This window comes from Roseateles oligotrophus (genome assembly GCF_014204525.1).
GTDB lineage: Bacteria > Pseudomonadota > Gammaproteobacteria > Burkholderiales > Burkholderiaceae_C > Paucibacter_A > Paucibacter_A oligotrophus_A.
In genome coordinates this window covers 1-57,421 of sequence record NZ_JACHLP010000008.1, presented here as the reverse complement: position 1 = coordinate 57,421, position 57,421 = coordinate 1, and the positions used below count along the sequence as shown (strand labels likewise).

Sequence of the window (57,421 nt, the reverse complement as noted above, 5' to 3'; positions counted from 1 at the left end):
ACTTGCTTGGGCTTACCAAGAGTTTAGCGGGGATGCCAGTTCACGTTGTTGAAGGCCTTACGGATGTGCTTGATAATGCCTTGGATTATCTGAGGGTTGCAGAAGAAGAAAAAACAAAACGAGAGGATATTTCGGCCAAGAGAGATGCGGCGCTCGCAGAGATTAGAGCGAGACGCGACATAATATCTCAGTTGATGACATATACATTCGAAGAGCGTGCGGTCGTCATAAAGAAACAATTTGACGTGTTGGATCGGGCACTGGCAGATGGAAATGTTGAGCTTGTGAATGCGTCACTCATATCTATGGTTGATGTGGTTAAGTCTTCGCCATTCAAGAGTATTCAGGAAATGCAGAGTTCTTTGGCGAATAAAGATTTTACTATTCGACTGGAATAGCAAATAAGGTCTGCGACCTTTCGTGGGTTCGTTTGAAGTCAATGGGGACTTCAAAGCTGATGGTTCGTTCCTTGGGCAAGGCTGCAGCTGGGCCTGTCCGCCAGCCCTGTCAATGACTTGCCACGACGGAAGAATTTCTGCTCTGTTTCTGCCTTGAGAATCGAGCTTTTTATGCTAGGCCTCGCAATGTGTCGTCGGTCTCCTGGCCTCAGCGGTTGCCTTCAAGCCAGCCTCACCTCCCTCCCCCCCAGCCTCTTAGCCAAACCTGTAGCCAACAAATTGGCCAAGGTGTAGACGGTCACCTGCGGATTGGCGCCTATGCTGGTGGGGAAGAGCGAGCCGTCGTGCACCGAGACATTGGCCAGCTGCCAATGCTGGCCGTCCGGCCGCACAACGCCCTGGCCGGCCTCGCTGGCCAGGCCGCAGCCGCCCATCACATGGGCGCTGCCCAGCACGGTCAGAAAGGGCTGGTAGTTCAGGCCCTGGATGGCACGCCTGGCCTGCTCCCAGGAGTGGTAATCCTCGGCCTGCTCATGACCCGGCCGCACGCTCGTCGCACCAGCGGCGAACTGGAGCTCGGCCATGGTCAGGTGGGCGCGGCGCACGCCGTCGAGCAGGTAGTCGTTCAAGGCATAGGACAGACTGGCGCTGCCGTCCGACTTGAGGCTGACCGTGCCGCCGGGGGCTTGCTCGTGGAAGCCGTCGCGCAGCAGGGCGATGCCGACGTGCAGATGCGGGAAGGCCTTCATGCGCCCGCCCAGCACGCTGCCCATGCCGCCCAGATTGGTCAGGGCAAAGCCCGGGTGCACCGGCGCGGTTTCCAGCTTGTAGCCCACCGGCCCGTCGATGGGGTGCTGACGCAGGAACTGATCGGAGAACACGCTCATGGGCGCGCCACTCCAGCCCTCGACGGCCTCGGGCAGCAGCGCGCTGCTGACGGCCGTGGGGTGTAAAAAGGTGCGCTTGCCCAGCCGTTTGTGCGGGTCGGGCGCGCCGGAGCGCAGCAAAAGCGCGGGCGAGTTGATGGCGCCACCGGCGATGACGAAATGCCTGGCCTTGATGCGCAGGGCCGGGCCGGTGGCATCACCGTTCAGCGCAATCGGCTGGCAGATCAGGGCTTGCGCCTGATCGCCCTGCAACTCCAGGCGCTCGGCGCGGGTTTGCACCAGCAGGGTGGCGCCCAGGTCAAGCGCAGCGGGAATCGTGGTCACCAGCATGGACTGCTTGGCATTGGTGGGGCAGCCCAGGCCGCAGGAGCCCAGGTTCCAGCAGCCTTTGACGTTGCGGTGCATCTTGTTCACCTCGACGCCTAGCTTCAGGCCGCCCCGCTGGATCACCGCGTTATTGGCATTCGGTTCGCCCAGCCATTCGCCTACATTGAGGCGGCGCTCGACCTGCTCGAACCAGGGCGACAGGGCCGCAGCATTCAGCTCGGTCAAGCCGTATTTTTGGCCCCAGAACTCCAGCGTGCTGGCGGGCGTGCGGAAGGCCCCGGCCCAGTTGACCGTGGTGGAGCCGCCCACACAGCGGCCCTGCAGTATGGGCATGGTCTGCTCGGCGTTCTTGCGCCCGCCGGCCTCCTGGTAGAGCTGGCTATAGGCCTCGGACTCCAGCTGGCGGAAGTCGCTGCTGGAGCGCAGCGGGCCTTCTTCCACGATGATGATCTTGAGCCCGGCCTTGGCCAGCAACTCGGCCGTGATGCCGGCGCCGGCGCCGCTGCCGACGATGGCGACATCGCAGTCCAGGCGGGTGGGCGCCGGGCGGGCCTGGCCCGCCACGTCGTCGCCGTACACCTGCCAGCCGCGCGCCAGGCCCTGGGCGATGGGATCGATGATGCTTGTGCTCATGGGCTGTGGGCTCAGGGAATGGCCCGTGGGCCGGGGTAGCCCACGCGGGGCCAGTTCGTTGCGTCGCTGAAGAAGACCAGGCAGTGCAAGTCGCGCAGGGCACGGTAGACCTGCTGGCGGGTGGCGATGCCGGAGACGCTCATGGCGGCAAAAGCGCTTTGAATCTCGGCCACCGAAGCCTCGCTCCAGTCGCTCTTCAGGCCGGTCAGGCCCAGGCGGCCGGGCGCCGTGCCCAATAGGCTCAAAACCTGGGAGAGCTCGGCCCGCAAGCCGGCGGGGAATTTGGCCACACTGGCTTCGATCTGGGCCAGTTGCTGATCCAGGCGGGCCTCGCGCTCGATCGCCGGGCCGGGCCACTGCCCGTCCAGCACGGCCAGGGCCACGGCGCGCATCAGGGCGCGGGCCGAGGGGCTCAGCTTGCCTTCCACCAGGCCGGGTTTGAGCAGGGCCACGCCGGCCCCCGCCACACCCAGCAGCACGGCGGCCCCCAGGCCCAGTTGCAGCCAGCGGCGTCGATTCAACATCGGGTCTCCTTGTTCAGCGTTCCCCCGAGGCTAAGCCTTGCGGGTGCGCGGGCCAAGGGTGTTGGCCCGGGGATAGAGCCGTGCGTCTAAACGCGGGACCGTCAGATGCTCCGGCGCGGCTCCAGCAGCAGCCGCAGGGCCAGGCCGGCCAGCACCAGGCCCATGAAGTAGCGCTGCACGCCCAGCCAGAGCGGTTTCTTGGCGAACCACAGGGCGATGCGGGCGGCCGACAAGGTCACCAGCAGATTGACGACCGAGCCTATGAACATCTGTGTGGCGCCCAGCGTGAAGCCTTGCAGGAGCACCGAGCCTCGTTCGGGCGAGATGAATTGGGGCAGCACCGAGAGGTAGAAAACCGCCACCTTGGGATTGAGCGCACTGGTCAGCAAGCCCATAACGAAGAGCTTGCGCGGCGACTCGGCCGGCAAGGCGCGGGCCTCGAAGGGCGAGCGCGCGCCGGGCCTGAGCGCGCCCCAGGCCAGCCAGGCCAGATAAAGTGCTCCGGCAAACTTCAGCAGCTCATAACCCAGCGGCACGGCCATGAAGAGCGCCGTCAGGCCCACGGCCGCCGCGCTCATATGCAGGGTGAAGCCCAGCACCACGCCAAACCAGGAGGTCAGGCCGGCGCGCCAGCCCTGGCAGAGCGAGCGCGAGATCAGGTAGACCATATTCGGCCCCGGGGTCAGGGCCATCAGAAAGGCGGCGCCGGCGAACAGCAGCCAGTGCTGGGGATCAACAATCATTGTGTTTCCTGCTGGGTGAGGGTGCCGAAGCGTAGCTGAGAGCGCGCCTTGGCCTTGGCCGCCTCGGCCTCCCGATCCCGCGGCGGGGCCTGGGTGCGCAGCGCTTGCATCAGCCTGCGGGTGCTGGCCGCCACCTCGGCCACCGCCTGCTCAAACGCGGCTTCGTTGGCCTTGCTCGGCACCGCAAAGCCGCTGAGCTTGCGCACATATTGCAAGGAGGCATCGCGGATCTCCAGCTCGGTGGCCGGCGGCGCGAAGTTGAACAGGGTTTTGATATTGCGGCACATGGGGGCTCCAGGCGCGGGTCGGAAAAAAGGCCGCCGGGCTGATTCGATGAGCGGCGGTGTTGGCTGTGATTGTTGCGTGATTTGTCTCGGCGGGGCTTTGGGAATTCTGGTGATGCCCGACCCCATGTACTTCGAAGTTGGGTAGTGTTTGAAAGGGCGGTCGCGCCTTTCAGGCGAGCTATAGTGCCGCTGAGCCATGCTGCAAACAGACGGCTCAGTCGTTGAGAAGCCGAATCTGCGGCGCACAGAATTGAATCCACCGATGAGCCCACAAACTGTCCTTCACTCTCAGGGGTGACGGTGGCAGTGGATTTGGGGCGATTGGACAGTCTTGTTATGCAGCTTGAAGACTTCACCGAAGGTTGGGATCCAGTGCATGTCGGGCTGGAAGGGCGTCCTCTCTATCGGGGGCATTAATCCATGGCTGCACGCGAGCAAATGGCGCCGGGCTCAGCAGCAGTACATCGTCGTTCCGCACCCTTCGCATCGGCAAGAACGCCATCAGGCTTGGGTTTACGAGGTCACTTCGAATGAAAAGACAACGCGCTTTGCTGCTGCCGAACTCTCGAACGGTGTGTGGGGTATTTATGTGCCACGCCATGGGGCATAACCCGTCACTGCAGCGGACCATCAAAAGCTTTGCTTTTTAGTACGCCTATATTTGGCACTATGTCGCGCATCACACTTTCCGGCCCATCTTCCGGACCCATGTTTGCTCCGCTGCTTCGAGGTACCTACTACAGGGCCATCGACCCGAATTTCGCCGGGTATGCAATCGCAGGATCTCGACGGGCAGGTAGGTATTCGAGATCCGGAGAGCCGACGCTCTATCTCAGCTCATCGGTAGAAGGTGTCGAAGCAGCAATGATTGCGCATCATGACGCTCGCCCCTCCTCATTGCAAATTGTCGAGATTGACGTCGAGGCTACTGGAATCTTTGATCTACGTGACGAAAGCTCACTGAGAAATGCCGGCATAGAGGTGTCCGACGCTATCGCTCCCTGGCAAGAGATTGCCAACGCTGGAGGCACCCCGAGATCCTGGAAGGTTCGAGACCGCCTCATCGAAATGGGAGCCAACGGTTTGATTGATCCATCGCGAAAGCGGCCCGGCCTTTGGCACCTCGTTCTGTTTCGTTGGAACGAGGGCAACGGTCCGCGTGTCCACGTCCGCAATTCGGGGTAATAGCAGTTGGTGGATTGACATGCGGCCTGAAGATGCAATGAGGCAGCAAATGTCTACCCATTTATTCAGGTGTTCTTTTCCATGTGTTGGCGCTTAAATTAAACGTTATTTATCCCATGTCATCCCCCCCGCTTTTCACCGGCTCCACTTGGTTCGTGACATTTGTGGCAATTCTCGTCGCCTTGGGGGCTCAAGTGTTGATTGGTGCCTTGACGCCCATCGTGGCATTTGACTGGCTCTTTGGTGAGATGCGACGGCAAGGTCCTGTTGTGCTTATTGCGGGAGAGTCGTTCTGGCGTGAGGATGCCGTCATCCGTGCGCTTGCCTTCACTCTCGGCGCATTCGTCGCGTGCCTGCTTGCCAGGACACACTCATGGCAATTGCTGGCTAGCCTCGTGGCTGTCTTCCTTGTTGCTACGGCCTTCGCGCAATTTCCGAGGCCGGTATTAACTTGGCAGCTCGTACTTTGGGCTTCCGCTGCTCCCGCAGGAGCACTGCTTGCTTGGGGGTTCTTCCGTGCATGGAAAGGCGCCGCCTGACGGTTAAGGGCAGACCCGCCGACGGCACTCAAGCGCTGAGTTATGGTCACCGTCCACGCAAAAAAGCCGCCGGGCTAATCGCGCCGGCGGCTTTGCTTGTTGTGGGGCTCGAACGATCAGTGGCGGAAGTGCCGCACGCCCGTGAACACCATGGCGATGCCGCGTTCGTTGGCGGCGGCGATCACTTCTTCGTCGCGCATGGAGCCGCCCGGCTGGATGACGGCGCTGGCGCCGGCATCGGCCAGCACGTCCACGCCGTCGCGGAAGGGGAAGAAGGCGTCGCTGGCGACCACCGAGCCCTTCAGCTCAAGGCCGGCGTTAGCGGCCTTGATGGCGGCGATCTTGGTGGAGTCGACCCGGCTCATCTGGCCGGCGCCCACGCCCAGGGTCATGCCGCCGCCGCAGAAGACGATGGCATTGCTCTTCACATACTGGGCCACGGTCCAGGCGAACATCAGGTCATCCAATTGCTGGGCCGTGGGCTGCAGGGTGGTGACGATCTTCAGGTCTTGCTTCTTGAGGAAGTGGTTGTCGGCGCTTTGCAGCAGCAGGCCGGAACCGATGCGCTTGCTGTCGACCAGGTTGCGGCCTTGCTGCCAGGGTGTGGCGCCACCGGCAGGCAGGTCGATCTGCAGCAGGCGCACATTGACCTTGGCCTTGAAGATTTCCAGCGCCTCGGCGCTGAAGCTGGGGGCCATCAGCACTTCGACGAATTGCTTGGAGACGTGCGCAGCAGCGGCGCCGTCCACCTCGCGGTTGAAGGCGATGATGCCGCCGAAGGCGCTGGTGGGGTCGGTCTGCAAGGCCTTGGCGTAGGCCTCGGCCGCGTTAGCGGCCACGGCCACGCCGCAGGGGTTGGCGTGCTTGACGATGACGCAGGCAGGCACGTCAAAGCTCTTCACGCATTCCCAGGCGGCGTCGGAGTCGGCGATATTGTTGTAGCTCAGCTCCTTGCCTTGCAGCTGCTTGGCGGTGACCAGGGAGCCGGGGGCGGGGTAGAGGTCGCGGTAGAGGGCGGCGGTCTGGTGGCTGTTTTCGCCGTAGCGCAGGTCTTGCACCTTGATGAAGTTGCTATTCATCTGGCCGGGGTATTCGGACAGCGTCGAGCCTGCTTCCGTACGTGCGCTCAGGTAATTGCTGATCGCAGCGTCATATTGGGCGATGCGGTTGAAGGCGGCCACCGAGGCGGCGAAGCGGGTCTTGTCGCTGGTCCGGCCATCGGCCTGCAGCTCGGCCAGCACTTGCGCGTACTGGCTGGCGTCGGTCAGCACGGTGACGTCCTTCCAGTTCTTGGCGGCGCTGCGCACCATGGCGGGGCCACCGATGTCGATGTTCTCGATCGCGTCTTCCAGCGTGCAGCCGGGCTTGGCCACGGTGGCTTCAAAGGGGTAGAGGTTGACGGCCAGGATGTCGATCATGCTGATGCCGTGCTGGGCGGCGGCGGCCATGTGCTCGGGCAGGTCGCGGCGGGCCAGCAGGCCGCCGTGGACCTTGGGGTGCAGGGTCTTGACGCGGCCGTCCAGCATCTCGGGGAAGCCGGTGTGGTCCGCCACCTCGGTGACGGGCAGGCCGGCGTCGGCCAGCAGCTTGGCCGTGCCGCCGGTGGACAGCAGGCGCACGTTCAGGGCGTGCAGGGCCTGGGCGAATTCGAGGATGCCGGTCTTGTCGGACACGGAGATCAGGGCGGTCAAATTGGGCTTGGGAGACATGGTTTGCTACTCGGGAAGGAAAGTGGGGAGGGCGGCCGGCTTGCCGGGGCGGTGCCGCCAGATCATCGTGGGGCGGCGCTCAAAGCAGCTTGTGGTCGCTCAGCTTGCGGCGCAAGGTGTTGCGGTTGATGCCCAGCCATTCGGCCGCCTTGCTCTGGTTGCCGGCGGCGTGTTGCATCACCACCTCCAGCAGGGGTTTTTCAACCAGATTGATCAGCATCTCGTGCATGGAGTGCGGCACTTCGCCTTCCAGGTCACGGAAATAGACTTCCAGGTTTTCACGCACGCAGGCATCTATCGGTTTTGGGGTCATGCCTGCGGCCTCACTCTTGTTGTTGCTTGGGATCATCGTCGTCATCATCAGGGTCTGTGGCCGCCATTGTTGGTGCGGCCGCGCGCTTGGCAAGATAGGGCAAGCGCTCATAGTCCGCGCCCAGGGTCGCGAACCATTGCTGCAGGGCCTGGATCTGGGCCTCGCAGCTTTCCAGCCGGTTCATGGCTTGGCGGAAGTCCTCGCCGCCGGGCAGTTCCCGCACGGCCCAGCCGATGTGCTTGCGCGCGGTGCGCATGCCCGTCAGGCTGCCGTAGAGGCTGTAATGCTCCAGCAGGTGTTCCACCAGCCAGTCGCTGGCTTCTTGCACGGTGGGCGCGGGCAGCTCTTGGCCCGTCGCCAGAAAATGGGCGATCTCGCGGAAGATCCAGGGCCGGCCCTGGGCGGCGCGGCCGATCATGATGGCATCGGCGCCGGTCAGGGCCAGCACCTCGTGGGCTTTTTGCGGCGAATCGATATCGCCATTGGCCACCACCGGGATGCTCAGGGCGGCCTTGACGGCGGCGATAGTGGCGTACTCGGCCGCGCCTTTATAGCCTTGCTCGCGGGTGCGGCCATGCACGGTGACCATGGCCACGCCGGCCTGCTCGGCGCCCCGGGCGATGCGCACGGCGTTCTTCTCGCTCTCGCACCAGCCGGTGCGCATCTTCAGCGTCACCGGCACGCCTTGCGGGGCGGCGGCGGCCACCACGGCCTCGACGATCTGCAGCGCCAGGGGCTCATCCTGCATCAGGGCCGAGCCGGCCCATTTGCTGCACACCTTTTTGGCCGGGCAGCCCATATTGATGTCGATGATCTGGGCGCCGCGGGCGATGTTGTAGGCTGCGGCCTCGGCCATCATGGGCGCGTCGGTGCCGGCAATCTGAACGGCGATGGGGCCTTGCTCGCCCTCGTGGTTGGCGCGGCGCGAGGTCTTCAGGCTGTGCCACAGGTCTTTGCGCGAGGTCACCATCTCGCTCACCGCGTAGCCCGCGCCCATGCGGCGGCAGAGCTGGCGGAAGGGCCGATCCGTGACGCCGGCCATGGGCGCCACAAACAAATGATTGGCAAGAGCGTGGGGGCCGATCCGCAAAGACGGCAGGGCGGGAGTCATGGGAAGGGGAAGCTGGGAGGGGGCGGCCTTGGGCCGCTGAAGAAACCGCTGAATTTGGGCGTTTGCCCAAAAATGAGGCAATAGTATAAGCCAGCCGGCCTTGCCGATAATGCCCGCCATGGAGAAGTTTCTGGAGTCGGGCATTCTTGCCCTCTTGGCCGCCCTGGCCCTGCCCAAGGTGGGCCTGGCCGCAGTCTTCCTGGTGGCCCTGGTCTCGGCCACCTTGCTGCCCCTGGGCTCGGAGCCGGCGGTGTTTCTGCTGGTCAAGTCCGACCCCAGCATGTTCTGGCCGGCGATTCTGGTCGCCACCCTGGGCAATACCCTGGGCGGTGCCATCAGCTGGTGGATGGGTTATGGCGCCGAAGCCGCTTACGAACATGCGCGCCACAAAAAGCCGCCGAACCCGCGCGCGCTCGATTGGCTGAGCCGCTTCGGCGCCAAGGCCTGCTTGCTGAGCTGGCTGCCAGTGGTGGGCGACCCCCTGTGCGCCGTGGCCGGCTGGCTCAAACTGCCTTTCTGGCCTTGCCTGGCCTATATGGCCGTGGGTAAATTTTTTCGCTATGTGCTGATGACGGCGGCCCTGGTCTGGGTATTTCCCCCCTGATGGGGGAGGCTTTGGCCCATGGCCATGCGATGACAATGCAGGCCTGCATCCATTGCCACAAGCACCCGCCTCATCATGAATACCCAAGCCATGCCCAGCGCCTATGCCGAACTGCACAAGCGCCACCAGCGCCTGCACCATCTGACCCACCTGAAGTCGATCGCCGAATGGGATCAGTCGGCCAATATGCCCGCCAAGGGCAATGAGGCCCGCTCCCTGGCCCTGGCCGAGATGGGCGGCCTGCTGCACCAACTGGCCACCGAACCGGCGCTGAAAGCCCTGCTGGACGCCGCCGAGCAAGAGCCGCTGGACGCCGACCAGCGCGCCAATCTGCGTGAGATGCGGCGCGTCTGGCGCGCCTCCAATGCCTTGCCGCAGGAGCTGGTGGAGGCCAAGTCCCTGGCCGGCTCGCGCTGCGAGCATGCCTGGCGCGGCCAGCGCCAGGCGAATGACTGGACGGGTTATCTGCCCAATCTGCGCGAGGTCATCAAGCTGGCGCGCGAAGAGGCGAACTATCTGGCCGACTCCACGGGTTTGTCCCGTTATGACGCGCTGATGGATCAGTACGAACCCGGCATGCGCAGTGCCGAGGTGGACCGCGTGTTCGGCGATCTGCGCAGCTGGCTGCCGGCGCTGATCCAGAACGTGCGCGCCAAGCAGGCCACTGAAACGGTGCGGGAGCCGGTGGGCAGCTTCTCCAAGACCGCCCAGCGCGCCCTGGGCCTGGATGCCATGCGCTTGATGGGTTTTGATTTTGAAGCCGGCCGTCTGGACGAGAGCGCCCACCCGTTTTGCGGCGGCGTGCCCGAAGACGTGCGCATGACCACGCGCTACCGCGAGGACAACTTCCTGCCCAGCCTGATGGGCACCATCCACGAAACCGGCCATGGCCGCTACGAGCAGAACCGTCCGCGCGAATGGCTGGGCCAGCCCTTGTCAGAGGCGCGCTCCATGGGCTTGCACGAGAGCCAGTCGCTCAGCTTCGAGATGCAGCTGGGCAGCCACCCCGCTTTCGCCAAGCTCTTGAGCCCGCTGCTGAACCAGCACTTCGGGGCCCAGCCCGCTTTCGAGGCCGGCAATGTGCATGGCCTGCTGACCCGGGTGAATCCGGGCCTGATCCGTGTCGACGCCGACGAGGTGACCTACCCCGCCCACATCATCCTGCGCTTTGAAATCGAGCGTGCCCTGATCGAAGGCCAGATCGAGTGCGATGACATCCCCGCCCTGTGGGACGCCAAGATGATGGAGCTGCTGGGCCTGGACACCCGCGGCAATTTCAAGGATGGCTGCATGCAGGATGTGCACTGGGGCTGCGGCCTGGTCGGCTACTTCCCCTGCTACACCTTGGGCGCCATGTATGCCGCCCAGTGGTTTGCCGCCATGCGCCGCGCCATGCCGGATCTGGACGCGCAAATCGGCGCCGGCAATCTGGCCCCGGTGTTCGACTGGCTCAAGCAAAACATCTGGCTGCAGGCCAGCCGCTACGAGACGCCCGAGCTGGTGCGCCGCGCCAGCGGCGAGCCGCTGAACCCGGCGCATTTCAAGGCGCATCTGCAGTCCCGCTATTTGGGCTGAGCGAGGCGGGCGCTACCGCTCACGCGCCAGCCCTCTTTGGGCGAGGGCTGGCTGAGGTTGAGCGGGCAGGCCTCAGGCCTGGGTGGTTTCGATCTTGGCCTCCAGCTTGGGGGCGGCGGCCTTTCTGGCCGGGGCCTTCTTGGCCGCCGGGGCTGCTGCGGCCTTGATGGCCTTGGCGGCGGGCTTGGCCGCTTTGACGGCCTGGCTTAACGCCTTCTTGGCGGCGGCCGGGGCGCTGGCGGTCTTGCTTGCGGCCTTGCTCGCCGTCTTGAAGGGCGACTTGGGTGTGGCGCTGGCGGCCTTGGGGGCCGCCTTTTTTGCCGCGGGCTTGGCAGCCGCCTTGGGTGCTGGCTTGCTGGCCTTTTTGGCCGCCGCCTTGACGGGCTTGGCGGGCTTTGCCTTGGGCAGATCCAGGTGATCGCTCAGGGCGTTCAGGCGTTCGATCAGCTCGTTCACCTCCTTGGCCGAAGGCACGCCCAAACGCTTCAAGGCACGGGCGACGCGCTCTTCAAACAGGTTCTCCAGCTTGTCCCAATGCTGGCCGGCCTTGCTGCCGACGTCGCCGGCCATGCCGCTCATTTTGCTGGCCATGGCGCCGAGCTTGTCTTCGGCGGCGGATTGGGTCTTCTTCTGCAGATGGACGCCTTCCTTGACCAGGGCTTCAAACACCTTGCCGCCTTCGCCCTGGGCCTTGGAGAAGGCACCCAGGCCGGCCGCCCAGATCTGCTGGGCGGAGTCCTTGATGTTCTGGGCCAGTTGGCTGTCCAGCAGGCCTGCGGGGATGGCAGAGCCAAAGGCAGCACCCAAGGAGCCGTTAGCCGCCGTGTTCTTTTTAGCCGCCATTTTCTGAAGCTTCTTGACCATGTTCTCAGTCCTTTGTGATGACAATTTGCCGTGCTTTGTTTGACTCGTGCCGCCCGTCTTTGCGGGCGCTTGCCTCACTATAGAGCCAGCGCTGCCTTCTGTGCATCGGTACTTCCTAGGCTGTGCCCTCTACCTATTGGCGGGCTCGCGCCCTGGCCCGGCAACTGCGGGTAAGCGCGGGGGGCGTGCTGCTACGGATGGTCAAGAATCGCAGCGCAAATTCAAACAACAGGAGATTGCAATGCAGTATTTCGTGACTGGAGCCACCGGCTTTATCGGCAAACGCCTGGTGAAGAAACTACTGGCCCGCCGTGGCAGCACGGTGCACTTTCTACTGCGCGAAGAAAGCCGGGACAAGCTGCCCGAGCTGTTGGAGTTCTGGGGCCTGGGCAAGAATGCCAAGACCCGGGCCGTGCCTGTCTTTGGCGATCTGATCGGCAAGAAGCTGGGGGTCGGCGCCGAGGACCTCAAGCGCCTCAAGGGCCAGATCGATCACGTTTACCACCTGGCCGCCGTCTACGACCTGAAGGCCGACGAGGAATCGCAGCTGCGGGCCAATATCGACGGCACCCGCAGCATGCTGGAGTTCGCCCAGGCGGTGGATGCGGGCCATGTGCACCATGTCTCGTCCATCGCCGCGGCCGGCCTGTACGAGGGCGTGTTCCGCGAGGATATGTTCAGCGAGGCGGAGGGCCTGGACCACCCTTACTTCATGAGCAAGCACGAGAGCGAAAAAATCGTGCGCAAGGAGTGCAAAAAGCCCTGGACGGTGTACCGCCCGGCCATGGTGGTGGGCGACTCCCGGACCGGCGAGATGGACAAGATCGACGGCCCCTACTACTTCTTCAAACCCATCCAGCGCCTGCGCCAGATCCTGCCGCCCTGGATGCCGGCCATCGGCCTGGAGGGCGGGCGGGTCAATATCGTGCCGGTGGACTTTGTGGTGGATGCGCTGGAGCACATCAGCCATCAGCAGCGCAAGAGCGGCGCCTGCTTCCACCTGGTCGACCCGGTGGGCTACCGCGTCGGCGATGTGCTGGACATCTTCTCCAAGGCCGCCCACGCGCCCAAGATGAATCTCTTCATCAACGCGGCCTTGCTGGGCTTCATCCCCAAGAGTGTCAAGAAGGGGCTGATGGCGCTGGCGCCGGTGCGGCGCATCCGCCAGGCGGTGATGAAGGACCTGGGCCTGCCCGATGACATGCTCACCTTCATCAACTACCCCACCCGTTTCGACTGCCGCGACACCGAGGCGGCGCTGAAGGGTTCGGGCATTGCCTGCCCGAATCTGCACGATTACGCCTGGCGCTTGTGGGACTACTGGGAGCGCCATCTGGACCCGGCCCTCTTCATCGACCGCAGCCTGCGCGGCACGGTGGCGGGCAAGGTGGTGCTGGTGACGGGAGGCTCTTCGGGCATAGGCCTGGCGGCGGCCATCAAGTTCGCCGAGGCTGGCGCCATCACGCTGATCTGCGCGCGCGACGAGGTCAAGCTGACCGAGGCGCTGCAGCAGATCCGCGCCGCCGCCGGCGCCCAGGCCCGGGTGCATAGCTACTCGGCCGATATCGCCAACGAGCAGAGCTGCGCCGAGATGATGGCCTGGATCGCCGACAATTTCGGCGGCGTGGATTTCCTCATCAACAATGCCGGCCGCTCCATACGCCGCGCCATCGAGGGCAGTTATGACCGCTTCCACGACTACGAACGCACCATGCAGCTGAACTACTTCGGCTGCCTGCGCGTCACCATGGGCTTGCTGCCCGGCATGGTGGCCAAGCGGCGCGGCCATGTGGTGAACATCTCCAGCATCGGCGTGCTGACGAATGCGCCGCGCTTCTCGGCCTATGTGGCCTCCAAGGCCGCGCTGGATGCCTGGACGCGCTGCGCCTCCTCCGAGTTTGCCGACCAAGGCATCACCTTCACCACCATCAATATGCCGCTGGTGCGCACGCCCATGATTGCGCCGACCCAGATCTACAACAATGTGCCCACGCTGAGCCCCGAGGAGGCGGCCGACATGATTGCCGAGGCCTGCATTGCCAAGCCCGTCCGCATCGCCACGAGGTTAGGCATCACCGGCGAGCTGATGCATGCGCTGATGCCGCGGGTGGCGCAGATCGTCATGAACACCAGCTTCCGCATGTTCCCGGACAGCGAGGCGGCCAAGGGCGACAAGGCGGCCAAGGGCGGCGGCCGGCCCCAGCTTTCGCCCGAGGCCATCGCCCTGCAGCAGATGATGAAGGGGATTCATTTCTGAGCTTGTCCGCTCGGCGCTTCCTCAGGCCAGGGCTTCTTCGCTAGGTGTCAGCTGGACCCGGGTCGACACACCGCTGAGCGCGATCTTGTGAATCATTTCGCTGACGGTGGTGCAGCAGTCCGGCAGGATCTGCACCCGGTACTTCTCGGCCGCCTTGGAGAGGGCGGTGAAGACCACGCAGTTCTGCGTCATCATGCCGGCGACCAGCAGCGCTTCGACGCCCAGGCCGCTCAGCGTGGCCTCCAGCGTCGTGCCCTCGAAGCTGTCGGCAAAGCGCTTGCTCACGATGAGGGGCTCGGGGCCGGCGGCGGCCAGCACGGCCGGATGCAAGGCCACGCCGGTGCTGCCCGCGTTGAAGAAGGGGGCGGGGCCTTTGGCGGGGTCGGCCACATGCTGGACCAGCACGATGGGCAGGCCCAGTTCGCGGGCGCGCTGCATGGCGGCCAGGCTGCGGCTCAGCGTGGCCTCGGCTTGCCATAGCGGGAAGAGGCCGCCGGGGAAGTAGTCCATCTGGACGTCGATGAGCAGCAGGGCGGTACGGGGCTGGGGCGCTGTATGGGTCATGGTTTGGATCGCTGGGTTCGTTGAAATGAGGACTTCATTGTTGGCCTGGGGCCTCGATTCGGCGAGTGGCCCGAGTGACAACAATCGCTAAGATCGGGCCAATGTCTTCAGCTGCCCGCCCCGCCTTGCCCATCGTCGCCGTGCTGGCTTTTGACCAGATCAGCGCCTTTCATCTCGCCGTGCCCTGTGCGGTGTTTGGCGAGGCGCAGGCGGGTGTGCCGGCCTTTGATGTGCGGGTCTGCGCCGCCGAGCCCGGGCGCTTGCGCAGCACGGCGGGTTTTGCGCTGCAGCCGGACTTCGGCCTGGCGGTGCTGCGCCGGGCCGATATCGTCATCGTGCCCAGCTGGCGCGACCCCGGCGAAGCGGTGCCGGCGGCGCTGCTGAAGGCCTTGCAGGCCGCGCACCGGCGCGGTGCCCAGATCGTGGGGCTTTGCCTGGGTGCTTATGTGCTGGCCGAGGCCGGTCTGCTGGCGGGTTGCCGCGCCACCACCCATTGGGCCTATGCCCAGGACTTTGCCCGGCGCTTTCCACAGATCGCGGTGGAGGTGGATGTGCTGTATATCGAGGAGGGTCAGGTCTTGACCTCGGCCGGTACGGCCGCGGGCATCGACGCCTGCCTGCATCTGCTGCGCCGCCGCTGCGGCAGCCAGTTGGCCAATTCGGTGGCGCGGCGCCTGGTCGTGCCGCCGCATCGTCAGGGCGGCCAGGCCCAGTACATCGAACAGGCCGTGCCGCTGCGGGCGCGTGAGTCCAAGCTATCGGCCTTGCTGGACGAGGTACGGGCCAAGCTGGATCAGCCGCACAGCCTGGACAGCCTGGCGGCGCGGGCCTTGATGAGTCGGCGCAGCTTCACCCGGCATTTCCAGCAGCTGACGGGCAGCACGGTGGGCGAATGGCTGCTGCGTGAGCGCCTGAGCTATTGCCAGCGTTTGCTGGAGGGGGGTGATCAGTCCGTGGAAGTCGTGGCGGCGCAGGCCGGTTTTGGTTCGGCGGCCTCGCTGCGCCTGCATTTCCACAAGGCTTTTGCCGTCTCGCCCAGCGCCTGGCGGCGCAGCTTCAGGGCCGCCTGAGGCGCCCATGAAAAAAGGCCCCGAGGGGCCTTGGACATCAGCTTTGCAAGCTGGCCACGCGGGCGCGGCTGGGGCGGCTGGGGAAGCTGTGGCGCAGGATGCGCCAGACCACCTGGCCGAACTGCTTGGGCAGCGAGCCGGTGTTGTAGTGCACGCCGTAGCGGCGGCAGATGTCGCGCACCACCGGTGCCATCTCCACATAGCGGTTGGCCGGCACATCGGGGAAGAGGTGGTGCTCGATCTGGTGGCTCAGATTGCCCGACAGCGTGTTCAGCACAAAGCCGCCGGCCAGATTGCTGGAGCCGCGGATCTGGCGCCAGTACCAGTGGGCGCGGGTCTCGTTCTTCAGCACATTGCGGTGGAAGGTCTCGACCTCGGTGGTGAAGTGGCCGCAGAAGATGATGGTGTAGGTCCAGACGTTGCGCAGCATATTGGCGAGCAGATTGCCCGTTAGCACGACCAGGAAGCCGGGGCCGGCCAGCGCCGGGAAGATCAGATAGTCCTTGATCAGCTGGTGAGAGACCTTGCGGGCGGCCAGCTTCACCTCCTTGCGCGCGGCCTTGCCGTGCTTGCCGAAATAGCCGCCCTTGGGCAGATTCTGGATCGCCACACCCCACTGGAACAGCAGGGCGAAGAACACCGCGACGATGGGCTGGATCAGGGCCAGCGGGCTCCACTTCTGCTCGGGGAACAGGCGCAGCAGGCCGTAGCCGATATCGTCGTCCAGGCCGTGGATATTGGTGTAGGTGTGGTGGCGGAAGTTGTGGGTCTTGCGCCAGTTTTCGCTGGTGCCGACGATGTCCCACTCGAAGCTCTTGCCCTGGAACTTGGGGTCGCCCATCCAGTCGAACTGGCCGTGGATGACGTTATGGCCCAGCTCCATATTGTCGAGAATCTTGGACAGACCCAGGCTCAGCGCACCGGTGATCCAAAAACCAATCATCCAGGGCGTGGGCAGGAAGGCGCCGATCATCAGGAGCGCGCGGCCGACCAACTCGGTCCAGCGCACGGTCTTGAAGATATTGCGGATATAGCGCGCGTCGCGCTCGCCCAGATCGGCCACGGTGCGGGCGCGCAAGGCGTCGATTTCGGCGCCGAATTGCTCCAGCTCCTGGTTGCTCAGATTGCGGGTCAGTGACTTGTTCATATTCAGAGGTCTAGGCTGATATCGGTACAGGCGCGGCTCACGCAGATGCGGATCGCGGCCTCGGGCTCGCTGCAACGCTCGCCGGTGTTGATGTCTTCGGCCAGGCCCTCGTGCTTGGTGCACACGCAGCTGTGGCAGATGCCCATGCGGCAACCCGATTGGGGCCGCAGGCCTTGTGCTTCCAGGGCCAGCAGCAGGGGGACGCCGGAGGCCACCTCCAGCGTGCGGCCGGAGCGGCGCAGCTCCACCTTGACCTGGTGCTTGCTGTCGGTGTTGAGCGGCACGGCGGGCGTGAAGGCCTCGGCCTTGAAGCTCTGGGCCCGGTCGGCCAGCAGCTCGCGCGCTGTCTGCGCAAAGCCGCCGGGGCCGCAGGCCAGGGCGTGCAGGTCATCGCTCAGGCTGGCGGAGAGCTGTTCGGCATGGATGCGCTGGCCGCCTTCCTGGGTGGCGATCAGCTGAAATTTGAAGTTATTGAAACGCTGCGCCAGGGCTTGCAGCTCGGCCACAAAGCAGGCTTGGGGCGTGGTCTTGACCCAGTAGATCAGGGTCAGGGGCCTAGGCATGTTTTGCGCCGCCAGGGCGCGGGTCAGGCTCATCAGCGGCGTGATGCCACTGCCCGCGGCCAGCAGCAGCAGGCTGCCCGACAAGGTCTTGGGCAAGACCAGATCGCCAAAGGCCGGCGCCAGCTCCAGCACATCGCCGACCCGGGTCTGGTTGCACAGATGGGTGGAGAGCTGGCCGCCGTCCACTTTTTGAACGGTGATGGCGATGCGGCCATCGGCGCGCGGAATATCGCTGAGGCTGTAGGAGCGGGTGATGCGGCGGCCCTGGATCTCGGCGCCGATATGCAGATGCTGGCCGGGTGTGAAGCCCTTCCAGTGACGATTGGGCTGCAGGACCAGGGTCACGGAGCCGGCGGCCGCCTCCTCACGCCCCACCACGCGCGCCAGCGGGCGCTCCCAGGTCCACAAGGGGTTGATGTGGCTGGCCCAATAGTCAAACACGGCGGGGTCGACAAAGGGCTGGGCCCAGCGGCGTAGCAAGCTGGGCGCTGGCCGTTTGGCTGAGGCAGAGGGGTTAGCGAAAGCGGTCGTCATGGCACTCACAAAAACACTCCGTCCAGAGGAAGGGCGCTGGACTGGCTCGATTATATGCATGCGCATACAAATATATATACAGATGTATATCAATTATTTTTTGGCTATGATGTGGGCTCATCCGCCTCTCGCCAATGACTCAATTGCTAGCGCCCGTTCTTTCTGTTGATGAGCTCGCCGACCCGGTCGAAGTGCCCGAGTCGCAGGTGGCCACCGCCGGTCCTGGCCGCAAGGCCTTGATCACCCGGGGCGACATCATCCAGGCGGCGCTCAAGCTGGTGGGCCCGCACCGCAGCGTTTCGTCTCTGAGCCTGCGCGAGGTCGCCCGCGAGGCCGGCATCGCGCCGAACAGCTTTTACCGCCAGTTCCGCGATATGGACGAGCTGGCCGTGGCCTTGATCGATCTGGCCGGCCAGTCCTTGCGCGACATCATCGGCGAGGCCAGGCGGCGCTCCAACGGCGGCTCCAGCGTGGTGCGCAGCGCCGTGCAGGCCTTTATGGACCAGCTGCGCTCGGACGATCTGCTGCTGCACATCCTGCTGCGCGAGGGCACGGTGGGTTCGGACGCCTTCAAACAGGCGGTGGACCGGCAGCTGGGTTTTTTCGAGGAAGAGCTGCGCCAGGACCTGATCCGCATCGCCCAGATCAATGGCACCGGCCTGTATGAGCCCGCGCTGACGGCCAAGGCCATCACCCGCCTGGTCTTCGCCATCGGCTCCACCGCCATGGACATGCCGCACGACAAGCTGCCCGAGCTGACCGAGCAACTGGTCGTCATGGTGCGCATGATCGTCACCGGCACACAGACCATGGCCGTCGTGGGCTCGCCCGATCTGGCGCTGGACAAGGTCTAAACGCCGCTCGCCAACGCGCCCGGCCGCATTCCGCTACGCTCATCTCACTGGCTCGACGCCAGCTGCGGGACTTCGATTTGATTTCGCCAAGGACAAAAGACATGAGCAATTTGGAAACGGCAATACTTGCGGGCGGCTGCTTCTGGGGCATGCAGGACTTGCTGCGCAAGCTGCCCGGCGTCCACAGCAGCCGGGTGGGCTATAGCGGCGGCGATGTGCCCCACGCCACCTATCGCAAGCACGGCAGCCATGCCGAGGCGCTGGAGCTGGTGTTCGACCCGACGCGCCTGAGCTACCGGGAGCTGCTGGAATTCTTCTTCCAGATCCACGACCCCACCACGCCCATGCGCCAGGGCAATGACCGCGGCGCCTCCTACCGCTCGGCCATCTTCTACAGCTCGGACGAGCAGAGGCAGGTGGCGCTGGACACCATGGCCGATGTGGAGGCCTCGGGCCTGTGGCCCGGCAAGCTGGTGACCGAGCTGGCCCCGGCCGGCCCCTTCTGGCAGGCCGAGCCCGAGCATCAGGACTATCTGGAGCGCAACCCCAACGGCTATACCTGCCATTTTGCGCGGCCGGGCTGGCGCCTGCCCAAACGGCAAGAGCCAGCGGCATGAGTGCGAGCAGCCCCGTGCCCCACATCCCGTTCGACAATAGCTATGCCCGTGATCTGGTCGATCTGTACGTGGACTGGCAGCCCGCGGGCTCGCCCAGTCCTCGGCTGATCCGGCTCAACGCGGGCCTGGCCGAGGAGCTGGGTCTGGATGCCCAAGCCATGGCCTCGCCCGCCGGCTTGGCCGTCCTCGCGGGCAATCAGGTGCCGCCCGGGGCTCACTCGTTGGCGCAAGCCTATGCCGGTCATCAGTTCGGTCATTTCTCGCCCCAGCTGGGCGACGGCCGGGCCCTGCTGCTGGGAGAGCTGATAGACCGCCAGGGCCGCCGCCGCGACATCGCCTTCAAGGGCTCGGGCCGCACGCCGTTTTCACGCGGCGGCGATGGCCTGGCCGCGTTGGGGCCGGTGCTGCGCGAGTATCTGCTGGGCGAGGCCATGCATGCGCTGGGCATCCCCACGACCCGTGCCCTGGCGGCCGTGGCCACCGGCGGCCAGGTGATGCGCGAGCGGCTCTTGCCCGGCGCCATCCTGTGCCGGGTGGCGGCCAGCCATCTGCGGGTGGGCACTTTCGAGTTCTTCGCCGCCCGGCAGGATGTGGAGAAAACCCGCCGCCTGGCCGACTACGCGATTGCCCGTCATGACCCGGCGCTTGCCGATGAGCCCGAGCCTTATGCCGGTTTGCTCGATGCGGTCATCCGCCGCCAGGCGGCTTTGCTGGCCCGCTGGATGGGCGTGGGCTTCATCCACGGCGTGATGAATACCGACAATATGACCCTCTCGGGCGAGACCATAGACTACGGCCCCTGCGCCTTCATGGAGCATTACGACCCTCAGGCGGTGTTCAGCTCCATCGACAAGGGTGGCCGCTATGCCTACGGCAATCAGCCCGCCATCGCGCAATGGAATCTGGCCCGCTTTGCCGAAAGCCTGTTGCCGCTGATCGATGCCGATCAGGACCGTGCCCATGAACGCGCCTTGGCCCTGGTGCACTCCTTTGTGCCGCATTACGAGCGCGAGTGGCGTGCCCTGCAGCAGGCCAAGCTGGGCCTGGCGGGGCAGGGTGAGGCCGAGCTGGCGCTGGCGGCCGACCTCCTGGTCTTGTTGCAAAACCATGCCATCGACTACACCTTGGCGCATCGCCGCCTGGCCGATGCGGCCCTCGGCGATGAAGCGCCCTTGCGCGAGCTGTTTGGCGCGGCCCAGCCCGCTCTGCAGACCTGGCTGAGCCGCTGGCACGAGCTCACGCGGAACAGCGACGCAGCAGCGCGCGCGCAAGCCATGCGCCGGGTCAATCCCATTTACATCCCACGCAATCACCAGGTCGAGGCGGCGCTGGCGGCGGCGGTCGATGCGGGCGATCTCGCCCCCTTCGAGCGCCTTTTGCAGGTGCTGGCCCAGCCTTTTGAAGAGCGCGTTGAAGATGCGGTTTATGCCGAGCCTGCCGCGCCCGCGGTAACGGCCGGCTACCGGACTTTTTGCGGCACCTGAGTTCGCTGCGGAAGTAAAAAAAACGCCGCCCGGCTGTGAGGCCGGGCGGCGTTGCTTCAGAGGCAGACCGGTTTAGATTTCAAACGGCAGCTTGATCTGGGCCAGATCCTTCTTGGTCTCGACCAGCACCAGCGGGCCTTCGTCGAGCACGACCACGGGCTTGGGCTCGCGGGGCACGTGGACGGGCTTGGGCTCGGCGGCAATGGCTTGCTGGGCGGCGCGGATCTTGTCGGCGTCCGAGTTGACCCATTGCAGGCCGCTGCCGGCGGCGATGGCTTGCAGCTCGTCAATGGCCAGCACAAAGGCCGGCTGGGCCGGGGCTGCGGGAGCGGCCACGGCGGCTGGGGCGGCCACTTCGGCGGCGGCCACGACCGGGGCTGTTACTGCTGCTGCTGCAATTGCTGCCACTTCTTCGGCCGCGGCGGCAACTGCGGCAACGGCCGGAGCAGCTTCCGTGGCGGTGCTCAGGGGCAGGGCGGCTTGCTCTTGCGTGCCGGCCTCATCGGCCGGGCGCTCGGCGCGCTCGCCACGTTCGCGGCGAGGGCCGCGATCACGGCCGCGATTGCGTCCACCGCGAGCACCACGGCCTTCGTTGGCTTCACCGGCTTCGCCAGTGTCCGCGACTTCGCCGGACTCATGGCCTTCCGCGCCTTCGGCAGGGTTGCCGCCCGCTTGGTTTTCGGCATTGGCGTCCTGAGCGTCGCCGCCTTCGACCGCCTGGCCTTCCTCACGCTCGCGGCCATTGCGACGGCGACGACGGCCACGGCCTTGGCGTTCCTCGTTGCTGGCGCCAGCGTCGCCTTCACCTTGGCCCTGACCTTCGGTCTGGGCCACTTGCAGGTTCTGGCTGTCGACAAAGCCCGCTGCGTCCTGGGCTGCGCTCAGCGGCTGCGTTTGCTCGTCGGCAGCGCGCTCGGCGCGGGGCGGGCGCTCGCCACGGGGGCGGCGGCCGCCTTCATTGCGCTCGCCACCACGCTCGCCGCGCTCATTGCGCTGCGTTTGCTCGTTAGCGATCTGGCCTTCCGGCTTGGTCTCGCTACCGCGTTCGGCGCGGGGCTCGCCACGGCGGTTGCCATTGCGATCACCACGCTCGCCGCGCTCCGCGCGCTCGGGGCGCTGTTGCTGTTGCTGCTGGCCTTCGGCGCGCTCGCCGCGGGCCTCTTGGGGTTTGCCTTCGCGCTTGGGATTGCGATCACCGCGCTCGTTGCGTTCGCCACGTTCCGCACCGGCACGTTCGCCGCCACGGCCGCGGCCATCGCGGCCACCGCGGGCGCCGTCGCGGCCGCCTTCGCGCTTGCTGCGGTCACCGCGATCGCCGCGTTCGGCCTTGTCGCCGGCGGCGGGCTTGGTTTCCGTCTTGGCCGGGGCTGCGGGCGCGGCGGGCGCACCGAACAAGCCCTTCAGCCAGCTGAAGAAGCCACCACTGTTCGCGGGCGCTGCCGGAGCGGCGGCGCTGGCCTTGGCGGCCTCGGCCTTGGCCGGTGCTGTCGTGGGCATGGGCGCGGGTTGCTCGGGCAGGATGCCCTTGATGACGGGCTCCTGCTTGCTGCGGCCCTTGTCCGAGTCGCTGCGGCGGGTGATGCCCACCTCGTCGTGCTGCTCCTCGATCATGGTGTAGCTGGCTTGCAGGTTTTCCAGACGGGGGTCGTCGTGGCGCAGGCGCTCCAGCTTGTAGTTGGGCGTTTCCAGGTGCTTGTTGGGCACCAGCAGCACGGTGACGCGCTGCTTCAGCTCGATCTTGGTGATCTCGGTGCGCTTCTCGTTGAGCAGGAAGCTGGTCACTTCCACCGGCACCTGCACATGCACGGCGGCGGTGTTGTCCTTCATGGACTCTTCCTGGACCATGCGCAGGATCTGCAGGGCCGAGCTTTCCGTGTCGCGGATGTGGCCGGTGCCGTTGCAGCGCGGGCAGGTGATGTGGTTGCCTTCGCTCAGAGAAGGGCGCAGGCGCTGGCGGCTCAGTTCCAGCAGGCCGAACTTGCTGATGGAGGCGAACTGCACGCGGGCGCGGTCCTGGCGCAGGGCGTCGCGCAGGCGTTGCTCGACCTCGCGGCGGTTCTTGCTCTCCTCCATGTCGATGAAGTCGACCACGATCAGGCCGCCCAGATCGCGCAAGCGCATCTGGCGGGCGATTTCGTCGGCGGCTTCGAGGTTGGTGCGGGTGGCGGTTTCCTCGATGTCGCCGCCGCGGGTGGCGCGGGCCGAGTTGACGTCCACCGAGACCAGGGCCTCGGTGTGGTCGATCACGATGGCGCCGCCCGAGGGCAGGTTGACCGTGCGGCTGAAGGCGGTCTCGATCTGGTGCTCGATCTGGAAGCGGCTGAACAGCGGCGCATCGTCGCGGTAGCGCTTGACGCGATGGCCCTGGTCGGGCATCACGTGGTTCATGAACTGGTGGGCCTGCTCGAACAAGTCGTCGGTGTCGATCAGGATCTCACCGACATCGGCGGTGAAGTAGTCGCGGATGGCGCGGATGACCAGGCTGGACTCTTGGTAGATCAGGTAGGCGCCCTTGCCGCCCTTGGCCGCATCGTCGATGGCGGTCCAGAGCTTGAGCATGTAGTTCAGGTCCCACTGCAATTCAGCAGCGGAGCGGCCGATGCCGGCGGTGCGGGCGATCAGGCTCATGCCCTTGGGGTATTCGAGCTGGTCGAGGTTTTCCTTCAGCTCTTCGCGGTCTTCGCCCTCGATGCGGCGCGAAACGCCACCGCCGCGCGGGTTATTGGGCATCAGCACCAGGTAGCGGCCGGCCAGCGAGACAAAGGTGGTCAGGGCCGCGCCCTTGTTGCCGCGCTCTTCCTTCTCGACCTGGACCAGCAGCTCCTGGCCTTCCTTGATGGCGTCCTGCACGCGCGCGCTGCGCACGTCGACGCCCTCGCGGAAGTACTGGCGGGCGATCTCCTTGAAGGGCAGGAAGCCGTGGCGGTCTTCGCCGTAATCGACGAAACAGGCTTCGAGCGAGGGCTCGACGCGCGTGACGACGGCCTTGTAGATATTGCCCTTGCGCTGCTCGCGGCCTTCGATTTCGGTCTCGAAGTCCAGCAGCTTCTGGCCATCAACGATGGCGAGGCGGCGCTCTTCGGGCTGCGTCGCATTGATCAGCATGCGTTTCATTGACATCACTCCTCGCGCGCCCTGTTTGGATCGGGGCGCGCAGCATCACTTCACCGCTCAGGCTTGCGCCCTGGCGGCGACACCAGATGCACGGGCAATGTGGAGGAACCAAGGAAGGAATCGCCCTGGACTGACCGTTCAACCGATGTCGTGTGCCGATATCGGTCAGGAGTTCAGCGTTGGCGCCTGCGGCGTGACTTGCTTTGTTACTAGCCGATCCCGTGAACACGCCGCTCGGACCTGGATCCGATGCTGCGGCGCGGCCCGGCCACGGCGACGCGCCACAGCCTCGCCGGCGTCTGGCCGGGGCTGCACACGGGTGCGGTGGGGGGTGAGGGGAGAGGAGGGGAACATCTGCACGTAAGTCGGCCGCTGAACCAGGCGCATCAGCCTCTGGGGCTATCCGCCTGGAATTCTTGAAAACCTTGTCTGTACCCGGCAGCGCCAGATCCATCTCTGGACCCTGCCCGGTGTGGTTCGTTCTACATTGCTCTGCCACGCAGCGCCGGGAGCCGCCTTGTCACTTGGGGACAAGGCCCTCTCCCAATCGATGCGCGTTGCATCACCTTTTTGTTGCTCGGGGCAAACAAAACATCCGCCCCGACTCACCACCTGCTCACCGTAGCCATATTTGAGCTTCGCTACAGCCCTTCGCCGGGTCATGCCCCGCGCCGGGTAAAATTAGACAAATCAAATACTTACGGCGGTTACGTGGTGAGCAACATTATAAGGGCGAAAGCCAGCGCGCCTGCCGCCGCAAAAACCCGAAGAATGGGTGGGCAAAGCGGCGCAGTTCGGTCGCCCGGCAAAGCAGTACGCGGTGAGCGTGTGCCAACTTCCAGGCCCCAGCCCGTGGCGGCCCTGCCGGCGCCGTCGCCGGCCGCCAGCCCCGCGCCCGCGGTGCGCCGGGTGCTGATCGACGAGGGCTCGGCCGGCCAGCGTCTGGACAATTTCCTGCTGCGCGAACTCAAGGGCGTGCCCAAGACCCATGTCTACCGCGTGATACGCGCCGGCGAGGTGCGGGTCAACAAGGGCCGCGCGCAGGCCGATACGCGCTTGGAGTTGGGGGATGAGGTGCGCATACCGCCCGTGCGCCTGCCCGAGCGGGTGGCGGAGGAAGCCAAGGCCTTTGTGCCGGCGCGCGAGTTCCCGGTGCTGTTCGAGGACGAGCATCTGCTGGCCGTCAACAAGCCGGCCGGCGTGGCCGTGCACGGCGGCTCGGGCGTCAGCTTCGGCGTGATCGAGCAGCTGCGCCAGGCCCGGCCCCAGGCCAAGTTCCTGGAATTGGTACACCGTCTGGACAAGGAAACCTCGGGCCTGCTGCTGATCGCCAAGAAGCGCAGCGCCCTGGTGGATTTGCAAGACCAGTTCCGCGAGCGCGAAACGGGCAAGACCTATGCCGCCCTGGTGCTGGGCGACTGGCCGGAGAACAAAAAAGTCATCGACCTGCCCTTGCTCAAATTCATAGGCAGCGATGGCGAGCGCTGGGTGAGGGCGGTGGAAAACTCGCACGACCCGCATGCAGAACAGGCCAAGCGCTCGATCAGCCTGGTCAAGGTCGCCCAGCGCCTGCAAGGCCATAGCTTGCTGGACGTGACCATCAAGACCGGCCGCACCCACCAGATCCGGGTGCATCTGGCCCATGCCGGCCACGTCATCCTGGGCGACCCGAAATACGGCGACTTCGAGCACAACCGGGCCATGGCCCGCGGTGCACACAAATTCGACCGCATGTTTCTGCACGCCAAGCGCCTGCGCTTTGTGCACCCGGCCAGCAAGCAAGAGATCGAGCTGACGGCGCCGCTGCCCGAAGAATGCGCGCAGCTGCTGAGCGAACTGAGTTTGAAAAAATAGCCACGATGCGCCCGCAACGATTCGATCTGATCGCCTTCGACTGGGACGGCACCCTGTTCGATTCCACCGCCCTGATCACCCGCAGCATCCAGGCGGCGGCCGAGGACTTGGGCCTGCCCCGGCCTTCTAAACAACAAGCCAGCTATGTGATCGGCATGGGCCTGCAGGCCGCGCTGGCCCATGCCGTGCCCGGCCTGGACCCCAGCCGCTACCCGGAAATGGGCCAGCGTTTCCGCGCCCACTACCTGGCCGCCCAGCATGAGCTGAGCCTGTTCCAGGGTACGCTGGAGATGCTGAGCGCGCTCAAGGCCCGCCACCACTGGCTGGCCGTTGCCACGGGCAAGAGCCGCCGCGGCCTGGACGAGGTCTTGCAGGCGGTGGAGCTGCGCGGCATGTTTGACGGCAGCCGCACGGCCGACGAGACGGCCGGCAAACCCAATCCCACCATGTTGCTGGAGCTGATGCGCGAATTTGGCGTCGAGCCCGAACGCACCCTGATGATTGGCGACACCACCCACGACCTGCAACTGGCGCTGAACGCCGGCGCGGCCAGCGTGGGCGTCAGCTACGGCGCTCACGATGCCGACACCTTTGCCGACTTGAGCCCCCTGCATGTGGCGCATTCGGTGCCCGATTTACACGACTGGTTGCTCCGCCATGCCTGATCAAGACCCAGCCGCCCCGCCGGCCATCGCGCTCTGCGCCTCCGACGATTTGCAGGAGCGTGGCCGCGCCCACGGCTTCGACGTGCTGCAGTACCGCGAGCCCGCCCGCGCCTTCGCCCTGCGCTTCGAGGGCCAGGTCGTGGCCTATCTGAACCGCTGCGCCCATGTGCCCACCGAGATGGATTGGCAGGAGGGCGAGTTCCTGGATCGCGACAAGAAATACATCATGTGTTCCATCCATGGCGCCGTCTACGACCCCCTGACCGGGCGCTGCGTGACCGGCATGTGCGGCCGCATGGGCCTGACCAAGATCGAGGTGCAGGAACGCGAGGGCCAAGTCTATTGGTATCCTTCCCGCGACACCCGACCTGTATTTGAAGACTGAGCGACTTAGAGCCCACCCATGAACCCAAACGATGATCTGCCGCCGGCCATGCCGGACCCCGTCCTGCCGGCCGCCGCGCCCGAATCGGCTGCGGCCCCGGCTAAGCCTGTGGCGGCACCGGGCTACGAGGCCGTGCTGGCCCAGTTCGCCCGCGAGTACATGCAGGACCGGCGCAGCGAGCGCCGCTGGCGCACCTTCATCCGCATGTTCTGGCTGGCCTTGCTGGTGTTCGCGGCCTGGGCCCTGTTCGCGCAGCAACACCACCACCCCAGCGCCACCAGCACGCCGCACACGGCCTTGGTCGAGGTGCGCGGCGAGATCGCGGCCGACACCGAGGCCAGCGCCGAGCTGCTGCTCTCGGCCCTTAAGCAGGCCTTTGAAGACCCGGGTTCGCAGGCCGTGGTCTTGCGCATCAACTCGCCCGGCGGCAGCCCGGTGCAGGCCGGCATCGTCTACGACGAGCTCAAGCGCCTGAAGGCCAAGCACGACAAAAAAGTCTATGCCGTGGTGGAAGAGATGTGCGCCTCGGGTGCCTACTACATCGCCGCCGGTGCCGATGAAATCTATGTGGACAAGGCCTCGGTGGTGGGCTCCATCGGCGTGCTGATGGACGGCTTCGGCTTCACCGGCCTGATGGGCAAGCTGGGCGTGGAACGCCGCCTGATGACGGCCGGCGAGAACAAGGCCATGCTGGACCCCTTCAGCGCCGTCAACCCCAGGCAGCAGGCCTATGCCCAGGCCATGCTGGACCAGATCCACCAGCAGTTCATCACCGTCGTGCGTGAAGGCCGCGGCAAGCGCCTGCGCGAGACGCCGGACATCTTCTCCGGCCTGTTCTGGAACGGCGAGCAAGCCGTCAAGCTGGGCCTGGCCGATGCCACGGGCAATCTGGATTATGTGGCCCGCGAGATCGTCAAGGCCGAGGAAGTGGTGGACTACACCCCGCGTGACAACGTCGCCGAACGCCTGGCCAAGCGCTTTGGCGCGGCCATGGGCGAGGGCGCGATCAAGGCCGTGCGCCAGCTGCCTGCGCTGCATTGAGCTAACTCTTTCCTTCGGCGTTCAGCAGGGCCCGCTTCGCAAGAGGCGGGCCCTGCCGTCGTTTGGACACGTTCTTGATGAAATCTTGATACCCACTGCGCCAGCTTCTACAGCAATCTGAGGCGCTAATTTTTAAGCTTCCTGCATCTCAACAGTTTTGTGAGCATGCAATGGATTGGATATTTTTGGCCCTGAGCGCGGGGCTCTTCGCCCTGATGCTGGGCCTGGCTGTTCTGGGTGAGCGCCTGGGTGGCGGAGCCAAGGAATGAGCGCCCTCTACCTCTTGAGCGGCCTGGCCGCGGGTGGCTTGTTCGTCTACCTGGTCTACGCGCTCCTGCGCGCCGAGGAGTTCTAAGCCATGAACTCCCTTGGATGGATCAATCTTGCCTTGTACCTGGGCTTGCTGATGGCGGCCGCCTGGCCGCTCTCGCGTTGGCTGACGGCCGTGGCGCAAGGACGCTTGCCGCGCTGGATGCAGGCGGTCGAGGCGGGCTTTTACAAGCTGGCCGGCGTCAAGGCCGAGGAGGGCATGCATTGGCAGCGTTATGCCTTCGCGCTGCTGCTGTTCAACTTCATCGGCGTGCTGGCGGCCTATGGCCTACAGCGCTTTCAGGGTGTGCTGCCGCTGAATCCGCAAGGCTTTGGTGCGCCGTCGCCGGACTCGGCCTTCAACACCGCCATCAGCTTCGTTACCAACACCAATTGGCAGGGCTATGGCGGCGAGTCCACCATGAGCTATCTGAGCCAGATGCTGGCGCTGACGGTGCAGAATTTTGTCTCGGCCGCCACCGGCATCGCCGTGGTGTTTGCGCTGATGCGCGGCTTTGTGGCCAAGAGCAGCCAGAGCATCGGCAACTTCTGGGCCGACCTGACCCGCATCACGCTGTGGATCTTGCTGCCGCTGTCGCTGCTGTTCGCGCTGTTCTTCGTCAGCCAGGGTGTGATTCAGAATTTCGACGGCTACAAGGATGCGACGACGCTGGAAGCGAACATCTATCAAGTGCCCAAGCTGGGTGCGGATGCTCAGCCGCTGACAGACGAACAGGGTCAGGTCTTGACGGAGGAGGTAGTCAGCCCCACGCAGCAGCTGGCCATGGGCCCGGTCGCCTCGCAAGAAGCGATCAAGCTCTTGGGCACCAATGGCGGCGGCTTCTTCAACGCCAACTCGGCCCACCCTTTTGAGAACCCAACGCCCCTGTCCAATCTGGCGCAGATGCTGGCCATCTTTCTGATCCCGGCGGCGCTGTGCTTCAGCTTCGGCCAGATGGTGGGTGATGGCCGCCAGGGCCTGACGATTCTGGCCGCCATGAGTTTGCTCTTCATCGTCGGCGTCATTGCCGCCACCAGCGCGGAGCAGGCCGGCAACCCCAGCCTGAATGCGCTGGGGGTGGATCAGCAGATGAGCGAGGCCCAGGCCGGCGGCAATATGGAAGGCAAGGAGACCCGCTTCGGCATCAATGCCACGAGCTTGTTCGCGGTGGTGACGACCGGCGCTTCCTGCGGCGCCGTCAACGCCATGCACGACTCCATGACCCCGCTGGGCGGCATGGTGCCCCTGGTGATGATGCAGCTGGGCGAGGTGGTGTTCGGCGGCGTGGGCACCGGCTTGTACGGCATGCTGATCTTCGCCATGCTGGCCGTCTTCATCGCCGGTTTGATGATAGGCCGCACGCCCGAGTACCTGGGTAAAAAGGTCGAGAGCTTCGAGATGAAGATGGTGTCCATCGCCATCCTGGTGACGCCCATGGTGGTCTTGATCGGCACGGCCCTGGCCGTCACGGCCGGCGCGGGCAAGGCCGGTGTGGCCAACCCGGGCGCCCATGGCTTCTCGGAGATCCTCTACGCCCTGACCTCGGCGGGCAATAACAACGGCTCGGCCTTTGCCGGCCTGTCGGCCAACACGCCCTTTTACAACACGCTGCTGGGCCTGGCCATGTGGCTGGGGCGCTTCGGCGTCATCGTGCCGGTGCTGGCGATTGCCGGCAGCCTGGGCGCCAAGAAGCGCATCCCGGTGGGCGCGGGCACCCTGCCCACGCATGGCCCGCTCTTCGTCGGTCTGCTCATCGGTGTCGTGCTGCTCGTCGGCCTGCTGAATTACGTCCCCTCACTTGCCTTGGGCCCCATTGTTGAGCATTTGATGCTCTGGAAAGCTTGAGGTCTGATCATGACTACGCAAACAAGCAATACTCATCAACAACAACATCTGTCCCTGCTGGACCCGGCGCTGCTCAAGCCCGCCCTGCTGCAGAGCTTTGTCAAACTCAGTCCCACGGCGCAATGGCGCAACCCGGTGATGTTTGTGGTCTACGTCGGCAGCCTGCTGTGCACAGGGCTGTGGGCCTGGAGCCTCAGCGATCCGGCCGTGGCCGGCAGCGAAGGCTCGGGTTTCATGCTCAGCATCGCGCTGTGGCTGTGGTTCACCGTGCTCTTCGCCAACTTTGCCGAGGCCCTGGCCGAGGGCCGTTCCAAGGCCCAGGCGGCTTCGCTGCGCGGCCTCAAGACCAAGACCTGGGCCAAGAAGCTGGAGCAGCCAATCCACGGCGCTAAATGGTTACCCGCACAGTCCGACGAGCTGCGCAAAGGCCATGTGGTGCTGGTGGAGGCGGGCGACCTGATCCCGCTGGACGGCGAGGTCATTGAGGGCGTGGCCTCGGTGGACGAGAGCGCCATCACCGGCGAATCGGCGCCGGTGATCCGCGAGTCCGGCGGCGATTTTTCCTCCGTCACCGGCGGCACAAGGGTGCTGTCCGACTGGCTGGTCGTGCGCGTGGGCGTCAACCCCGGCGAGTCCTTTCTGGACCGCATGATTGCCATGGTCGAAGGCGCCAAGCGCCAGAAGACGCCCAATGAGATCGCGCTGACGATTCTGCTGGTGGCCCTGACCCTGGTCTTTCTGGTGGTCACGGTGACGCTGCTGCCCTTCTCCCTCTTCAGCGTGGCAGCGGCTGGCTCGGGCACGGTGGTGTCCATCACCGCCCTGGTGGCCTTGCTGGTCTGCCTGATCCCCACCACCATAGGCGGCCTGCTATCGGCCATCGGCGTGGCCGGCATGAGCCGCATGATGGCGGCCAATGTGATCGCCACCTCGGGCCGTGCGGTGGAGGCCGCCGGCGATGTGGACGTGCTGATGCTGGACAAGACCGGCACCATCACCCTGGGCAATCGCCAGGCCAGCCGTTTCATTCCCGCCCCCGGCGTCAGCGAGGCCCAGTTGGCCGACGCCGCCCAGCTCGCCTCGCTGGCCGACGAAACGCCCGAGGGCCGCAGCATCGTCGTGCTGGCCAAGGCGAGGTTCAGCCTGCGCGAGCGGCAGCTGGCGGACTTGCAGGCCCATTTTCTGCCCTTCAGCGCCCAGACCCGCATGAGCGGTGTGGACTTCGGCGATGCGCTCGCGCCCAGCCGCAGCATCCGCAAGGGGGCAGGGGACGCAATCCGCCGCCATGTGGAGTCCCTGGGCGGCCAAGTGGCCCAGCAAGTGCAAGCCGCCGTCGACGAGGTCGCACGCCGTGGCAGCACGCCCCTGGTGGTCAGTGAAGGTAACACGGTACTTGGCGTGGTCGAGCTGAAGGACATCGTCAAGGGCGGCATCAAGGAGCGTTTTGCCGAGCTGCGCCGTATGGGCATCAAGACGGTGATGATCACCGGCGACAACAAGCTCACCGCCGCCGCCATCGCGGCCGAGGCCGGCGTGGACGACTACCTGGCCGAGGCCACGCCCGAGGCCAAGCTCAAGCTGATCCGCGACTACCAGGCCGAGGGCCGCCTGGTGGCCATGACCGGCGACGGCACCAATGACGCGCCCGCTCTGGCCCAGGCCGATGTGGCCGTGGCCATGAATACCGGCACCCAGGCCGCCAAGGAGGCCGGCAATATGGTGGATCTGGACTCCAACCCCACCAAGCTGCTGGAAGTCGTGGAGACCGGCAAGCAGCTTTTGATGACCCGGGGCTCGCTGACCACCTTCTCCATCGCCAACGATGTGGCCAAGTACTTCGCCATCATCCCGGCCATGTTTGTGGGCGTCTACCCGCAGCTGGGCAGCCTGAACGTGATGGGCTTGCACAGCCCCAGCTCGGCCATTCTGTCGGCTGTGGTGTTCAACGCCCTGATCATCATCGCCCTGATCCCGCTGGCCCTGAAGGGCGTGGCCTACCGCGCCATCGGAGCGGCGGCCCTGCTGCGCCGCAATCTCTTGATCTACGGCCTGGGCGGCCTGATCCTGCCCTTCATCGGCATCAAGCTGGTCGACCTGATCCTGGTCGCCGCCCATCTGGTCTGAGGAAAGTCGCCATCATCATGAAAACACTTTTGCGTCCCGCCCTCGTCAGCTTTGCGTTGCTCAGCGCCGTCACCGGCTTGCTCTACCCCGTGCTCGTCACCGGCGTCGCCAAGACCATATTCCCCGCGCAGGCCGAGGGCTCCTTGATCGAGCGCGATGGCAAGCTCGTCGGCTCGGCCCTGATAGGCCAGAACTTCACATCGCCCGACTACTTCTGGGGCCGACCCTCGGCCACCGGGCCCATGAGCCATAACGCCGCCGGCTCCTCCGGCAGCAACCAGGGCCCGTTGAACCCGGCCTTGCACGAGGCGGTGAAGGCCCGCGTGGCCGCCCTGCGTGCCGCCGATCCGGACAACAAGCTGCCCATCCCCGCCGATCTGGTCACGGCCTCGGCCAGCGGCCTGGACCCCGAGATCAGCATGGCCGCCGCCCGCTACCAGGCCAGCCGCGTGGCCCGCGAGCGCAAGCTCTCGATCAAGGAGGTGGAGCGCCTGATCGCGGCCAACACCTTGGCGCGCGATCTGGCCGTGTTGGGCGAGCCGCGCGTCAATGTGCTCAAGCTCAATCTGGCCCTGGACGCCGCCGCGCCCCGCGCCGTCAAACCTGCTTTCTGAAACAAGTCCCTGTCATGAAAAACACAATCGTCCCCCTGCTCCTGCTGACCCTGCTGAGCGCCAGCGCCCAAGCCACGCCGCCCACGCCCGAGCACAGCCTGAGCGGCAATCTGAGCCTGAACAGCGATTACCGCTTCCGTGGCATCAGCCAGAGCTGGCAGCTGCCCGCCGTGCAAGCCGGCTTCGACTACGCCCACCGCGGCGGCGCCTACGCCGGCGTCTGGGCCTCCAATGTCTCGGGCAATAGCTATAACAATGGCGCGGGCCTGGAGGCCGATGTCTACGGCGGCTTCAAGTTCAGCCCGGGGCAAGACCTGAGCCTGGACCTCGGCGCCCTGGTCTACCTCTACCCCGGCGCCCGCCTGAACAGCGCCCCCGGCGTGGCCAGCGACAAGCAGTACGACAACGTCGATCTCTATCTGGGCCTCAGCTACGGCGGTTTCAGCGCCAAGCTCTCGGTCGCCGCCACCGACTATTTCGGTCTCAATGGCGAGACGGCCGGCTACGCCTACTTCAGCAGCCTGGCGCCAGCCGGCGGCAGCAAGGGCAGCGCCTATCTGGACCTGAACTACAGCTTCGAGCTGGGCCAGGGCATCACCCTGGCCACCCATCTCGGCCATCTGCGGGTGCGCAATTACGGCGAGCTGTCCTATACCGATGCCAAGATTTCGGTCGCCAAGGAAATGCTGGGCCTGAACTGGACCGCCGCCGTCGTCGGCAGCAATGCCAGCAAGGACTTCTACCAGGTCGGCAACGCCGCCGGGCAGCATGCCAAGCGCGTCGGCGACACCGGCCTGGTGCTGAGCGTCGGCAAGACCTTCTGAGCAGCCAATCCCCAGCTCTGAGCAGGTGACAATGTCCGCATGCTGATCAATTGCACGGCCTATCAAGCGGGCCAGAAGCTTGTCGACCTGTCGCTCTCGCAGCCGGAGGAACTGAGGGCTTATTTGGACAGACCCGACTGCTTCATCTGGGTGGCCTTGCGCGACCCCGAGGCGGCCGATCTGGAGCCCTGGCAGCAGCTCTTCAATCTGCACCCCCTGGCCGTCGAAGACGCCTGCCACGGCCACCAGCGCCCCAAGGTCGAGGAATACGGCCAGGATCTGTTCGCCGTCATGCATCTGGTGGACTGGGTGGGCGGTGATCTGAGCCTGGGCGAGGTCTGCGTCTTCTGCGGCCCCAACTATGTGCTCTCGGTGCGGCGCGAAAGCAAGCTGCACTTTCTGGGCGTGCGTGAGCGCTGCGAACGCGAGCCCGAGCTGCTGGCCCATGGCCCCAGCTTTGTGCTCTACGCCTTGATGGACGCGGTGGTAGACCGTTACTTCCCCATCGTCGACCTGCTGGAGTCGGAGCTGGAGGAGATCGAGCAAAGCATTTTTGTGCGTGGTGCCCAGCTGGACAATATCAAGCGCCTGTACGAGCTCAAGCGCCGCCTGATGCTCTTGCGCCGGGCGGTGGCGCCCATGCTGGAGATGCTGTCCAAGCTGCACGGCGGCCGCATCCCGCCGCTGTGTGCCCGCACGGGCGAGTACTTCCGCGATGTGGCCGACCATCTGGCCCGCATCGAAAGCGCCATCGAGTCGGTGCGCGACACCCTGGCCACCGCCATCCAGGCCAATCTGTCCATGGTCGCCATCGACGACAGCAATGTCACCAAGCGCCTGGCCGCCTGGGCCGGCATCTTTGCCGCCGCCACCGCCTTTGCCGGCATCTGGGGCATGAACTTCAAGCACATGCCCGAGCTTGAGCTGAGCTGGGGCTATCCCGTTGCGCTGGGCGTGATCGGCAGTGTTTGCGTCGGCCTGTGGTGGCGCTTCCGCAAGGCCGGCTGGTTGTGAATGCTGACCCCTCGTCCAAGGAGTACCTTGGCCGATCCCCCGAGGGGATGGCGATGTTTGCCGGATCGACCGGCAAACACATCGCCGACGCGGGCCGGCTCGGGAGCGGCCCAGCGCTCGGCCCGAAAGCCGGGCTGGGCAATTTGTGTATGAGTTTTCTTTCATGACTGACGCAAGACCCGACCCCGACGCCTTGCTGGCCCAGATCACCCGCGCCGAGCAAGCCCAGGCGCGCGGCAAGCTGCGCATCTACTTCGGCTCCTCCGCCGGGGTGGGCAAGACCTTCGCCATGCTGCAGGCGGCGCGCCAGCTGCAGGCCGAAGGCCAGCAGGTGCTGGCGGGCGTGGTGCTGACGCATGGCCGCAGCGAGACCCAGGCCCTGCTGGACGGCCTGCCCCAGCTGCCGCTGAAAGCGATCGAGTACCGCGGCAAGTCCCTGCCCGAGTTCGATCTGGACGAGGCCCTGGCGCGCAAGCCGGCCCTGATCCTGGTGGACGAGCTGGCCCATGCCAATGTGCCCGGCTCCCGCCACCCCAAGCGCTGGCAGGACGTGGAGGAGCTGCTGGCCCAGGGCATCAATGTCTACACCACGCTCAATGTCCAGCACCTGGAAAGCCTCAACGATGTGGTGGGCGGCATCACCGGCGTGCGGGTGCAGGAGACCCTGCCGGACACCTTTTTCGACGCTGCCGCCGAGGTGGTGATGGTGGACACGCCGGCCGACGAGCTGCTGGCGCGCCTGAACGCGGGCAAGATTTATCTCGGCCCGCAAGCCCAGCGCGCCGCCAATAATTTTTTCCGCAAGGGCAATCTGATGGCCTTGCGCGAGCTGGCCCTGCGCCGCACCGCCGACCGGGTGGAGGACGATGTGCAGGCCTGGCGCAGCAATGAGCGCGTGGCCCAGGTCTGGAAGACCGAGGCGGCCATCCTCTGCGCCGTGGGCACGACGCCAGCGGCCGAAAGCGTGGTGCGCAATGCCGCTCAACTAGCGCAGCAGCTAAACGTCAGCTGGCAGGCGGTGTATGTCGAAACTCCGACCCTGCAAGGCCTGCCCGATGCGCAGCGCGAGCGCATTCTGCGGGTCTTGCGCCTGGCGCACGAGCTGGGCGCCAGCACGGCCGTGCTCTCGGCCCAGGCCCTGGCGCCGGCCTTGATCCGCCATGCGCGCGAACACAATCTGTCCAAGCTGGTGCTGGGCCGCGGCCGCCCGCGCGGCTGGCTGGCGCGTTGGGGCGGCCGGCCCGATCTGCAGCAGCAGATCGCCGCCGCCGCACCCGAGCTGGACCTGATCAGCGCGGCCTTGACGCCCACGGCCACACAGCGCCTCGAAACGGGCAGGGCGGGTGAGGCCGCTGCCGAGGCCTGGCAGGGCAGGGCCCGCCGCTACGGCCTGACCCTGGCCGCCTGCTGCCTGACGACCTTGCTCAGCTGGCCGCTGCAACTGGCCTTCGATCAGTCCAATATCGTCATGCTTTTCTTGCTGACGGTGCTGGGCGTGGCGCTCAAGCTGGGCCGGGGCCCGGCGGTGGCGGCCAGCTTTTTGAGCGTGGGCCTGTTCGACTTTTTCTTCGTCGCGCCGCAGCTGAGTTTTGCCGTCAGCGATGTGCAGTATCTGCTGACCTTTGCCGTCATGCTGGCCGTGGGCCTGATCACCGGCCAGCTGACGGCCGGCCTGCGCTACCAGGCCCAGGTGGCGGCCGAGCGGGAAGGGCGCTCGCGCGCCCTGTTCGAGCTGACCAGCGATCTGGCCGGCGCCCTGCAGTCCGAGCAGGTGCTGCAGGTGGCCGAGGCCGCCCTGGCGCAAGAGGTCGGGGGCGGGGCCTTGCTCTTTGTGCTGGGCCTGGACGAGCAGTTGCAACCCTCGCCTGGCCAAGCTCTGCTGCCGGCGGCCGAGCAGCCCGACGCCGGCACCGCCCGCTGGGCCCTGGAGCGCAAGCAGGCCGCCGGCCTGAGCACCGACACCCTGGCCGGCAGCGCCTGGTTCTACCTGCCCCTGGCCGCGCCCATGCGGGTGCGCGGCGTGCTGGCCCTGCGGCCGCGCAGCAGCCGCAGCCTGATGCAGCCCGAGCTGCGCGCCCAGCTGGAGACCTCGGCCCGCATCATCGGCCAGGCCCTGGAACGTGTGCATTATGTGGAGGTGGCCCAGCAAGCCCTGGTGCAGATCGAGTCCGAGCGCCTGCGCAACTCCCTGCTGTCGGCGCTCTCGCATGATTTGCGCACGCCGCTGGCCGTGGTCTACGGCCTGGCCCAGACCCTGGACGGCCTGGCCGGCATGCCGCCGGCCGCCCGCGAGCTGGCCGCCAGCCTGTTGCAGCAGTCGCAGCGCATCAGCGCCATGGTCGCCAATCTGCTGGACATGGCCCGTTTGCAAAGCGGGGCCGTGCGCCTGAATCTGCAATGGCAGCCGGTGGACGAGGTGGTCGGCTCCTCCTTGCAAGCCCTGCAAGGCCTGTTGCAAGCGCATCGCCTGGAGGTCGATATTCCCGCCGGCCTGCCGCTGCTGAATCTGGACGCCACGTTGATGGAGCGGGTGCTCTGCAATCTGCTGGAGAACGCGTTCAAGTACACGCCGCCCGGCAGTCGCATCACGCTGGTCGCCCGCCTGGCGCCGGGCGCTTTACAAGGTCAGGATGCGCTGCGTTTAAGTGTTAGCGATGATGGCCCGGGCCTGCCCGTCGGGCGCGAGGAGCAGCTGTTCGCCAAGTTCAGCCGCGGCGAGCGCGAGTCCAGCACGCCCGGCGTGGGTCTGGGCCTGGCCATCTGCCGCGCGATTGTGCAAGCCCATGGCGGCCGCATCTGGGCCGAGTCCGCCCAGCCCCGGGGCGCCGCCTTTGTCATGCTGCTGCCCCTGGGCCAAGCCCCGGCCATGCCTATTTTGGAAGAAGAAAACGTCGATGATGAGTGAACCCCAGCCCGTGGCCCTGATCGTCGAGGACGAGCCCAGCATCCGCCGCTTTGTGCGCATGGCCCTGGAGGCCGAGGGCTGGCAGGTGCATGAATGCGAGACCGTGCGCCAGGGCCTGGTGGATGCCGGCACGCGCCGGCCCGAGCTGGTGATCCTGGACCTGGGCCTGCCGGATGACGACGGCCTCAACTATCTGAAGGACTTGCGCGCCTGGTCGGGCGTGCCGGTGATCGTGCTCTCGGCCCGCACGAACGAGGCCGACAAGATCGCCGCTCTGGACGCCGGTGCCGATGACTATCTGTGCAAGCCCTTCGGCGTGGGCGAGCTGATGGCGCGGGTGCGCGTGGCCCTGCGGCGCAGCCAGCAGGCCGGCCGCATCGGCCATGCGGACGAGCCGGCGCAGACCTTGTTCCGTTTCGGCGAGGTCGAGGTGGATCTGGCCGCCCGCCGCGTGCTGCGCGCCGGCCAGGCCGTGCATCTGACGCCCATCGAGTACCGCTTGCTGACCCATCTGATCGCCAATGCCGGCAAGGTGCTGACGCACAGGCAATTGCTCAAGGCCGTGTGGGGGCCCTCGCATGTGGAGGATAACCACTATCTGCGCGTCTACATGGGCAATCTGCGCCAGAAGCTGGAGGCGGTGCCGGCGGCGCCCAAGCATTTACTGACGGAGACGGCGGTGGGCTATCGATTGATGGCGTGATCCACCGCCCGAACTCATGGGAGTGGCCGGCCCTGAAGTCGCAGGTCTGACGGGCGACCTCGGACGCAGGCGTCTAGCCCCAGACCTGCGAGTAGCCGACCCCAGCTGCCGGGCTCCGTTACGGCGCTGACTCGCAAGTCGACGCCATGGCTGGTGTACTCCAGCGTGAAGTTTTGGCTTGGCGACGCGGCATCTGATTTGTCCCTGACCCAGATGTGGCTCGCTTGAATTTGTCAGGCATGCGCTGTCACAAGGGCTTGATATGCTGCTGCGCAGCAGGCCAACGGAATGAGCCAAAGGGAGGGTTGTTTGTGCATCAGTCAGCTGCCAACCTCGGTCTTGGGACTTTGATGTCACCTCGTTCAACGCTGACGCCATGGCGGTTTGCAAGGCCGCTGCTGTCGGCGCTGCTGTTTGGCGCATTGTGTCGTGGCGAACTGGCGCTGGCCGCTGTTCAGGTGAGCATGCCAAGCCTATGTGCCGAGGCCTTGTCCCTGCCAGCAGAGAAGTTGGACTTGCACCTCATTGAGCAGGAGTTTGTCGAGGTTGATGCGCAGGGCGAAGTCAGTCTTGATCTGGCTTGCCGGGCTTGGGCGGCCAGCCATCGAGCGAAGGAATCGGCACCGGAAAAGCCCCTCGTTTGGCAAGCCCTCAGTGCGCAGGTGCTGCTGGCTGCGCAGCGTCGCGAGGAGGCGATGGTCTTGGCTGCATCGAGCTATGAGGCGGCCATGAAGCTGGGTGCTGCGGGTCGGCTCGCGGCACGCCGAGCGGCCACAGCCATGGGCCAAGCCTTTTTGCAGGTACGCGAGCACGAGGGCACCCACCTGTGGATGCAGCGTGCCGTGGATGCCAATGATCCGAACCAAGCCTTGGACCAGGACGGTGCCTTGGCCTTGGTCAATCGCGCCACAGCAGAGTTGATGGTCGGTCGATTTCAAGACGGTGAGCGTCGCCTGCTGGAGGTGTTGAATCTGATGGGCGAGCTCGGCCATTCGCCCGCGCAGCTTCAGGCCTTTGCTTACCCGAAGGCGGTCGCCCTTAACCAGTTGCTTTATGCGCAAAGTGCGACAGCTCAATGGGCGGCAGCGCTCGCGACTTCCGAACAATTGCTGCTACACCGGTGGCAGTTCTTGCCGGCCGATCGCACGGGTCTTGCTCTGGCTTTGGGGAATCGGGGTTCGATCTTGGTCAAACTGGGGCGGTTTGACGAAGCGCAGCACTTGCTGGAAGCCGCTTTGGACGAAAGCCAGGGCGGAGGGTCGAGCGATGCGATGGCTTCGGGCGCGGCCGAGCAAATGCGTAGCAATCTGGCTCAGCTCCTGCTGGCACGTGGCCAGCCCCAGCTCGCTTTGACTCAGGTACAGCGGGCGGTGGCTCGAACCCAGGGCGGTGCGCAACTCAATGCTTTGCGGCAGCAGGCAGAGGCGCAAATCGCTTTGGGCGATTTGCATGCAGCGGTCAGCACTTTGCGGGTGGCTCTAAAAATTGTTCAGACCCAGCCGCCATTGGGCGAGGCCTGGCTGCGGTTGCAGGTGCTCTTGGCTTATGCGAAGACGCAGCTGATCTTGGGTGACTTGAGCGAGGCCGCCGTGTGGCTGGATGCCGCCGACAAAGAGGCCTCGGCCGTGCCTAGCAATCACCATGAACTCGGCGAGCGTTGGGTGCTGCGCGCCAGTCTGCTGGAGCAGCAGGGCTTGAGAGCGGAAGCCTTGCAGGCGATTGATCAGGCAGGGCTTGTTTATGCGCAGCAGTTCCCCGCGCAACATCCCCAAAGGCTGGGCTTGCTCATTCGCGCTTGCGGCCTGGGGCGCGCTTGCGAGGCCTTGCCAGAGAGCTTGGCTTCAGCTCAAACGCCGCCCTCGTTGACAGCCGCAGCAGCCCTCGTTTTGGCGCGCTACAGCCTCAGCAAAGAGAATGGTCAAGCGGCACAGAAATATGCGGAGCAGGCCTTGACGGCGGCCCATGCTGCGGCCCAGAGTTTGCTGCAGTGGCAGGCCTTGTATGAGTTTGGACGCAGCCAAGCCGCCTTGTCTCGACCGACTGCGGCCATCTTCTTCGGCAAACTCGCTGTCGATCAGTTGCAGCAGGCCCGCCACAATTTAAGCAATTTGGGCGTGGCCGCCGACGCGCAGTTCTTGGCGGACAAACTGCAGGTTTACCGGCAACTGGCATCCTGGCTGTTTGACGCAGGACGCTTGGCTGAGGGACTAGAAATTCTGCACTTGCTCAAGCGCCAGGAGTTGGACGACTACAACGAGCGTGCCCAGGCCTTGCTCGGGGCCGCGCCCAGTTTGACGGAGCAAGAGCAGTCGTGGCGGGAGCAGTTGGCGTCTGCCACAAGGTTGGGCGAAAAAAATGCTGCTGAGATTCTGCGCTTGAGCCGCCTGCAGGCGGCGAGTCGTATCAATGCTGCCGAATTGGCGCGGCTGGCTGCTTTGCAGGCAGAGCAGGCAGACCAAGCCCCCAAGGCCGCAGCCATGCTTGGACTTCAGCTGACCCAGATTGGTCAAGAAGGGGCCGAACAGCGACTCAAGCCCTTGGCTCAGGGCGGAATCTGGCCCGCGGATTCCAGGCTGACCCTGCCGAGCGATGCCCGCACCCTGCATGTCTATCTGATGGTGGAGCCGAATCAAGTGCGCGCCATCTTGGTGGGGCGGCAAGGGCGGAAGTCATTGCAGGTGCCGATCAAGGTGGCGGAACTGACGCGTCAGATTGCCGAGCTCTTGGATGCCGTCCGACAAGGTCGAGATGAACGACCGCATGCTCAAGCCTTGCATCGTGTGTTGGGCCCCTTGTTGGACGCACCCGCGCGGACATGGGGCATTCGTCAGTTGGTGCTTTCCTTGGATGGTCCGCTGCGCTACCTGCCTATCGGTCTTTTGCATGATGGGCAGGCATTCTTGATTGATCGGTACACCTTGGCCGTGGCGACGCCGGCCGATGGGGCGCTGCGCCGCAGTGCAAAGGCGCTGCAGGCCGATTCGGCGCCACTTCGGGTGCAAGCTTGGGGCGTCACCCAAGCCTTGGAAGGCTTGCCTGCCTTGCCAGGCGTAGGCGAGGAGTTATGTGGCATCGTCAAAGGGCCCGCGCAAGGACTGCCTGTCAGTCTTTGCGATGGGGTACTGAGCGGCCGTGCCGCTGCGAACGCCTTTTTTACGGAGACGAGTTGGCGTTCTGCTGCGGCCCGTAGTGGCGATGGCGGTGTGGTGCATATCGGCACGCATTTCGTTTTGCGGCCCGGCAATGTCGCGCGCTCGTGGTTGCTGCTCGGCGATGGCGCACGTCTGAAGTTGGAGCAGCTGCGCGGCTGGCCCTTGGGTTCGCCGAGATTGTTGACACTCTCGGCCTGCGAGACTGCCTTGCCCTCTGGCTCTGGTAGCGATGGCCGTGAACTCGATGGGCTGACTTCCACCTTGCTGAGCAGTGGTGCGCAGCAGGTGGTGGCCAGCCTGTGGCGAGTTGAAGACCGTTCAACGGCGGGCTTGATGCGGCAGTTCTACACCGCGCTGAAACAACAGCCTGAAAACGCCGCCGCAGCTTTGCAAGTTGCCCAACGCGCCGCTCTTCGCGCCGGCGCGCCAGCGAGCGTTTGGGCCGCCTTTACCCTCAGTGTGCCGACGGCGCGCTGAGGCTTGGCTGCCGCTCGCGCCATATCGGCCCGCTCAGAGCTTGGTCTCACTCACCAATACAACTTCGCCCTCACCACACTCGCCCGCCGCAAGCCCAGACTCCATTGGTGATAAACGCCGCGCGCCATGCGGTGCAAATCATCGGTGCGGGCACCCAGATCGCGCAGGATCTCGGCCTCGCTTTGTACGGCCGGGCCGTGCACATGGGCCAACTCATGCCGGGATTCAAGGCACCAGGCGCGCACGCTTTCCTCGGTCACTTCCAGATGGCATTGCAGCGCGACATGCTTGCCCAGCGTGAATCCCTTGTTGAGGCAGTGCGTGCCAAACAGGCAGCGGCGGGCGCCTTGCGGGATCTCGAAGCTGTCGTAGTGCCAGTTGAAAACGGTGGTCTGCGAGCGGCCGCAGAACAGCGCGCGGGCGTCCGGCGTCACCCACAGCTTGCTCCAGCCTATATTCGGCCAGGCATTGCGGCTCACACGCGCGCCGCAGCTCTTGGCCAGCAGCTGTGCGCCAAAGCAATGGCCCAGCACCGGCACATCGTGGGCGAGCGCATCTTTCACCAGCGCTTGTTCCGCCGCAATCCAGTCCAGGTCGTCGTTGACGCTGTGATTGCTGCCCAGCACGACCAGGCCGCTGAAGTCCTGGGCCCGCCGTGGCGGCGCCTCACCCAGGGCGGGCCGGAAGGTCTCGGTCGGTATGCCTTGCTGCTGCAGGAACTCCGACAGATAACCCGGCCCTTGATTGGCTTCGTGCTGGAGGATGGCGACTGGTCTCATCTTCTTGGCGCGCCAGCTCTTGCATGGGGCACGCCGCTTGTTGCGAGGCCTTCAATTTAGGCCGGGGGGGCTCAAGACCTCGCCAAGCTTTGGCCCGGCCGCGTCAAGAAGCCGTCAAGCCGCCTGGGCTTTTGCCATCTCATTGCGACCGCCAAGCTCAATTTTCCCTGGCCTGCTTCTGGCGATGGCGAGCAGGCCCAAGCCTGCGAGCAGCAGCGCCCAGCTTTCCGGTTCCGGCACGGCGCTGACCCGCAAAACGATGTCGTGCGCGTTGTATTCCAGCGTGAATCCTGGGGTGTCCAAACCATGCCAGCTGATCTGCTGGAAGGTGGATGCGTTCAGGCGCTGATCAAAGCTGACGAGGGTGTAGCTGTCGCCCGCATGCAGCACGAGATCGGGTGCAGCCCAGAGGGATAACTCGCCGTCCAAGCTCACTGCCTTGCTGACGCGCAGCAGATCGGATTGCCCCAGCTGGCCCAGGTCGATGCGCAAGGTCGCCAGCTTGCCAAAGCTCAGGCTGCCGTCCACGCTCAAGGTGCCCAGCTTGGCGCCCTCGCCGGGGTCCAGGGTGCCGGCATGGTTCAGTGCCGAGTTGGCGTTCCAGGTCTTGATCGTGCCGCTGCCCTGTATCAGGCCTACGTTGTTGAACTGGCTGCCGTCCGATGCCAGCACGGCCTCAGAGGCGATGTGGATGCTGCCGGTGTTGCTGAAGTGGCCGTCAACCTGGAAGCTGCCCGCCTGCAAATCCAGGCTGCCCTGGTTGTCAAAGCCGTAGGCCCGTGTCAAACCCAGGCCGCTGCGCACATAGCTGCCTTGGTTGACAAATATGCCCCCGCTATAACTGCCTCCTGAGTCACGCAAAGCCTTGTAGCTATTGCTGTTGCTGGTGCCAAGATCGTTGAAGGTAGCGCCGCTAGCGTTGATGATGGCGCCGCCCCCGCCCAGGGCGCCATTGCCAGCCGTCCAGTTGGAATTGCCTTGCAGGGTCAGCGTGTGTTTGGTGTTGACGGCCTGGGTTCCGGCACCGTTGAAACTGGCGTTTCCGCTCACCACCGTGGCGCCGACGGGCACGGCGCTGATGGCGCCCCCGCCACCCAAGATGCCGCGCTGCATGTCCAACTCGGCGGTGGTGAGGGTGCCGGTGCCGTAGATTTGTGCGCCGCCGCTGTTCAGCGTCAAACGCTGCAGGCTGTTGCTGGACTGGTTGCTGATCTGGGCGTCGCTGACCTCCACCACGCCGCCCAATGTGGCGCTGGCTTCGATGGCCAGCCGGCCATTGCGAAAGTGCATGCGGCCTTGGTTGTCAATGTTGCCAAGCAAGGTGGTCCCGCTGCCATTGAATGCCAGCAGGGCGCCCTCGGCGACGCGGGTTTGACCCGCCAGCCGGCCTTGCTCGCGCAGCTCAAAAGTGCCGGACTGAAGCGCCAGGCTGCCCTGGTTGTCAAAGCCGTAGGCCCGTGTCAAACCCAGGCCGCTGCGCACATAGCTGCCTTGGTTGACAAATATGCCCCCGCTATAACTGCCTCCTGAATCGCGCAAAGCCCGGTAGCTATTGCTGCTGCCGGCGCCCAGGTCGTTGAAGGTCGCGCTGCTGGCGTTGATGATGGCGCCGCCCCCGCCCAGGGCGCCGTTGCCCGTCGTCCAGTTGGAATTGCCCTGCAGGGTCAGCGTGTGTCTGGTGTTGACGGCCTGGGTTTCGGCGCCATTGAAACTGGCGCTGCCGCTCACCACCGTGGCGCCGACGGGCACGGCGCTGATCGCGCCCCCGCCGCCCAAGATGCCGCGCTGCATGTCCAGCTCGGCGGTGGTGAGGGTGCCGGTGCCGTAGATTTGTGCGCCGCCGCTGTTCATGCGCAGGCGCTGGATGCTGGTCGTGCTGGAGAGGCGAGCGCTGCCGCCGGTGAATTCCACCCGATCTTGGCCACCGGGCAGGCCTAGCAGCGACCAGTTGGCGGCGTTCTCCCAGTCGCCGCTATAGGGCAGCCAGAGATAGTCAAGCGCCTGGGCGCTTTGGCAAAGAATAAGTGTGCTGGTGGCGAGGCTGAGTTGGCGCAGCTTAGGGCGCCACTTGCTTGGGATGCTGATCGACATGAGGGTGTTCTCCTTGGATGCGAGTACCTTGGGGTCTGGCCTGTCGGGAATCGGTGGCCACGCCTGCATAGACGGTGGCCGCGTCGATTTGTCAGGGCGAGTTGCAAAAGTTGCAGGGGCCTGCCATCTGCCGGTCCGAACCTACAATCCGCCATCGTTTTTGCCACCTCTTCGAGACCACCATGCCCGTCAATCTCAGCGCCCCCGATCCCGCCTCTCTGCACCCGGTTCCCGGTGTGCGCCTTGGCATCACCCAGGCCGGCATCCGCAAGCAGGGCCGGCGTGATCTGAGCGTGATCGCGCTGGACGAGGGCGCCAGCGTGGCCGGTGTGTTCACCAAGAACCGCTTTTGCGCGGCGCCGGTGCAGCTCTGCCGCGAGCACCTGGCCCTGGCGGGCAATCAGATCCGGGCCATCCTGGTCAATACCGGCAATGCCAATGCCGGCACCGGTGAAGACGGCCTGGCCCGCGCGCGCCAGAGTTGCGAGGCCCTGGCCGGCTTGATGGGCTTGCGGGCCGAGCAGGTCCTGCCTTTCTCCACCGGCGTCATCATGGAGACCTTGCCGGTGGATCGCATCATTGCCGGCCTGCCTGCCGCCTTGAGCGCATTGCGCGCCGACGCTTGGGACGAAGCCGCCCTGGGCATCATGACCACCGACACCGTGCCCAAGGCCGCCTCGGTGCAGGTGGAGATTGGCGGCGTGACCGTCACCCTCACCGGCATCAGCAAGGGCGCCGGCATGATCCGCCCCAATATGGCCACCATGCTGGGCTATGTGGCGACCGACGCGAACATCAACCCCGCCCTGATGCAGGCCCTGGTGACCGAGGCTGCTGACGCCTCATTCAACCGCATCACGATCGACGGCGACACCTCCACCAACGACTCCTTTGTGCTGATCGCCACCCACCGGGCGGCGCATGCCCGCATCGAGTCGCTGGACAGTGCCGAGGGCCAGGCCCTGCGTGCGGCCCTGATCAAGCTCTCGCAGCAGCTGGCCCAGGCCATCGTGCGCGACGGCGAGGGCGCCACCAAATTCATCACCGTGACGGTGGACGGCGGCCGCGATGAGGCCGAGTGCAAGCTGGCGGCTTACGCGATCGCCCATTCACCGCTGGTGAAGACCGCCTTCTTCGCCAGCGACCCGAATCTGGGCCGCATCCTGGCGGCCGTGGGCTATGCCGGCATCGAGGATCTGGACCAGACCCTGATCTCCCTGCATCTGGATGAGGTGCAGGTGGTGCGCAATGGCGGCCGCCATCCCGATTACCGCGAGGAAGATGGCCAGCGCGTGATGAAGCAGGCCGAGATCACCGTGCGGGTGAATCTGCAGCGCGGCGCCGCCACGGCCACCGTCTGGACCTGCGATTTGAGCCACGACTACGTGTCTATCAACGCAGATTACCGTTCCTAAAAATCCACCGCCTTGGTGCGCATACCGCGTGCCACCAAGGTTGCGTTGATCAGCTGAGCTTCTTCGCGGCCGTCAAAAGGCCAGACGGCCGGGCGCCAGCCCTCGGGGGTTTGAAAGATCTGCGCCTGCAGGGCACCGGCATGCATGGGCGCGATCATGCCGCGCATGCGGGCCAGCGTGGCCTCGGCCTCCTGCTTGCTGGCGCTGACCGGGCCCACCAGGGCCACGACCGGCTTGCTGTCTTGCTGGCCGTTCTTGCCGCCCTCGGGTTTGACGACCGAGTGGATGGTCTTGTCATCGGCCTTGCTGCCCAAGGGGCCCAGCTTCTCGACCAGCGGCGTGCCGGTCGAGGGCTTGTCCGCTGACTTCTCCGCAGTCTTGCTCTCGGCCTTGGCTCCGGCCTTGCCTGCGTCTTCCTTGGCCTCGGGTTTGGCGGCTTCTTCGGGCTTGGCGTTAAACGGTGTGCGCTTGGGCAGGGGCTTGACGAAATTGGGGCGGATGTCGGGCGGGGGCTCGCTGGCGGCCTCGGCCGCCGGAGCGGCTGCCGCGCTTGTCGCGGGGACGTCGCCAGGCTTTTGCGGCAGGCTGTCCGACAAGGACGCCGAGGCGCCGCCTTCAGGGGCGGACGCCGCCTCTGCCGCCGCCGATGCAGCAGAGGCAGCGGCTGCTGCAGCAGAAGCGGCCTCGGCTTGTGCGCGAGCCGCCGCTGATGCAGCTTGAGCGGCGGATGCCGCTTGCGCAGCCGATGCCGCCGCCTCCGCTGCCGCCACGGCCTCTTGTTTGGCGTGCTGCTGTTGCAGCAGCAGGGCCGAGCCCAGGCCTGCCAAGCCCAGCAAGACCATGGCCGCCAGGCCCAGGCGCAGCGGGCTCCAGCAGCGCGGGCCGAGGATTGGCGGCTTGCGGCCCACGCCGATCAAGACCCGGCTGCGTGACTTGCCCGCATCGATGGCGGCGCTGATCAGATAGAGCTCAAAGGGCCAGGCGCCGCTGTGCTTGGCCATCATGGCCTCGTCCATGCCCACCACGCGTTGCGGCCAGCTGGCATCGCCCGGCCGGTTCAGAAAACCCTGGGCCCGGGCGAACTTGGCGATACGGGCCGGGCGCAGGCCGGGGATGAAGCGTTCGCTGAAGGCCGGCCAGGCGCTGGACGGGGCGCTGGCAGCACCACGCTGCCAGAACCTGGCGAGCCCGCTCAGGCGTTCGCGCCAGCCGGCCTTGGGCAGAGGCTTGGGGGGCTCTTCGCCGTCGGCCAGGGCGTCCAGATGTTGGGCGGTGGTGTTGGCGTGGGCGTCCAGCGTGCTTTCGCCCGGATCCTGGGCGGCGGCCCCGCCGTCCTCGGCCAGCACCGGTTCTATCGCTTCAGCCAGGCTGCCGGCACGGCCGCCATGGGCGGTGGTCGCACCGGCGCGGCCGCTGCGCACAAAGGGCAGGGCGACGACGCCAATCGTGTGGACGTCGTAGATGGTGATTTTCTTTGCGAGCGGATGGCTGTTATGCCAGGCCACCACGTGCTCGACCAGTCGATCCATGCTTGCGGTCTTGGGTTGATGGGACAGAGGGCAGAGCAGGCCGATGGCCCTGCTCGCTCATGGTGCCTCAAGTATCCCCGCCGCGGAGGTGCGGCGTTGTGGGCAGGGCACGTTTCGATGCCTGGATAAGCGGGCCAATTCTGGACATTGGCGGCGACACCTTCTGCGGTATTGTGGTGCGTACTCACCAAGCTGGTGCGCCTGCGGCGCCGCCGGCGCGCCTCGGGGCGGGGCTGGTGGCGACCCCCGGGTGGCCTGGCCTTGCTGACGGCCTGTTTCGATGGCATGAGGCTTGCAGTGTTGGTGGGTGACAGCCGCTTTTTTGCTCCTCGCTTTTGCCCCGCCCATCATGAGCTCCGCCGCCGACTCTTTGCCTCCTCCCGCCAGGGCTGCCTTCCAGCCCGGCCAGCCGGTGGGCGCCCAGGTCCTGCTGTTCGTTTGCGGGGCTCAGCCCTTGGCTGCGGGCCCGCAGCCGCGCCATCTGCTGCAGGAGGTTCTGGAGGAGTCGGGCTTTGATGTGCAGGTGCTGTGGCTGGATGCCAGCGCGCCGGCGGGCCTGAGCGGCTTGAAGCGATGGGACGCACCGCTGCGGCCCGAGGCCTTGCTGATCGAGGTGGCCGGTGAGCAGGAGGCCCAGGCCTATGCCCTGGTGCAGCAGCTCAAGGTGGCGTTCGGCAGCACGCCTCTGGCCATGGTGGGCGGGGCGGGCGGCGCGGTGCAGATGGCGGCGGCCCTGGCCGCCGGGGTGGTGGATTATCTGGCCCGGCCCCTGCGGCCCCGCGAGGTGCTGGCCTGTTTGGCCCGGCTGATCCAGGGCGCGCGCGCCCAAGGCCTTGGCGCGCCGCAGCCGCAAGCCTCCGCCAAACAGGTTTTGGATGCTTTTGGCAATGCCAGCCTGGTGGTGCAAGAGCGGGACGGCCGCTGCGTCTGGCACAGCAGCCTGGCGCGCGAGCTGATGCAGCAGTACTTCAGCGGCGGGCATTTTGAGCGCGGCCGTCTGCCGCCCGAGCTGCTGCTGTGGTTGCACCGCGAGGCCTTGCGCCGCCGCGCCGGGGCCGATAGCAAGAGCATCACCGTGCTGCCGCAAGCGCATGCCGGCGCCACGCCCAAGGCCCCGGCCGTGCTGGCCCTGGGCCCCAAGCGCCTGAGTTTCGCCCTGCATGCCATGGATGCCGATTCGGTCGGCGAGGGCTGCTGGCTGATCGTGCTGCGGGAGTCCGACGACGCCGCCCTGCTGCATGGCCTGATCCATGCCTTCGGCCTGGTGGCCCGTGAGGCCGAGTTGCTGTACTGGGCGGCCAAGGGCAAGGACGCCCGCGAGCTGGCCGCCGTATTGGGCGGCAGCGCCGCCGAGGTGCAGGCCGGTCTGCAAGCCATGCTCATCAAGTTGGGCGTTAGTACGCTGGACGCCGCCCTGGCCCTGGCGGCCGAGCGGGTGAAGGGCTTGATGGGCTTGAGGGGTTTGAGTCACCCGGCTGATGGCTTTTGAAGTCAAGGGCGTTAGCATGCACGCTGCCCATTCTTCTGCATTTCTGGAGACCCCGCATGAGCACAGGCACCGTTCAACTGCACCGCGTCATACGCGCCAAGCCCGAGAAGCTTTACCGCGCCTTCCTGGAGCCCGATGCCCTGAGCAAATGGCTGCCGCCCTATGGCTTCACCTGCCAGGTCCACCAGCTGGAGGCGCAGGTGGGGGGGCGGTTCAGGATGTCCTTCCGCAATTTCAGCAATGGTCAGAGCCACTCCTTCGGCGGCGAGTATCTGGAACTGCGCCCGGGCGAGTTGCTGCGCTATACCGACAAGTTTGACGACCCCAATCTGCCCGGCGAGATGCAGGTCGAGGTCAAGCTCCGGGCCGTGCTCTGCGGTACCGAGATCAGCATCAGCCAGGCCGGCATCCCGGCCATGATCCCGCTGGAGATGTGCTATCTGGGCTGGCAGGAGTCCCTGGCCCAGCTGGCCTTGCTGGTGGAGCCCGAGATCCCGGCTTGAGGCCCGGCGGCAGCGCCAATCGGGGGCGATTGCCCCAGCGCTTGTTGGAGGTCGCCGCGGTGACAGGATTTTGCGATGCCAGGCGCGATGATGGCCGGCATGGGAACGCTCTATCTTGTCCGCCATGGCCAGGCCTCTCTGGGGGCCGAAGACTACGATCAACTCAGCGAGCTGGGCCGGCGCCAATGCCTGGCCCTGGGCCGTTACTGGCGCGAGCGCGGCCTGGGTTTTGATGCGGTGCTGAGCGGCACGCTGAAGCGGCATCAGCAATCCCTTATTGCTCTCAGCCAGGGCTTGCAACAAGCGGATCTGCCGGCGGCGCTTGCCTGTCCCGGCCTGGATGAATACGACAGCGAGGCCTTGATCCGCGCCGTCCATGCCGGGCCGCTGCAGCGCCCGCAGACGCCCGAGGCCGCACGCGCCCACTTCCGCCTGCTGCGCGAAGGCCTGGCGGCCTGGATGGCCGGCCGCAGCCGGCCCCAAGGCATGGCCAGTTATGCCGACTTCAGCGCCGGGGTGGCCGAGGTTCTGCGCCAGCTGCAGCAGCGGGTGGGCGAGCAGGCTCAGGCCAGGGTGTTGCTGGTGTCCAGCGGCGGGCCCATCTCCACCGCCATCGGCCAGGTGCTGGGCACGCCGGCCGACGCCACCATCGAGCTGAATCTGCGCCTGCGCAATAGCGCCGTCAGCGAGTTCGCCTTCAGCGCCCGGCGCATGGCCTTGCAGACCTTCAACAGCCTGGCTCATCTGGACGACAAGGCCATGCACAGCTTTGCCTGAGTAGGCCCCTGCAGCTGCCGTTCATCCCATGATTCGTGCGCTTCGTCTGCAGCGGGCTTGGTCGTGGCGGGGCACGCTCCTATAGTGCCTCACAGCCGAGGGAGGCCTTGGCGCTTTGACGACAACGCAGGAAAGGTGATGAAGCGATGCGACAAGAGACAGCAAGAAATCTGCGCCTGAGCCCCGGGCTCGTGGCGGTCTTGATGGGCTTGGGGCTGCTGGCGAGCGGCTCTCCCAGCCTGGCGGCCGGCCCGGAGAAAGCGCCCAAGGCGGCCGCTGCGGCGGTGGCGGCCCAGCCGGCCAAGCGCTACACCATCGAGCAATTCATGGCCACCACGGCCATCAGTGGCGCCTTTTTCAGCGCCGACGAGAAGCGCATTCTGTTCAGCAGCAATGCCAGCGGCATCTTCAATGTCTACAGCCAGGACGTGGCGGGCGGCGCGCCGCGCGCCCTGACCAGCTCCAGCACCGACAGCCATTACGCCGTCGGCTACTTTCCCAATGATGATCGTCTGCTGTTCACCCGCGACCAGGGCGGCAACGAGCAGAACCATCTCTTTGTGCGCGAGCTGGACGGCCGCGAGCAAGACCTGACCCCCGGCGACAAGCTCAAGGCCGCCTTTGCCGGCTGGACGGGGGATGGCAGCGCCTTCTTTGTCGTCAGCAACGAGCGCAACCCCAAGTTCTTCGACCTCTACCGCTACGACGCCAAGACTTACGCCCGCAGCCTGGTCTACAAGAACGAGTCGGGCTACGAGGTCTCGGAGCTCAGCCGCGACGGCCGCTGGATCGCGCTGGACAAGGTCAACACCACGGCCGATTCCGATGTCTATCTCTACGACACCCAGACCCAGCAGCTCAAGCACCTGACGCCCCACCAGGGCGTGGCCAGCCACCGTGCCGCCAGCTTCACGCCCGACTCCAAACAGCTGATCCTGCAAACCAATGCCGGGGCCGAGTTCACGCGCTTGCAGCAATACGAGCTGGCCACGGGCAAGACCACCGAGTTGGAGAAGGCCGACTGGGACATCGCCTACACCTATTTCTCCGAGGACGGCCGCTACCGCGTCACCGGCATCAACGCCGATGCCAGCATCCAGCTCAAGGTGGTGGAAATCGTGGCGGGCCAGGAGCGGCCGGTGCAATTGCCCAGGCTGCCGGGCGGCGAGATCCGCGGCGTGAGCTTCTCGCGCAGCGCCGGCAAGATGGCTTTCTACCTGAACGGTGACCGCTCGCCGAACAACCTCTTCGTCTACGACTTTGCCGGCAAACAGGTCAAGCAGCTGACGCAAAGCCTGTCCAAGGAGATCGATCCGGCCGAGCTGGTGGACGCGCGCATCGTGCGCTTCAAGTCTTTCGACGGTCTGGTGATCCCTTCGGTCTACTACCAGCCCAAGGAGGCCTCGGTGAGCAACAAGGTGCCGGCCGTGCTGCTGGTGCACGGCGGCCCCGGCGGCCAGACCACGCGCGGCTACTCGGCCCTGGCCCAGTACCTGGCGAATCACGGTTATGCGGTGCTGGGCATCAATAACCGCGGCAGCTCCGGCTATGGCAAGAGCTTCTTCACCGCCGACGACGGCAAGCATGGCCGCGAGCCCCTGTGGGACTGCGTGGAGGCCAAGACCTATCTGGCCAGCACCGGCGTCATCGACCCGGACCGCATCGGCATCATGGGCGGCTCCTACGGCGGCTATATGACGCTGGCGGCCCTGGCCTTCAGGCCCGAGGCCTTCAAGGTGGGCATCGACATCTTCGGCGTCAGCAACTGGCTGCGCACGCTGGAGAGCATCCCGCCCTACTGGGAGTCCTTCCGCCAGGCGCTGTACCAGGAGGTGGGCGACCCGGTGAAGGATCGCGACTTTTTGATCGCCACCTCGCCGCTCTTCCATGCCAAGGAGATCCAGCGTCCGCTGATGGTGATCCAGGGCGCCAATGATCCGCGTGTCATCAAGCCCGAGAGCGATGAGATCGTCGAGGCGGTGAAGAAGAACGGCGTGCCGGTGGAGTACCTGGTGTTCGACGACGAGGGCCATGGCTTCTCGAAGAAAAAGAACCAGATCGAGGCCAACCGCCGCATGCTGGAGTTTCTGGACAAATACCTCAAGCCCGGGCTGGGTCGGTAAGCGCCGGCAAGCCGGAGTAACGGCGTGTAAAAGCGGGCTGATCCGGCATTTGGGGCTGCGGTATTAATCACAATCTCGCCGTTATTTTCTAACGGGAGAAATGCATGCACCCCATGCCAAAGATGTTGCGCCACTTGCTGGCGCTGAGCGCCGGCCTGGCCCTGGGTGGCCAGGCCTTTTCACATGGCTATATCAGTGCCCCGGAGTCGCGCAATCTGCTCTGCCGCTCCGGCGGCAACAGCGCTTGCGGCGCCATCCAGTGGGAGCCGCAAAGCCTGGAAGCGCCCTCGGGTTGGCCCGAGCGCGGCCCGGCAGATGGCCAGATCGCCAGCGCCGGCCTGTCGCAGTTCTCGCCCCTGGACGAGCAGACCGCCTCGCGCTGGAGCAAGCGGGCCGTCAGCGGCGGCCCCATCAGCTTCAGCTGGACCTTCACCGCCAACCATGTCAGCAAGGGCTGGCGCTACTACATCACCAAGCCGGGCTGGAACCCGAATCAGCGCCTGAGCCGTGCGTCCTTCGAGGCCCAGCCCTTCTGCCAGGCCGATGGCGGCATGCGCCAGCCGCCCAAGCTGCTGACGCATCAATGCCAGCTGCCGGTGCGCACGGGCTATCAGCTGGTGCTGGGTGTCTGGGAAGTGGGCGACACGCCGAACAGCTTTTACAACATCGTGGACCTGATGTTTGCCGATGGCGGCAACCCGCCGGCAACCACCAGCTGGGCCCAGCGCGGCAGCATCTACCCCTCGGTCGATCTGCAGCCGGGCGACAAGGTGGCCACCCGTGTCTTCGATGCCAAGGGCGAACGCCCCGATCTGCAGACGCGCCTGAGCATTGCCAGCGCCTTGGACGGCCAGCGCAACACCTGGCCCTATCTGCTGGCGAGCCGGCTCAACGCTCAGCAAACGCTGCTGCGCGCCGGCCAGTTGGCGGCGGATGGAGTGATCTCGCCGGTGCAGGGCCAGAACGAGGTCTTTGCCCGCCAGGACAGCGGCCTGAACCGCGTCGAGGTGCAGATCGAGAAAGCGGCCATGCCGCCCGGCGTTGATCTGCTGGTGAACGGCCTGGCCGCCCAGCAGACGATTGTGGGCGGCCAGCTGACCCTGCAGTTCAGCGTCACCGCCGTCGGTGAGCTGGAGCTGAATGCCAGCGTCTTCGACCATGGCGGCCGGACCTTGGGCCTGGCCACGGCCACGCTGAACAACACGGGCCAGACCCTGCGCATCGCCATCGACAAGCCCGCGCCCGGCCATCACCAACTGGTGCTCAAGGGCGTGGCCAAGGGCAGCGGCCTCTTGATCCAGAAGACCTTTGACCTGATGTTTGTGGGCGAGCCGGCGCCGGGCGGCAGCTTCCAGTACCGCTTCCCCGAGGGGCTGAAGGCTTACAAGGCCGGTACCCGTGTGTTGCAACCCAGGAATGGCCGCGTCTACGAATGCCGCCCTTGGCCCCATAACGGCTTCTGCGTGCAGTGGAGCCCTTCGACGCCCCAGTTCGAGCCCGGTACCGGCAGTCACTGGCAGGAGGCCTGGATCGCCCGCTGATCTTGAGGCCGGCTTGTTCCACTCGATAGGCAGTTCATCGAGCCAGGAGCCCGTCGGTCGCAGGCGGCTGTTTATCGGGGGCCGCCCCTTTTAGAGTGCTGCTATGAGTCCGGGACAGGCCCGGGCTCGCAACAGTCTTGAGGCCTTGGCGGCCTCGATGAAAGGTCTGCGGTGAAGCTCTTGTTGTGGTTGCTGCTGTTCGTGCTGTGTTGGCCCCTGGCCTTGCTGGCGCTGCTGCTGTGGCCTTTGCTCTGGCTGCTCTCCCTGCCTTTTCGCCTGATCGGTATCAGCGTCGAGGCGGTGTTTGCCCTGCTGCGCGCGCTGCTCTTGCTGCCCGCGCGTCTGCTGGGGCACAGGGGTTCTTGAGCCGAGGCGACGATGCAGGGCCGCAAGGGCCCGCAGCAGCGTAGCGTCAGCGATTCAAGCGTGCGCGCCAGGCCAGATCCGTCCACTGGAACTGGCTTGAGCTGCCGTAGTTGGTGAAGGTGCTGCCCAGACCGGTGTTGTTGAGCGGCAATCCGACGACCTTCATATTCCCGAGGCGCCAGTCGTACTCACCGACATTGCCGTCCACCCGGTGTACAAGCAGCAATTGGTTGCCCGCCGACCGGCTGAGAAAATAGGGGCGCACATTGCTCCAAGCCAATGCCGTGATGGTTTGGCGATTCACCGGGGCATTGAAGCTGCCGCTGCCCGTGTTGTTGAACTGCCAGGCATTGATGGCCGTGCCATCGCTGCGGGCATGCATCACCCAAACATCGGCGAGCGCCGTGGCTGACCTTTGCGTGACCGTCACCTTGGAGCGAGTGGCATCGAAGTTGCTCGCGACCCGTGCATCGTTCACGGCGGCAAAGGCGCTGCCTGTGCTGAGGAAACTGGAGATACGCAGTCCTCCCAAAGCGTCAACCGCGATGACACCGTGACGGCCACTGCCATCCACCCGGGCGCTGAACAAGCGTGCATTGTTTTGCAGGCCTGTGGCCTCGGCCCAAAGCGCCGGCGCTGCAAGCTTCGCGCTGCCCGTGTTGCTCAGCACCCAGAAGTTCAGGCCGCTATCTCCCCGTGTATGGGCGATCATCACATCGGGTTTGCCGTCCCCGTCAAAATCACCCGCCAGATACTGATGGGCCAAGTCGTAGGCATAGGTGCTACTGGTCTGCGCCCAAAGAACGGGTGCCGAGAATCCGCTGCCGGTGCTGGTCAGAACCCAGAAGGCTGTGCCGTCTTGACGCGTGCTTATGACCATCAAATCCGCCTTGCCGTCGCCATTGAAATCGGCCAAAAGAAAGCGGCTCTGATCAAAGCACAGGGCGTTGCCTTGGCAGGTGGGACCGGTAGCGTAGGGGTCGAATTGAACGGCGCCCTCATACCACTTTGCACTGCTCAGGGTGCTGCTTCCTGCGCTCAGATTGCTGACCCAGACATCAATGCCGGGGCCGTCATTGCGGCGGTAGATTTGCACGATCTTGTCCGTGCCGGCGCCGGAGACGTCGCCGACCAAGGCGACCTCGCTATTCATATCGCTGTCGACGGTGGTGATTTCGCGTGCCCAGAGCGCGGTCTCCGGATAGCCGTTTGCGCAGTTGCCAGCGCTGAGCCGGTAGCCTGACTGGACCATGCAGACGCCGTCGTTGGTGAACAGCTTGCCAAAGTCCCAGGGCTGCCATTTTTGGGCGGCATCGGCACTGTTGCAGAACTCCTCTGTTGCAACGCCATCGCGCAAGGCCAGGCAGTTGCCATTGCTGTTCTGAATCAGGGCCGTGCCCCAGTTACCCGCGCTGACCGTGGAGGGGATGTAGCGCCATTGCTGGTGGCTGGCTCCGGCGACGCAGCCGGACACGGAAACGGCCTGATTCACCCCGGCCGAGTTCAGGCAATGCTGGGTGTGCATATTGACGATGGGGGCCCAGGGCGTATCAATGGTGGGCGTGTTGTCCCATGCCATGGCGCTGCGACTGTAGTTGCGGGCGATCCAGTTGCCGTTGTACATGTACTCGCCAAAAATGCCCGCAGCCTGATAGTCGAAGCCCTCGTTCTGCATATAGGCACCGAGCAGATCACGCTTGATCTGCGTTTCCGTCGGCGATACGTTGGCGACCCGGCCGGCGGTGGGATAGGTTTCGTGATAGCTGACCGGCAGGTTCTGGCCGACCTGTCTCAGGGCCTCGCGGGTCAGGCGCGCAGAGTAGATGTGGTCGGGGTGCTCGATATAGGGCAGGGTGTCTGGGTTGAGTGCGAAAACCTGGGTAGCACCGAAGCCCTCGATGAGGCCTTTGACGGTGGCGATCAGATTGGCGCGCGTGTAGGTGTTGGTGGCACCGGATTGCTGCGCGGTGTAGGACCAGGAGGTCAGCGACATGCTGGCGTTGTCAAAAACATTGGCCAGGGGAACGTCGCCGCCTCGCACATTGCCACCTGGCACGCGCATGAAGACCAGGGATACATTGGGTTTACCCACCAGGCTGACGCGCATCAGCTTGTTGTCACCCACCGAAATTGTGTCCGTGGTCCAGTTGGAAGCCACGCCAAACATGCGGGCGTAAGCTGCTTTGGAAGCGGTTTCGCGCACCGGCACATAGTCAAAGCCCGCTCCCGAGGAACCGCCAATGACAAACACCGTGGTCACGCAAGCGCCTTGTCGGGCGGCGGTGCTGATGCCTGGATCAACGAAGAAGAGGTCGTCATCCATATGGCCGACGACGGTGACCAAACTCTTGCCCTGGCAATTTGCCCCCGCCATCAGCAAGCTCGCAGAGGGGCTTGCCGCTTGGGCCGTCCGGCGAGATTCGGTCGCAGGCGCAGCGGCCGGCGTGCTTGTTGGGGCAGGGCTGCTCCCGCCACCGCAGGCGGCCAGCAAGGTCAGGAGAGCCAATCCGGAAATGCTGTATTTGAGAGAATTGCGCATGATCATTCGGTTGATTGTGATATTTGAATAATCACTTTTATCAAAAAAATGAGCAACCCCTTGTTTGCTGGCCTCTGGCTCAGAAAGATTTGCGTAAGTTTTTTCTGCGATGCAAGAGCAGGGCTGCATCGGCCGTGCAAGGTGTAGGTCTAGGGTTCGGTCGTTCGGGCCTCTCAGACCTTGAGTTCCAAGCGCAGCTGCCAACTGGTGTAGCTGCGGCCGCCGCTGTCCGTCGTGATAACTTGTTATGGAGTGGTGGTGGTCTTGCTCCATGTACGCCCAGCCAAGCCATCTTGATTGCTTGATCTAGCTTCAAGCTATGCCGGCTGCGCCCAGCGATGCGGCAGCAGTTCCGCGACTAGGGTGTGTTGACATTCGAGGTAACAATACGACTCCAACCCATTGATCTGGTTGGAGGGACGATGCGTAAACAACTTCGCGATGAGCAATGGA

46 protein-coding genes (1 of these 46 cut by a window edge) are annotated in these 57,421 nt (G+C 65.3%); 30 read left to right on the top strand and 16 right to left on the bottom strand.

Translation table 11 applies throughout. The annotated features are described in order from the left end of the window. Positions 1–398: the 3' portion of a hypothetical protein gene (locus HNP55_RS18700; protein ID WP_184302883.1), read on the top strand. Its footprint begins 94 nt before the window's first position; 398 of the gene's 492 nt are visible here — the last part of the coding sequence; its start codon lies beyond the left edge, outside the window; it ends in the stop codon at positions 396–398. Between the two features lie 221 nt (positions 399–619). Here HNP55_RS18700 and HNP55_RS18695 read toward each other — a convergent pair whose 3' ends face one another. The 4 genes from HNP55_RS18695 to HNP55_RS18680 all read right to left on the bottom strand — a co-directional run bounded on the left by HNP55_RS18695 (position 620) and on the right by HNP55_RS18680 (position 3,799). Next, complete coding sequence (locus tag HNP55_RS18695; RefSeq protein ID WP_184302881.1) at positions 620–2,245, bottom strand: GMC family oxidoreductase; 1,626 nt, start codon at positions 2,243–2,245, stop codon at positions 620–622. Positions 2,246–2,256: 11 nt separating this feature from the next. Further along, complete coding sequence (locus HNP55_RS18690) at positions 2,257–2,769, bottom strand: hypothetical protein (RefSeq protein ID WP_184302879.1); 513 nt, start codon at positions 2,767–2,769, stop codon at positions 2,257–2,259. 101 nt (positions 2,770–2,870) lie between these two features. Then, positions 2,871–3,512 (bottom strand): LysE family translocator, encoded by a 642-nt coding sequence (locus HNP55_RS18685; RefSeq protein WP_184302877.1) that lies wholly within the window; start codon positions 3,510–3,512, stop codon positions 2,871–2,873. Next, positions 3,509–3,799, bottom strand: a complete 291-nt coding sequence (locus HNP55_RS18680; RefSeq protein WP_184302874.1) for a DUF2277 domain-containing protein — start codon at positions 3,797–3,799, stop codon at positions 3,509–3,511. The genes HNP55_RS18685 and HNP55_RS18680 overlap by 4 nt, the downstream gene beginning before the upstream one ends. Before the next feature lie 669 nt (positions 3,800–4,468). On the opposite strand from HNP55_RS18680, the gene HNP55_RS24875 reads away from it, so the two are divergent. Together HNP55_RS24875 and HNP55_RS18670 are read left to right on the top strand one after the other, a co-directional pair. After that, positions 4,469–4,984: an RES family NAD+ phosphorylase gene (locus HNP55_RS24875; protein ID WP_221439679.1), complete on the top strand. Its 516-nt coding sequence runs from the start codon at positions 4,469–4,471 to the stop codon at positions 4,982–4,984. Between the two features lie 116 nt (positions 4,985–5,100). Beyond that, the gene (locus HNP55_RS18670) at positions 5,101–5,523 is read left to right on the top strand and encodes a hypothetical protein (protein ID WP_184302869.1); all 423 of its coding nucleotides are present in this window, start codon (positions 5,101–5,103) and stop codon (positions 5,521–5,523) included. Positions 5,524–5,639: 116 nt separating this feature from the next. On the opposite strand, the gene purH is transcribed toward HNP55_RS18670, so the two are convergent. The 3 genes from purH to dusB all read right to left on the bottom strand — a co-directional run bounded on the left by purH (position 5,640) and on the right by dusB (position 8,635). Next, complete coding sequence (gene purH, locus HNP55_RS18665; protein ID WP_184302866.1) at positions 5,640–7,232, bottom strand: bifunctional phosphoribosylaminoimidazolecarboxamide formyltransferase/IMP cyclohydrolase; 1,593 nt, start codon at positions 7,230–7,232, stop codon at positions 5,640–5,642. Positions 7,233–7,311: 79 nt separating this feature from the next. Further along, positions 7,312–7,545, bottom strand: a complete 234-nt coding sequence (locus HNP55_RS18660) for a helix-turn-helix domain-containing protein (protein WP_184302863.1) — start codon at positions 7,543–7,545, stop codon at positions 7,312–7,314. 10 nt (positions 7,546–7,555) lie between these two features. After that, positions 7,556–8,635 (bottom strand): tRNA dihydrouridine synthase DusB, encoded by a 1,080-nt coding sequence (gene dusB, locus HNP55_RS18655; protein WP_409993757.1) that lies wholly within the window; start codon positions 8,633–8,635, stop codon positions 7,556–7,558. 139 nt (positions 8,636–8,774) lie between these two features. On the opposite strand from dusB, the gene HNP55_RS18650 reads away from it, so the two are divergent. After that, positions 8,775–9,260: a YqaA family protein gene (locus tag HNP55_RS18650; RefSeq protein WP_246448533.1), complete on the top strand. Its 486-nt coding sequence runs from the start codon at positions 8,775–8,777 to the stop codon at positions 9,258–9,260. A 75-nt stretch (positions 9,261–9,335) separates the two neighbouring features. Beyond that, on the top strand, positions 9,336–10,835 hold the full coding sequence (locus HNP55_RS18645) for a carboxypeptidase M32 (RefSeq protein WP_246448532.1): 1,500 nt from the start codon (positions 9,336–9,338) through the stop codon (positions 10,833–10,835). 72 nt (positions 10,836–10,907) lie between these two features. Here HNP55_RS18645 and HNP55_RS18640 read toward each other — a convergent pair whose 3' ends face one another. Further along, positions 10,908–11,699, bottom strand: coding sequence for a phasin family protein (locus tag HNP55_RS18640; RefSeq protein WP_184302858.1), 792 nt, complete (start codon positions 11,697–11,699; stop codon positions 10,908–10,910). Between the two features lie 241 nt (positions 11,700–11,940). On the opposite strand from HNP55_RS18640, the gene HNP55_RS18635 reads away from it, so the two are divergent. Next, positions 11,941–13,956 (top strand): SDR family oxidoreductase, encoded by a 2,016-nt coding sequence (locus HNP55_RS18635; RefSeq protein WP_184302855.1) that lies wholly within the window; start codon positions 11,941–11,943, stop codon positions 13,954–13,956. A gap of 21 nt (positions 13,957–13,977) precedes the next feature. Here HNP55_RS18635 and HNP55_RS18630 read toward each other — a convergent pair whose 3' ends face one another. Continuing rightward, positions 13,978–14,520: a cysteine hydrolase family protein gene (locus tag HNP55_RS18630; RefSeq protein WP_184302852.1), complete on the bottom strand. Its 543-nt coding sequence runs from the start codon at positions 14,518–14,520 to the stop codon at positions 13,978–13,980. A gap of 101 nt (positions 14,521–14,621) precedes the next feature. Between HNP55_RS18630 and HNP55_RS18625 the strand changes: the two genes are divergently transcribed. Then, positions 14,622–15,590: a helix-turn-helix domain-containing protein gene (locus tag HNP55_RS18625; RefSeq protein WP_184302850.1), complete on the top strand. Its 969-nt coding sequence runs from the start codon at positions 14,622–14,624 to the stop codon at positions 15,588–15,590. Positions 15,591–15,627: 37 nt separating this feature from the next. Here the strand turns inward: HNP55_RS18625 and HNP55_RS18620 are convergent, their stop codons facing one another. Continuing rightward, positions 15,628–16,737 (bottom strand): fatty acid desaturase family protein, encoded by a 1,110-nt coding sequence (locus tag HNP55_RS18620; RefSeq protein WP_184302847.1) that lies wholly within the window; start codon positions 16,735–16,737, stop codon positions 15,628–15,630. Positions 16,738–16,739: 2 nt separating this feature from the next. Next, positions 16,740–17,780 (bottom strand): ferredoxin reductase, encoded by a 1,041-nt coding sequence (locus tag HNP55_RS18615; RefSeq protein WP_221439678.1) that lies wholly within the window; start codon positions 17,778–17,780, stop codon positions 16,740–16,742. A gap of 188 nt (positions 17,781–17,968) precedes the next feature. Between HNP55_RS18615 and fabR the strand changes: the two genes are divergently transcribed. The 3 genes from fabR to HNP55_RS18600 all read left to right on the top strand — a co-directional run bounded on the left by fabR (position 17,969) and on the right by HNP55_RS18600 (position 20,789). After that, positions 17,969–18,688 carry an HTH-type transcriptional repressor FabR gene (gene fabR / locus HNP55_RS18610; protein WP_184302843.1) on the top strand — a complete coding sequence of 240 codons (720 nt, stop codon included), beginning with the start codon at positions 17,969–17,971 and terminating at the stop codon, positions 18,686–18,688. Between the two features lie 101 nt (positions 18,689–18,789). After that, positions 18,790–19,305, top strand: a complete 516-nt coding sequence (gene msrA / locus HNP55_RS18605; protein ID WP_184302840.1) for a peptide-methionine (S)-S-oxide reductase MsrA — start codon at positions 18,790–18,792, stop codon at positions 19,303–19,305. Further along, on the top strand, positions 19,302–20,789 hold the full coding sequence (locus HNP55_RS18600) for a protein adenylyltransferase SelO (RefSeq protein WP_184302837.1): 1,488 nt from the start codon (positions 19,302–19,304) through the stop codon (positions 20,787–20,789). Before msrA ends, HNP55_RS18600 begins: the two co-directional genes overlap by 4 nt. Before the next feature lie 72 nt (positions 20,790–20,861). On the opposite strand, the gene HNP55_RS18595 is transcribed toward HNP55_RS18600, so the two are convergent. After that, positions 20,862–23,903 carry a ribonuclease E/G gene (locus HNP55_RS18595; RefSeq protein WP_184302834.1) on the bottom strand — a complete coding sequence of 1,014 codons (3,042 nt, stop codon included), beginning with the start codon at positions 23,901–23,903 and terminating at the stop codon, positions 20,862–20,864. A gap of 771 nt (positions 23,904–24,674) precedes the next feature. On the opposite strand from HNP55_RS18595, the gene HNP55_RS18590 reads away from it, so the two are divergent. The 13 genes from HNP55_RS18590 (at position 24,675) to HNP55_RS18530 (ending at position 41,816) form a co-directional block, all read left to right on the top strand. Continuing rightward, entirely contained in the window at positions 24,675–25,757 is a 1,083-nt protein-coding gene (locus HNP55_RS18590) for an RluA family pseudouridine synthase (RefSeq protein WP_184302830.1), read from the top strand. A 5-nt stretch (positions 25,758–25,762) separates the two neighbouring features. After that, positions 25,763–26,422, top strand: coding sequence for an HAD family hydrolase (locus tag HNP55_RS18585; protein WP_184302827.1), 660 nt, complete (start codon positions 25,763–25,765; stop codon positions 26,420–26,422). Further along, complete coding sequence (locus HNP55_RS18580; protein WP_184302825.1) at positions 26,415–26,807, top strand: Rieske (2Fe-2S) protein; 393 nt, start codon at positions 26,415–26,417, stop codon at positions 26,805–26,807. The genes HNP55_RS18585 and HNP55_RS18580 overlap by 8 nt, the downstream gene beginning before the upstream one ends. Before the next feature lie 18 nt (positions 26,808–26,825). After that, a complete protein-coding gene (locus HNP55_RS18575) occupies positions 26,826–27,848 on the top strand; it encodes a S49 family peptidase (RefSeq protein ID WP_184302822.1) in 1,023 nt (340 codons plus the stop codon). 265 nt (positions 27,849–28,113) lie between these two features. Then, positions 28,114–28,203: a K(+)-transporting ATPase subunit F gene (gene kdpF / locus HNP55_RS18570; protein ID WP_184302819.1), complete on the top strand. Its 90-nt coding sequence runs from the start codon at positions 28,114–28,116 to the stop codon at positions 28,201–28,203. 3 nt (positions 28,204–28,206) lie between these two features. Continuing rightward, the gene (gene kdpA, locus HNP55_RS18565; protein WP_184302815.1) at positions 28,207–30,003 is read left to right on the top strand and encodes a potassium-transporting ATPase subunit KdpA; all 1,797 of its coding nucleotides are present in this window, start codon (positions 28,207–28,209) and stop codon (positions 30,001–30,003) included. 9 nt (positions 30,004–30,012) lie between these two features. Next, positions 30,013–32,127: a potassium-transporting ATPase subunit KdpB gene (gene kdpB, locus HNP55_RS18560; RefSeq protein WP_184302813.1), complete on the top strand. Its 2,115-nt coding sequence runs from the start codon at positions 30,013–30,015 to the stop codon at positions 32,125–32,127. Between the two features lie 17 nt (positions 32,128–32,144). Beyond that, positions 32,145–32,741 (top strand): potassium-transporting ATPase subunit KdpC, encoded by a 597-nt coding sequence (kdpC, locus tag HNP55_RS18555; protein WP_184302810.1) that lies wholly within the window; start codon positions 32,145–32,147, stop codon positions 32,739–32,741. A gap of 14 nt (positions 32,742–32,755) precedes the next feature. Further along, positions 32,756–33,565 carry a TorF family putative porin gene (locus HNP55_RS18550; RefSeq protein ID WP_184302807.1) on the top strand — a complete coding sequence of 270 codons (810 nt, stop codon included), beginning with the start codon at positions 32,756–32,758 and terminating at the stop codon, positions 33,563–33,565. 39 nt (positions 33,566–33,604) lie between these two features. Continuing rightward, positions 33,605–34,579, top strand: a complete 975-nt coding sequence (locus tag HNP55_RS18545) for a magnesium and cobalt transport protein CorA (protein WP_184302804.1) — start codon at positions 33,605–33,607, stop codon at positions 34,577–34,579. 163 nt (positions 34,580–34,742) lie between these two features. Then, entirely contained in the window at positions 34,743–37,484 is a 2,742-nt protein-coding gene (locus HNP55_RS18540; RefSeq protein WP_184302802.1) for a DUF4118 domain-containing protein, read from the top strand. Next, positions 37,477–38,187 carry a two-component system response regulator KdpE gene (gene kdpE / locus HNP55_RS18535; RefSeq protein WP_184302799.1) on the top strand — a complete coding sequence of 237 codons (711 nt, stop codon included), beginning with the start codon at positions 37,477–37,479 and terminating at the stop codon, positions 38,185–38,187. Before HNP55_RS18540 ends, kdpE begins: the two co-directional genes overlap by 8 nt. 350 nt (positions 38,188–38,537) lie before the next feature. Beyond that, positions 38,538–41,816: a CHAT domain-containing tetratricopeptide repeat protein gene (locus HNP55_RS18530; protein WP_184302796.1), complete on the top strand. Its 3,279-nt coding sequence runs from the start codon at positions 38,538–38,540 to the stop codon at positions 41,814–41,816. 50 nt (positions 41,817–41,866) lie between these two features. Here HNP55_RS18530 and HNP55_RS18525 read toward each other — a convergent pair whose 3' ends face one another. Further along, positions 41,867–42,595: a type 1 glutamine amidotransferase gene (locus HNP55_RS18525; protein WP_184302793.1), complete on the bottom strand. Its 729-nt coding sequence runs from the start codon at positions 42,593–42,595 to the stop codon at positions 41,867–41,869. 114 nt (positions 42,596–42,709) lie between these two features. Next, positions 42,710–44,686, bottom strand: coding sequence for a PEP-CTERM sorting domain-containing protein (locus HNP55_RS18520; RefSeq protein WP_184302790.1), 1,977 nt, complete (start codon positions 44,684–44,686; stop codon positions 42,710–42,712). A 182-nt stretch (positions 44,687–44,868) separates the two neighbouring features. Between HNP55_RS18520 and argJ the strand changes: the two genes are divergently transcribed. Continuing rightward, positions 44,869–46,101, top strand: coding sequence for a bifunctional glutamate N-acetyltransferase/amino-acid acetyltransferase ArgJ (gene argJ, locus HNP55_RS18515; RefSeq protein ID WP_184302787.1), 1,233 nt, complete (start codon positions 44,869–44,871; stop codon positions 46,099–46,101). Here the strand turns inward: argJ and HNP55_RS18510 are convergent. Beyond that, a complete protein-coding gene (locus HNP55_RS18510) occupies positions 46,098–47,630 on the bottom strand; it encodes a hypothetical protein (protein ID WP_184302784.1) in 1,533 nt (510 codons plus the stop codon). The two genes, argJ and HNP55_RS18510, sit on opposite strands and share 4 nt — an antisense overlap. A 349-nt stretch (positions 47,631–47,979) precedes the next feature. Between HNP55_RS18510 and HNP55_RS18505 the strand changes: the two genes are divergently transcribed. From HNP55_RS18505 to HNP55_RS18480, 6 genes are all read left to right on the top strand, one after another. Continuing rightward, positions 47,980–49,119, top strand: coding sequence for a hypothetical protein (locus HNP55_RS18505; RefSeq protein WP_184302781.1), 1,140 nt, complete (start codon positions 47,980–47,982; stop codon positions 49,117–49,119). Positions 49,120–49,175: 56 nt separating this feature from the next. After that, entirely contained in the window at positions 49,176–49,622 is a 447-nt protein-coding gene (locus tag HNP55_RS18500) for an SRPBCC family protein (protein ID WP_184302778.1), read from the top strand. A gap of 99 nt (positions 49,623–49,721) precedes the next feature. After that, the gene (locus HNP55_RS18495; protein ID WP_184303227.1) at positions 49,722–50,399 is read left to right on the top strand and encodes a histidine phosphatase family protein; all 678 of its coding nucleotides are present in this window, start codon (positions 49,722–49,724) and stop codon (positions 50,397–50,399) included. Between the two features lie 146 nt (positions 50,400–50,545). Further along, a complete protein-coding gene (locus HNP55_RS18490) occupies positions 50,546–52,522 on the top strand; it encodes an alpha/beta fold hydrolase (protein WP_184302775.1) in 1,977 nt (658 codons plus the stop codon). Positions 52,523–52,626: 104 nt separating this feature from the next. After that, a complete protein-coding gene (gene gbpA / locus HNP55_RS18485) occupies positions 52,627–54,063 on the top strand; it encodes an N-acetylglucosamine-binding protein GbpA (RefSeq protein ID WP_221439677.1) in 1,437 nt (478 codons plus the stop codon). A gap of 171 nt (positions 54,064–54,234) precedes the next feature. After that, positions 54,235–54,429: a hypothetical protein gene (locus tag HNP55_RS18480; protein ID WP_184302772.1), complete on the top strand. Its 195-nt coding sequence runs from the start codon at positions 54,235–54,237 to the stop codon at positions 54,427–54,429. 46 nt (positions 54,430–54,475) lie between these two features. Here the strand turns inward: HNP55_RS18480 and HNP55_RS18475 are convergent, their stop codons facing one another. Beyond that, positions 54,476–57,097: an FG-GAP-like repeat-containing protein gene (locus HNP55_RS18475; RefSeq protein WP_184302769.1), complete on the bottom strand. Its 2,622-nt coding sequence runs from the start codon at positions 57,095–57,097 to the stop codon at positions 54,476–54,478. Between the last annotated feature and the right edge of the window lie 324 nt (positions 57,098–57,421).

Coding starts and splice junctions, on each gene's coding strand:
- HNP55_RS18695 (WP_184302881.1), bottom strand. CDS start 2,245: ATGAGCACAAGCATCATCGATCCCATCGCCCAGGGCCTGGCGCGCGGC.
- HNP55_RS18690 (WP_184302879.1), bottom strand. CDS start 2,769: ATGTTGAATCGACGCCGCTGGCTGCAACTGGGCCTGGGGGCCGCCGTG.
- HNP55_RS18685 (WP_184302877.1), bottom strand. CDS start 3,512: ATGATTGTTGATCCCCAGCACTGGCTGCTGTTCGCCGGCGCCGCCTTT.
- HNP55_RS18680 (WP_184302874.1), bottom strand. CDS start 3,799: ATGTGCCGCAATATCAAAACCCTGTTCAACTTCGCGCCGCCGGCCACC.
- HNP55_RS24875 (WP_221439679.1), top strand. CDS start 4,469: ATGTCGCGCATCACACTTTCCGGCCCATCTTCCGGACCCATGTTTGCT.
- HNP55_RS18670 (WP_184302869.1), top strand. CDS start 5,101: ATGTCATCCCCCCCGCTTTTCACCGGCTCCACTTGGTTCGTGACATTT.
- purH (WP_184302866.1), bottom strand. CDS start 7,232: ATGTCTCCCAAGCCCAATTTGACCGCCCTGATCTCCGTGTCCGACAAG.
- HNP55_RS18660 (WP_184302863.1), bottom strand. CDS start 7,545: ATGACCCCAAAACCGATAGATGCCTGCGTGCGTGAAAACCTGGAAGTC.
- HNP55_RS18650 (WP_246448533.1), top strand. CDS start 8,775: ATGGAGAAGTTTCTGGAGTCGGGCATTCTTGCCCTCTTGGCCGCCCTG.
- HNP55_RS18645 (WP_246448532.1), top strand. CDS start 9,336: ATGAATACCCAAGCCATGCCCAGCGCCTATGCCGAACTGCACAAGCGC.
- HNP55_RS18640 (WP_184302858.1), bottom strand. CDS start 11,699: ATGGTCAAGAAGCTTCAGAAAATGGCGGCTAAAAAGAACACGGCGGCT.
- HNP55_RS18635 (WP_184302855.1), top strand. CDS start 11,941: ATGCAGTATTTCGTGACTGGAGCCACCGGCTTTATCGGCAAACGCCTG.
- HNP55_RS18630 (WP_184302852.1), bottom strand. CDS start 14,520: ATGACCCATACAGCGCCCCAGCCCCGTACCGCCCTGCTGCTCATCGAC.
- HNP55_RS18625 (WP_184302850.1), top strand. CDS start 14,622: ATGTCTTCAGCTGCCCGCCCCGCCTTGCCCATCGTCGCCGTGCTGGCT.
- HNP55_RS18620 (WP_184302847.1), bottom strand. CDS start 16,737: ATGAACAAGTCACTGACCCGCAATCTGAGCAACCAGGAGCTGGAGCAA.
- fabR (WP_184302843.1), top strand. CDS start 17,969: ATGACTCAATTGCTAGCGCCCGTTCTTTCTGTTGATGAGCTCGCCGAC.
- msrA (WP_184302840.1), top strand. CDS start 18,790: ATGAGCAATTTGGAAACGGCAATACTTGCGGGCGGCTGCTTCTGGGGC.
- HNP55_RS18600 (WP_184302837.1), top strand. CDS start 19,302: ATGAGTGCGAGCAGCCCCGTGCCCCACATCCCGTTCGACAATAGCTAT.
- HNP55_RS18595 (WP_184302834.1), bottom strand. CDS start 23,903: ATGAAACGCATGCTGATCAATGCGACGCAGCCCGAAGAGCGCCGCCTC.
- HNP55_RS18590 (WP_184302830.1), top strand. CDS start 24,675: ATGGGTGGGCAAAGCGGCGCAGTTCGGTCGCCCGGCAAAGCAGTACGC.
- HNP55_RS18585 (WP_184302827.1), top strand. CDS start 25,763: ATGCGCCCGCAACGATTCGATCTGATCGCCTTCGACTGGGACGGCACC.
- HNP55_RS18580 (WP_184302825.1), top strand. CDS start 26,415: ATGCCTGATCAAGACCCAGCCGCCCCGCCGGCCATCGCGCTCTGCGCC.
- HNP55_RS18575 (WP_184302822.1), top strand. CDS start 26,826: ATGAACCCAAACGATGATCTGCCGCCGGCCATGCCGGACCCCGTCCTG.
- kdpF (WP_184302819.1), top strand. CDS start 28,114: ATGAGCGCCCTCTACCTCTTGAGCGGCCTGGCCGCGGGTGGCTTGTTC.
- kdpA (WP_184302815.1), top strand. CDS start 28,207: ATGAACTCCCTTGGATGGATCAATCTTGCCTTGTACCTGGGCTTGCTG.
- kdpB (WP_184302813.1), top strand. CDS start 30,013: ATGACTACGCAAACAAGCAATACTCATCAACAACAACATCTGTCCCTG.
- kdpC (WP_184302810.1), top strand. CDS start 32,145: ATGAAAACACTTTTGCGTCCCGCCCTCGTCAGCTTTGCGTTGCTCAGC.
- HNP55_RS18550 (WP_184302807.1), top strand. CDS start 32,756: ATGAAAAACACAATCGTCCCCCTGCTCCTGCTGACCCTGCTGAGCGCC.
- HNP55_RS18545 (WP_184302804.1), top strand. CDS start 33,605: ATGCTGATCAATTGCACGGCCTATCAAGCGGGCCAGAAGCTTGTCGAC.
- HNP55_RS18540 (WP_184302802.1), top strand. CDS start 34,743: ATGACTGACGCAAGACCCGACCCCGACGCCTTGCTGGCCCAGATCACC.
- kdpE (WP_184302799.1), top strand. CDS start 37,477: ATGAGTGAACCCCAGCCCGTGGCCCTGATCGTCGAGGACGAGCCCAGC.
- HNP55_RS18530 (WP_184302796.1), top strand. CDS start 38,538: ATGTCACCTCGTTCAACGCTGACGCCATGGCGGTTTGCAAGGCCGCTG.
- HNP55_RS18525 (WP_184302793.1), bottom strand. CDS start 42,595: ATGAGACCAGTCGCCATCCTCCAGCACGAAGCCAATCAAGGGCCGGGT.
- HNP55_RS18520 (WP_184302790.1), bottom strand. CDS start 44,686: ATGTCGATCAGCATCCCAAGCAAGTGGCGCCCTAAGCTGCGCCAACTC.
- argJ (WP_184302787.1), top strand. CDS start 44,869: ATGCCCGTCAATCTCAGCGCCCCCGATCCCGCCTCTCTGCACCCGGTT.
- HNP55_RS18510 (WP_184302784.1), bottom strand. CDS start 47,630: ATGGATCGACTGGTCGAGCACGTGGTGGCCTGGCATAACAGCCATCCG.
- HNP55_RS18505 (WP_184302781.1), top strand. CDS start 47,980: ATGAGCTCCGCCGCCGACTCTTTGCCTCCTCCCGCCAGGGCTGCCTTC.
- HNP55_RS18500 (WP_184302778.1), top strand. CDS start 49,176: ATGAGCACAGGCACCGTTCAACTGCACCGCGTCATACGCGCCAAGCCC.
- HNP55_RS18495 (WP_184303227.1), top strand. CDS start 49,722: ATGGGAACGCTCTATCTTGTCCGCCATGGCCAGGCCTCTCTGGGGGCC.
- HNP55_RS18490 (WP_184302775.1), top strand. CDS start 50,546: ATGCGACAAGAGACAGCAAGAAATCTGCGCCTGAGCCCCGGGCTCGTG.
- gbpA (WP_221439677.1), top strand. CDS start 52,627: ATGCACCCCATGCCAAAGATGTTGCGCCACTTGCTGGCGCTGAGCGCC.
- HNP55_RS18475 (WP_184302769.1), bottom strand. CDS start 57,097: ATGCAGCCCTGCTCTTGCATCGCAGAAAAAACTTACGCAAATCTTTCT.